The 57,671-nt window shown below is 62.7% G+C and carries 42 protein-coding genes, 2 tRNA genes and 3 pseudogenes; 20 read left to right on the top strand and 27 right to left on the bottom strand.

Annotated features, from left to right (window positions below; translation table 11 throughout):
- Nucleotides 1-39: 39 nt before the first annotated feature.
- From DVS29_RS25390 to def, 9 genes are all read right to left on the bottom strand, one after another.
- Nucleotides 40-115, bottom strand: a tRNA-Phe gene (locus DVS29_RS25390).
- An 80-nt stretch (nt 116-195) separates the two neighbouring features.
- Nucleotides 196-885, bottom strand: coding sequence for a response regulator transcription factor EsaR (gene esaR / locus DVS29_RS25385; protein ID WP_118183279.1), 690 nt, complete (start codon nt 883-885; stop codon nt 196-198).
- The gene (locus DVS29_RS25380; RefSeq protein WP_118183278.1) at nt 886-3,288 is read right to left on the bottom strand and encodes a sensor histidine kinase; all 2,403 of its coding nucleotides are present in this window, start codon (nt 3,286-3,288) and stop codon (nt 886-888) included.
- Complete coding sequence (locus DVS29_RS25375) at nt 3,278-3,868, bottom strand: DUF4390 domain-containing protein (protein WP_118183277.1); 591 nt, start codon at nt 3,866-3,868, stop codon at nt 3,278-3,280. The genes DVS29_RS25380 and DVS29_RS25375 overlap by 11 nt, the downstream gene beginning before the upstream one ends.
- A complete protein-coding gene (rsmB, locus tag DVS29_RS25370) occupies nt 3,865-5,298 on the bottom strand; it encodes a 16S rRNA (cytosine(967)-C(5))-methyltransferase RsmB (RefSeq protein ID WP_118183276.1) in 1,434 nt (477 codons plus the stop codon). The genes DVS29_RS25375 and rsmB overlap by 4 nt, the downstream gene beginning before the upstream one ends.
- Nucleotides 5,299-5,497: 199 nt before the next feature.
- A complete protein-coding gene (gene htpX, locus DVS29_RS25365) occupies nt 5,498-6,355 on the bottom strand; it encodes a zinc metalloprotease HtpX (protein WP_118183275.1) in 858 nt (285 codons plus the stop codon).
- 101 nt (nt 6,356-6,456) lie between these two features.
- Entirely contained in the window at nt 6,457-7,119 is a 663-nt protein-coding gene (locus tag DVS29_RS25360; protein WP_118183274.1) for a LysE family translocator, read from the bottom strand.
- A 117-nt stretch (nt 7,120-7,236) separates the two neighbouring features.
- Entirely contained in the window at nt 7,237-8,208 is a 972-nt protein-coding gene (fmt, locus tag DVS29_RS25355; protein WP_118183273.1) for a methionyl-tRNA formyltransferase, read from the bottom strand.
- 66 nt (nt 8,209-8,274) lie between these two features.
- Nucleotides 8,275-8,778: a peptide deformylase gene (gene def, locus DVS29_RS25350; RefSeq protein WP_118183272.1), complete on the bottom strand. Its 504-nt coding sequence runs from the start codon at nt 8,776-8,778 to the stop codon at nt 8,275-8,277.
- Nucleotides 8,779-9,146: 368 nt separating this feature from the next.
- On the opposite strand from def, the pseudogene dprA reads away from it, so the two are divergent.
- The 3 genes and pseudogenes from dprA (at nt 9,147) to DVS29_RS25335 (ending at nt 13,671) form a co-directional block, all read left to right on the top strand.
- Nucleotides 9,147-10,313 (top strand): annotated as a pseudogene (gene dprA, locus DVS29_RS25345) (DNA-processing protein DprA).
- A 60-nt stretch (nt 10,314-10,373) separates the two neighbouring features.
- The gene (locus tag DVS29_RS25340; protein WP_118183271.1) at nt 10,374-10,754 is read left to right on the top strand and encodes a thioredoxin family protein; all 381 of its coding nucleotides are present in this window, start codon (nt 10,374-10,376) and stop codon (nt 10,752-10,754) included.
- Nucleotides 10,755-10,998: 244 nt separating this feature from the next.
- A complete protein-coding gene (locus DVS29_RS25335) occupies nt 10,999-13,671 on the top strand; it encodes a DNA topoisomerase III (RefSeq protein ID WP_118183270.1) in 2,673 nt (890 codons plus the stop codon).
- A gap of 142 nt (nt 13,672-13,813) precedes the next feature.
- Here the strand turns inward: DVS29_RS25335 and DVS29_RS25330 are convergent, their stop codons facing one another.
- Nucleotides 13,814-14,911 (bottom strand): LysR family transcriptional regulator, encoded by a 1,098-nt coding sequence (locus tag DVS29_RS25330; protein ID WP_118183269.1) that lies wholly within the window; start codon nt 14,909-14,911, stop codon nt 13,814-13,816.
- Nucleotides 14,912-15,254: 343 nt separating this feature from the next.
- Nucleotides 15,255-17,150 (bottom strand): phosphoenolpyruvate carboxykinase (GTP), encoded by a 1,896-nt coding sequence (locus DVS29_RS25325; protein WP_118183268.1) that lies wholly within the window; start codon nt 17,148-17,150, stop codon nt 15,255-15,257.
- Between the two features lie 377 nt (nt 17,151-17,527).
- Between DVS29_RS25325 and DVS29_RS25320 the strand changes: the two genes are divergently transcribed.
- Entirely contained in the window at nt 17,528-18,553 is a 1,026-nt protein-coding gene (locus DVS29_RS25320; RefSeq protein ID WP_118183267.1) for a D-2-hydroxyacid dehydrogenase family protein, read from the top strand.
- Between the two features lie 21 nt (nt 18,554-18,574).
- Here DVS29_RS25320 and DVS29_RS25315 read toward each other — a convergent pair whose 3' ends face one another.
- Together DVS29_RS25315 and DVS29_RS25310 are read right to left on the bottom strand one after the other, a co-directional pair.
- Nucleotides 18,575-19,441, bottom strand: a complete 867-nt coding sequence (locus DVS29_RS25315; RefSeq protein WP_118183266.1) for a patatin-like phospholipase family protein — start codon at nt 19,439-19,441, stop codon at nt 18,575-18,577.
- 56 nt (nt 19,442-19,497) lie between these two features.
- On the bottom strand, nt 19,498-19,902 hold the full coding sequence (locus DVS29_RS25310; RefSeq protein WP_118183265.1) for a PaaI family thioesterase: 405 nt from the start codon (nt 19,900-19,902) through the stop codon (nt 19,498-19,500).
- Between the two features lie 238 nt (nt 19,903-20,140).
- Here DVS29_RS25310 and DVS29_RS25305 point away from each other — a divergent pair.
- Nucleotides 20,141-20,216, top strand: a tRNA-Lys gene (locus DVS29_RS25305).
- Nucleotides 20,217-20,292: 76 nt separating this feature from the next.
- Here DVS29_RS25305 and DVS29_RS25300 read toward each other — a convergent pair.
- From DVS29_RS25300 to DVS29_RS25275, 6 genes are all read right to left on the bottom strand, one after another.
- Nucleotides 20,293-20,787 (bottom strand): PIN domain-containing protein, encoded by a 495-nt coding sequence (locus DVS29_RS25300; RefSeq protein ID WP_118183264.1) that lies wholly within the window; start codon nt 20,785-20,787, stop codon nt 20,293-20,295.
- Nucleotides 20,774-21,520: a hypothetical protein gene (locus DVS29_RS25295; RefSeq protein WP_118183263.1), complete on the bottom strand. Its 747-nt coding sequence runs from the start codon at nt 21,518-21,520 to the stop codon at nt 20,774-20,776. Before DVS29_RS25295 ends, DVS29_RS25300 begins: the two co-directional genes overlap by 14 nt.
- An 851-nt stretch (nt 21,521-22,371) precedes the next feature.
- A complete protein-coding gene (locus DVS29_RS25290; protein WP_118183262.1) occupies nt 22,372-23,229 on the bottom strand; it encodes a class I SAM-dependent methyltransferase in 858 nt (285 codons plus the stop codon).
- A gap of 127 nt (nt 23,230-23,356) precedes the next feature.
- A complete protein-coding gene (locus DVS29_RS25285) occupies nt 23,357-24,511 on the bottom strand; it encodes a pyridoxal phosphate-dependent aminotransferase (protein ID WP_118183261.1) in 1,155 nt (384 codons plus the stop codon).
- Between the two features lie 258 nt (nt 24,512-24,769).
- Nucleotides 24,770-26,179 (bottom strand): ATP-dependent RNA helicase DbpA, encoded by a 1,410-nt coding sequence (dbpA, locus tag DVS29_RS25280; RefSeq protein WP_118183260.1) that lies wholly within the window; start codon nt 26,177-26,179, stop codon nt 24,770-24,772.
- A gap of 23 nt (nt 26,180-26,202) precedes the next feature.
- Nucleotides 26,203-26,388, bottom strand: coding sequence for a hypothetical protein (locus tag DVS29_RS25275; RefSeq protein WP_118183259.1), 186 nt, complete (start codon nt 26,386-26,388; stop codon nt 26,203-26,205).
- Between the two features lie 328 nt (nt 26,389-26,716).
- Here DVS29_RS25275 and adh point away from each other — a divergent pair, with 328 nt between their 5' ends.
- Nucleotides 26,717-28,237 (top strand): aldehyde dehydrogenase, encoded by a 1,521-nt coding sequence (gene adh / locus DVS29_RS25270; protein WP_118183258.1) that lies wholly within the window; start codon nt 26,717-26,719, stop codon nt 28,235-28,237.
- 138 nt (nt 28,238-28,375) lie between these two features.
- On the top strand, nt 28,376-28,771 hold the full coding sequence (locus tag DVS29_RS25265; protein WP_118183257.1) for a DUF779 domain-containing protein: 396 nt from the start codon (nt 28,376-28,378) through the stop codon (nt 28,769-28,771).
- Nucleotides 28,772-28,810: 39 nt separating this feature from the next.
- On the opposite strand, the gene eutC is transcribed toward DVS29_RS25265, so the two are convergent.
- The 4 genes from eutC to DVS29_RS37035 all read right to left on the bottom strand — a co-directional run bounded on the left by eutC (nt 28,811) and on the right by DVS29_RS37035 (nt 33,638).
- Nucleotides 28,811-29,590 carry an ethanolamine ammonia-lyase subunit EutC gene (eutC, locus tag DVS29_RS25260; RefSeq protein WP_118183256.1) on the bottom strand — a complete coding sequence of 260 codons (780 nt, stop codon included), beginning with the start codon at nt 29,588-29,590 and terminating at the stop codon, nt 28,811-28,813.
- Nucleotides 29,587-30,978 (bottom strand): ethanolamine ammonia-lyase subunit EutB, encoded by a 1,392-nt coding sequence (locus DVS29_RS25255; protein WP_118183316.1) that lies wholly within the window; start codon nt 30,976-30,978, stop codon nt 29,587-29,589. The genes eutC and DVS29_RS25255 overlap by 4 nt, the downstream gene beginning before the upstream one ends.
- A gap of 217 nt (nt 30,979-31,195) precedes the next feature.
- A complete protein-coding gene (locus DVS29_RS25250; RefSeq protein ID WP_118183255.1) occupies nt 31,196-33,274 on the bottom strand; it encodes a putative bifunctional diguanylate cyclase/phosphodiesterase in 2,079 nt (692 codons plus the stop codon).
- A gap of 178 nt (nt 33,275-33,452) precedes the next feature.
- Nucleotides 33,453-33,638 carry a hypothetical protein gene (locus DVS29_RS37035; protein ID WP_124800716.1) on the bottom strand — a complete coding sequence of 62 codons (186 nt, stop codon included), beginning with the start codon at nt 33,636-33,638 and terminating at the stop codon, nt 33,453-33,455.
- A 197-nt stretch (nt 33,639-33,835) separates the two neighbouring features.
- Here DVS29_RS37035 and zwf point away from each other — a divergent pair, with 197 nt between their 5' ends.
- Nucleotides 33,836-35,311 carry a glucose-6-phosphate dehydrogenase gene (gene zwf / locus DVS29_RS25245; RefSeq protein ID WP_118183254.1) on the top strand — a complete coding sequence of 492 codons (1,476 nt, stop codon included), beginning with the start codon at nt 33,836-33,838 and terminating at the stop codon, nt 35,309-35,311.
- Between the two features lie 73 nt (nt 35,312-35,384).
- Complete coding sequence (locus tag DVS29_RS25240; protein ID WP_118183253.1) at nt 35,385-35,612, top strand: hypothetical protein; 228 nt, start codon at nt 35,385-35,387, stop codon at nt 35,610-35,612.
- Nucleotides 35,613-35,632: 20 nt separating this feature from the next.
- Here the strand turns inward: DVS29_RS25240 and DVS29_RS25235 are convergent, their stop codons facing one another.
- The 3 genes from DVS29_RS25235 to DVS29_RS25225 are packed head-to-tail and all read right to left on the bottom strand — an operon-like array spanning nt 35,633 to nt 37,731.
- Nucleotides 35,633-36,112: a DUF488 domain-containing protein gene (locus DVS29_RS25235; protein WP_118183252.1), complete on the bottom strand. Its 480-nt coding sequence runs from the start codon at nt 36,110-36,112 to the stop codon at nt 35,633-35,635.
- 28 nt (nt 36,113-36,140) lie between these two features.
- A complete protein-coding gene (locus tag DVS29_RS25230; RefSeq protein WP_118183251.1) occupies nt 36,141-36,446 on the bottom strand; it encodes a helix-turn-helix domain-containing protein in 306 nt (101 codons plus the stop codon).
- Nucleotides 36,447-36,465: 19 nt separating this feature from the next.
- On the bottom strand, nt 36,466-37,731 hold the full coding sequence (locus DVS29_RS25225; protein WP_118183250.1) for a type II toxin-antitoxin system HipA family toxin: 1,266 nt from the start codon (nt 37,729-37,731) through the stop codon (nt 36,466-36,468).
- A 566-nt stretch (nt 37,732-38,297) separates the two neighbouring features.
- Between DVS29_RS25225 and DVS29_RS25220 the strand changes: the two genes are divergently transcribed.
- The 6 genes and pseudogenes from DVS29_RS25220 (at nt 38,298) to DVS29_RS37965 (ending at nt 43,548) form a co-directional block, all read left to right on the top strand.
- The gene (locus DVS29_RS25220; RefSeq protein ID WP_205962515.1) at nt 38,298-39,800 is read left to right on the top strand and encodes a Fic family protein; all 1,503 of its coding nucleotides are present in this window, start codon (nt 38,298-38,300) and stop codon (nt 39,798-39,800) included.
- Nucleotides 39,801-40,341: 541 nt separating this feature from the next.
- Entirely contained in the window at nt 40,342-40,785 is a 444-nt protein-coding gene (locus tag DVS29_RS25215) for a hypothetical protein (protein WP_118183249.1), read from the top strand.
- Between the two features lie 169 nt (nt 40,786-40,954).
- Nucleotides 40,955-41,170 (top strand): annotated as a pseudogene (locus DVS29_RS25210) (recombinase family protein); the annotation flags it as partial.
- 191 nt (nt 41,171-41,361) lie between these two features.
- A pseudogene (locus DVS29_RS25205) lies at nt 41,362-41,964 on the top strand (IS21 family transposase); the annotation flags it as partial.
- 807 nt (nt 41,965-42,771) lie between these two features.
- Nucleotides 42,772-43,071 (top strand): hypothetical protein, encoded by a 300-nt coding sequence (locus tag DVS29_RS37970; RefSeq protein ID WP_240655791.1) that lies wholly within the window; start codon nt 42,772-42,774, stop codon nt 43,069-43,071.
- Between the two features lie 186 nt (nt 43,072-43,257).
- Entirely contained in the window at nt 43,258-43,548 is a 291-nt protein-coding gene (locus tag DVS29_RS37965; RefSeq protein WP_240655790.1) for a hypothetical protein, read from the top strand.
- A gap of 8 nt (nt 43,549-43,556) precedes the next feature.
- On the opposite strand, the gene DVS29_RS25195 is transcribed toward DVS29_RS37965, so the two are convergent.
- The gene (locus DVS29_RS25195) at nt 43,557-44,327 is read right to left on the bottom strand and encodes a hypothetical protein (RefSeq protein WP_118183248.1); all 771 of its coding nucleotides are present in this window, start codon (nt 44,325-44,327) and stop codon (nt 43,557-43,559) included.
- Between the two features lie 247 nt (nt 44,328-44,574).
- On the opposite strand from DVS29_RS25195, the gene DVS29_RS25190 reads away from it, so the two are divergent.
- From DVS29_RS25190 to DVS29_RS25170, 5 genes are all read left to right on the top strand, one after another.
- Nucleotides 44,575-44,862, top strand: coding sequence for a DUF6471 domain-containing protein (locus tag DVS29_RS25190; protein WP_118183247.1), 288 nt, complete (start codon nt 44,575-44,577; stop codon nt 44,860-44,862).
- Nucleotides 44,863-45,295: 433 nt separating this feature from the next.
- Nucleotides 45,296-45,496 carry a hypothetical protein gene (locus DVS29_RS37030; protein ID WP_124800715.1) on the top strand — a complete coding sequence of 67 codons (201 nt, stop codon included), beginning with the start codon at nt 45,296-45,298 and terminating at the stop codon, nt 45,494-45,496.
- A gap of 1 nt (nt 45,497) precedes the next feature.
- Entirely contained in the window at nt 45,498-47,159 is a 1,662-nt protein-coding gene (locus tag DVS29_RS25185; protein ID WP_118183246.1) for a restriction endonuclease subunit S, read from the top strand.
- Between the two features lie 480 nt (nt 47,160-47,639).
- Nucleotides 47,640-50,981: an STY4851/ECs_5259 family protein gene (locus DVS29_RS25175; RefSeq protein WP_164707986.1), complete on the top strand. Its 3,342-nt coding sequence runs from the start codon at nt 47,640-47,642 to the stop codon at nt 50,979-50,981.
- A gap of 8 nt (nt 50,982-50,989) precedes the next feature.
- Nucleotides 50,990-57,241 carry a DEAD/DEAH box helicase gene (locus DVS29_RS25170; RefSeq protein ID WP_118183244.1) on the top strand — a complete coding sequence of 2,084 codons (6,252 nt, stop codon included), beginning with the start codon at nt 50,990-50,992 and terminating at the stop codon, nt 57,239-57,241.
- The last annotated feature ends 430 nt before the right edge of the window (nt 57,242-57,671 follow it).

Here is a 57,671-nt window from a genome sequence, read left to right as displayed (position 1 = left end):
AAAAGCCCCAGGCATCTTGCGATACCTGGGGCTGAATCCTGGTGGCCTGGGGCGGAATCGAACCACCGACACGCGGATTTTCAATCCGCTGCTCTACCAACTGAGCTACCGGGCCAACGAAGAAGGAAGAGTATAGCAAACGGAAACGCTCGCCTCAAGTCCTTCGAGAAAGAAAAATTCTGCGGCCCGCGCGCGTCACTCGCTTTTGTTCTTCCCGAGATCGACGCCCAGCTGCTTGAGCTTGCGATACAGGTGCGTGCGTTCGAGCCCGGTCTTCTCGGCGACGCGCGTCATGCTGCCGTTCTCGCGCGCGAGGTGATACTCGAAGTACGCGCGCTCGAATGCATCGCGCGCATCGCGCAGCGGGATGTCGAACGAGATCGACGCCGTCTGCCCTTGCAGCGCGCCGACGCTCAGCCCGTCGGACGACATCACCGGCAGCGCCGCCGCGGATGCCACCGGCGACGAGCCCGACGATGCAGCCGGCTTCGACGCTGCACCCGTGGACGCCGCCGGCGCGCCGCCGCGCGCGAGACCCTGCTCGACCGCTTTCAGCAGCTTCTGCAGCGCGATCGGCTTCTCGAGGAAGTTGAGCGCGCCGATCTTCGTCGCCTCGACGGCCGTATCGATGGTTGCGTGCCCGGACATCATGATGACCGGCATCGTCAGCGCGCCTTGCGCGGCCCATTCCTTGAGCAGCGTGACGCCATCGGTGTCCGGCATCCAGATGTCGAGCAGCACCAGATCGGGCGAAGCGCGTAGCCGGAAATCGCGCGCTTCCTGCGCGTTTTCCGCGACTTCGACGACGTGTCCCTCGTCGCTCAGGATCTCCGAGAGCAATTCCCGGATGCCCATTTCATCATCTACCACCAGGATGGTTGCCATTTACGCTGCCCTTGTCTGCACTGTTGCTTTTGTCGTTCCCTGCGACGCATTGCCATGCGCCGCCTGCGGCCCTGCTTCGGGTGCCGCGCTGCTCTCGGCGAGTTGCAGGAACAGGATCGAAATCTGTGCGCCTTCGATCACGTCACCGGAACGCATGCGGTTGCGGATGTCGATCCGCGCACCGTGTTCGTCGACGATTTTCTTCACCATCGCGAGACCGAGCCCGGTACCTTTGGCCTTGGTCGTCACGTAAGGTTCGAACGCGCGCGTCAGGATGCGCGCGGGGAATCCCGGCCCGTTATCCGAGACGGTCAGACGAACGGCGACGTTCGTCCTGCCGTCCGCGTCCGGGTCGCCATATTCTACTGTCCTTGTTTCGAGCACTACACGTGGCTCGGCTACGTCCGCCACCGCGTCCTGCGCGTTCTGTAGCAGGTTGTGAACCACCTGCCGCAACTGCGTCGCGTCGCCGCGAATCACCGGCAACGCCGCCAGCTCCACCGCGATCGCGCTCTTGCCTTCGCCGACACCGTACAGCGTCAGCACTTCGCTCACCAGATCGTTCAGCTGCAGGTTCGCGAGCACCGCGGGCGGCGTGCGCGCATAGTCGCGGAAGTTGTCGACCATCTGCTTCATCGCCGCGACCTGATTCACGATCGTCGTCGCGCCGCGTTTCAGCACGTCGGCATCGTTCGGCGCAAGCTTGTCGGCGAGCTTCATCTGCAGCCGCTCGGCCGACAGCTGGATCGGCGTCAGCGGATTCTTGATCTCGTGCGCGAGCCGCCGCGCGACTTCGCCCCACGCGACCGAACGCTGCGCGGAGATCACGTCGGAGATGTCGTCGAACACGACCACGTAGCCGGCCGTCTGCACGTCCTCGACGCCAGTGGTCGACACGAGCCGCGTACCGCGCACGAGCAGCGTAAGCGGATCCGCCTCGCCCGCGATCGGCACCGAGAACTGCTGCTGCCAGTGACCGCCGTCGTCCGGGCCGCCCGCTGCTTCGCGATCGGCGAACGCCTTGCGCACCATCACGCTGAAGTCCGCGAGCACCGCGATGCGATCGATCGGCGAACCCAGCAGCGACTGGAACGGCTGCCGGAAAATGCGCTCCGCGCCGCGGTTCGCGGTGGTGAGACGCAGCTGCCGGTCGAACACGAACACCCCCGCGGTGAGGTTCGCGAGAATGCTCTCGAGATACGATTTCGAGTGCTCGAGCGCGACGCGGTTCGCTTCCACCGCCGCGCGCGCTTCGGACAGCTGCCGCGTCATCGCGTTGAACGACTGCGTGAGGAAGCCCAGTTCGTCGCGCGACTTGATTTCGCGCTTCGGCGTGTAGTCGCCTTCGGTCACTTCCTTCGTGCCCTGCGCGAGCAGGAACAGCGGCCGCGCGAGCTGGTTGCCAAGCGCGAGCGCGAGAATCATCGCGATGAACGTGGCGAGGAAGAGCGCGAGCGTCAGCGTGCCGATGTACATCTTGCGCAGACCGGTGCGCCCGAGCGCCTTCTCCTGATACTCGCGATACGCGCGCTGCACGGCGTCCGCATTGCGCGCGAGCGTGGGCGAGACCGGCTGCGTGAGCTGCAGGAACCGCTCGACGGGTTGCAGTTCGGTGGAGTTCGCATCGGGTATCCGCTGAACCACGCGAAAGCGCAGCGCGCCCTTGTCGCCGTTCGCGTGCGGATCGCCATCCACCTCGCCTTCGATCGCCGCATAGCCTCGGCCGCGCGCCTGGTCGATCATCAGCGGCGTGGGCAGATCGTTCGGCACCAGCGACGCGAAGTTGCTCGATGCCTGCGCGACCACGTGCATGTCCGGCGCCGCGCCCGACATGGCACGCACCGGTTCGATGATGGTCGCGTCCTGCACGCCGAACTGGTCGCGCAGATGCAGCAGCGTGAGCGTCGTGCCCGATTGATCCGCCGTGGACAGCTGCTCGGACATCATGCGCGCCTTCGTCTGCAGATCGGACAGCGACGCGTCGAGCATGCCGCGGCCGAGATTGAGGCCGGACGTCAGCGCGGTTTCGACGTTCACGTCGAACCACGACTCGATGCTGCGCGACACGAACTGGTACGACACGACGTAGATGATGCCGCCCGGCACCACGCCGACGAGCGCGAAGAAGAACGCGAGCTTCGCGAGCAGCCGCGTACCGAATTTACCCTTGCGCAGGCGCGTGACGATGATCACGACCAGCGCCGCGACGATCAGCAGGAAGACGAGCGCCACCGCGACGTTGGCGGCGTACAGCCAGCCGTAGTAGCGGTCGAAGAACTCGGTATTCGCGCTGGCCGCCGCGAGCAGCACGAGCAGCAGCACGGCCACCAGCGCGACCGTCGACACCATCAGTCTGACGACGATGCTGCCTGGGCTGGTGGCGCGGCGCACTTTATTTAGCACGTTCGGTCACCGTGAAGTTGAAGCGCTTCCAGTCGGAACCCAGATTCCAGTCGCGGTTGTTCACCGCATCGATCTGGAACGGTTTCGGCATCAGCGCGGTATCGAGTTGCATACGCACGGACGCGGTATAGGTTTCGTCAGGGCTGACCTGATTACGATCGATCACATGCCACGACGTGACATGCTTGATCACCGACAGCGCGTCGCTCAGCGTGCTGAAGCCGAGCTGCAGGCCGCCGCTCGACACACGATACTCGCGTGTGAGCGGCTGGAACGAAATGCGGATGCTCTGCGAGATGCTGACCGGCTGTTCGTCGAACCAGTACCAGCGCGGGCGCGTCAGTTCGAAGTCGGTCGTGAAGTAGAGCGGAATGCCCTTGTTGACCGCCTCTTCGAGGCTGCTGTTCAGATCGAAGTCGAACCGCGCGTCGAGGCTCCAGCCGCTGCTGTCTGCCTGCAGTGACGCGCGCTGCACGGCGATTCCATCGGCGTACGCTGCCCCGGACATGGTCAGGCAGACGGCCAGCGCAACCCAGAGCACGGCCACGAGCCGAAGCGGAAAGAAGCGTTTGATGGTCACCGTTTCTGAAAGCGCGCGTAGAAGAATCCGTCGTGGTCTGGGTTCGAACCGGTGCCCTGCCCGTCACGGTTGCCAGCGCGGGTACCGTCCGGCGTGGCGGCGGGCGCGCGGGCGACCGTCGGTAAGAGTTGCCCGGGCGCGTCCAATCGTACCGCATCCTGGTGTTGCTTTCCAAACCACGCCGCCTGCGCCTCGCACTCTTCCGGGAAGATCGAGCACGTCACGTAGAGCAGTTCGCCGCCCGGCTTCACGAGCGGCCAGAGCGCCGACACGATACGGCGCTGCGCGTCGACGAGCGCGGCGATGTCGCTCTCGCGACGCAGCCAGCGGATGTCCGGATGACGCCGCACGATGCCCGACGCCGAGCACGGTACGTCGGCCAGGATGCGATCGAACAGCCGCCCGTCGTGCCACGCGGACGGATCGCCGGCATCGCCGATCTTCGTGTCCGCGGCGAGGCCCAGGCGCGCGAGATTCTCACCGATGCGCACCGCGCGCGACGCGTCGCTCTCCAGCGCAACCACCTCGACATCGGCGAGTTCCAGCACGTGGCCGGTCTTGCCGCCGGGCGCCGCGCACGCATCGAGCACGCGCATGCCGTCGCGCGCGCCGAGCCACTGCGCGGCGAGTTGCGCGCCCGCGTCCTGCACCGACACGACGCCGTCGGCAAAGCCCGGAATACGATCGACGGGCAGCGCATTCGCCAGCGTCACCGCATGGTCGCCGGCGCGCGTCGCAGCGATCTGATGCGATGTGAGCAACTGCAGGTAGTCGTCGACGTTGGTGCGGCGCGCGTTCACGCGCAGCGTGAGCGGCGCCTGCGCGTTGCCCGCTTCGAGCACGTGCTCCCAGCGATCCGGCCACGCGCGTCGTACCGCGTCGATCCACCAGGCTGGGTAGCTCCAGTACGCGACTTCGTCGGTGGAGACCGCGGTCAGCATTTTCTCGCGGTCACGCAGGAATCCGCGCAGCACCGCATTGACCAGGCCCTTCGCGAACACGAACTCGCGGCGCGCGCCGATCGCATCGACCGCCTGATCGACGACCGTGAACGGCGCATAGGCCGCTGCATCAGCGTCATCGACGAGGAGCGCGAACGCGCACGCCAGCAGGTTGCCGACGTGCGGCGGCGGCGCCTTGCGCACGAGCCGCGCGATCAGCCAGTCCGCGGTGGCGAGACGGCGCATCGTGCGGTACGCGATGTCCTGCGTGGCACCGCGCGTAGCCGCGGTACTCGCGTGCGGCAGATGTGCGAACAACGCCTGCAGCGCGGCCGGCAACGCCGAGCCGGCGCGCACCGCGCCGACGGCCTGCGCGGCGCAGTCGAGCGCGAAGCCCAGCGAATCCGGTGCGAGATGCAGCGCAGAGAGCCGGCCACCATGCGAACGCGATGCGTGTGAGACGGCCTGCGACGGAGGCTTTCGATTCATGGACGAGGGGTCGAGCGGACCGGACAGGACGTCCGGCACAAACGCCTATTGTAGCGTGACAGGCTGGCGCGCTCTGGCTCGGCCCACAGGCAAGGCGCGCCAGCGGACAACAAAAAAGGGCGAATCCCGAGGTGAGGATTCGCCCTGCTGGCCTGGCTGCCGCGCGGCTGCGTGCCGCGCGTGACGGCGGTTATCCGCGTCAGTCGAAGCGGCCGGTGCGGGCCATCTCCATCAGACGCGCGATCCGCTCTTCGGTGGCGGGGTGAGTCGAGAACAGGTTCGCGATGCCCCCGCCCGACAGCGGGTTCATGATCATCATCTGCGCGGTGGCGGGGTGCGCTTCGGCGGTGGGGAACGGGATGCCGTTCGCGTAGCGATGGATCTTGTCGAGCGCCGACGCGAGCGCCTGCGGATCGCCCGAGATCTGCGCGCCGCCGCGGTCCGCTTCGAATTCACGCGCGCGTGAGATGGCCATCTGGATCAGCGCACCGGCGATCGGCGCGAGCAGCGCGACTGCAATGCTCGCGACAGGGTTGGAAGGACGGCCTTCTTCATCGCGACCGCCGAAGAACATCGCGAAGTTCGCGAGCGCCGAGATCGCGCCGGCCATCGTAGCCGAGACGGTCGAGATGAGAATGTCGCGGTGCTTCACGTGCGCGAGTTCGTGCGCCATCACGCCGCGCATTTCGCGTTCGGACAGCACGCGCAGAATGCCCGTGGTGGCCGCGACCGCCGCGTGCTCCGGATTGCGACCAGTGGCGAACGCGTTCGGCGCGTCTTCGTTGATCAGGTAGACGCGCGGCATCGGCAGTTCGGCGCGCGTGGCGAGATCGCGCACCATCCGGTAGAACTGCGGCGCCGTGTTCTCGTCGACTTCCTGCGCGTTGTACATGCGCAGCACCATCTTGTCCGAGAACCAGTACGAGAAGAAATTCATCGCGAGCGCGATGAGGAACGCCAGCATCATGCCGCGCGAGCCGCCCACCACGCCGCCGATCACGATAAACAGCGCCGTGATGCCGGCCATCAGCATCGCGGTTTTGACCCAGTTGAACATGTGCGGCCTCCTTTGCCGGAACGTGTCCCTATCTTGCCCGCCAGAACAGGGCGGTCGACTGTAAGCTGATCGTTAGATAAGGGTTGCCGGCAAAAATTCAATCACCGTGATGCAGTGGCGAGCTTCACACCGAGACCGACAAACGCGCTGCCCACCGTGCGGTCGAGCCACTTCTTCACGCCCGGCCTGCCGGCGAAGCGCCGCGACACGCTGCCCGCCACCCACGCGACAAAGCTGTTCCACACCGTGCTCATCGCGACGAACACCACGCCGAGCGTGAGGAACGCCATCGACTTGTGGTCGCTGCCCGCCGACACGAACTGCGGGAAGAACGACACGAAGAACAGCACCACCTTCGGATTCAGCACATTGGTCCAGAAGCCCTGCATGAACAACTGGCGCAGCGAACGCGGCACAGCGCCTGCAGCGGCCGGTGCCGGCGCGTGCACAGGCTTCGGGTCGTCGGCTTCGACGGTGGGCTTCGCGAGAATCAGCTTGATGCCGAGATAGATCAGGTACACCGCGCCGACGATCTTGATCACGGTGAACGCGGTGGCAGATGCCGCCAGCAGCGCCGTCAGCCCGAACGCGCACGCGAGCGAATGCACGCAGCAACCCGCCGAGATACCGAGCGCCGACATCAGGCCCGCACCGCGCCCCTGCGCAACGCTACGACCGACGATATAGGCCGTATCGGGCCCCGGCGTGAGATTGAGGAGAAAGACTGCGGCGGCAAACAGCGCGAAGTGGGTGATACCGAACATGAGCGACCTCTTGCGAAACCTGGGGCACAGCGTTGAGGCACAGCGCATTTTAACGCGCGCCTCATGACACGGGCGACGTGGCCGGATGGCTAATGGCGGCCTGTGAACGGCCCGCTTTTAATCGAACTTCTGCCCCACCGTGAGCGACGAGCCCGCAAGAAACTCGCGCGCGGGCAGGCGTTTGCCGCCGGGCTTCTGCAGTTGCGTTGCGCGCAATGCGCCTTCGCCGCAGGCAATCACCACGCCTTCGGCCGAAATGTCGACGATCGTGCCCGGCGCTGCGGCAGCGCGGCTTGCATCGATTGCATCCGCGGACCAGATCTTCAGCGCGACGCCATCCAGCGTAGCGACGCCGCCCGGGAACGGGTCGAACGCGCGCACCTGGCGCGCGAGCACCGCCGCGGGCCTGCTCCAGTCGAGCGCGGCCTCCTGCTTGCCGATCTTGTCGGCGTAGGTCGCGCCGTCCGCGGGTTGCGGCGTGGAAGACAGGCGACCGCTCCGCTCCAGCTCCACAAGCCCTTCGACGACGAGACGCGCGCCCGCATCCGCGAGCTTGTCGTGCAGCGTCGCGGTGGTATCGTCCAGCGCGATCGGCGTGCGCGCGACCGAGATCATCGGCCCGGTGTCGAGACCGGCGTCCATCTGCATCAGCGTGATACCGCTTTCGGTGTCGCCCGCCTCGATCGCACGATGGATCGGCGCGGCGCCGCGCCAGCGTGGCAGCAGCGACGCGTGGATGTTGATGCAGCCATGCGGTGCGATGTCGAGCACTTCCTGCGGCAACAGCAGCCCATATGCCGCGACGACCATCACGTCGTGCGGCGTGTTGCGCAGCAGGTCGATGGCCCCCGTGGCTTCTTCCGGGTACTTGCCATTACGGCGCAGCGACGGCGGCTGCGCGACCGGCAGCCCCTGCTCGAGCGCGAAGCGTTTGACGGGGCTCGCCTGCAGCTTCATGCCACGTCCGGCCGGACGGTCCGGCTGGGTCAGCACGAGCGGCACAGGGAAGCCGGCAGCATGGATCGCGGCGAGCGCCGCGGCAGCAAATTCCGGCGTACCGGCGAAGACGACGCGCAACGAATGGCTCATGAGCGGACAGCGTGATGCAAAAAGAAATCGATCGACGACAAACGGCGGCGAGCGGCGCGCGACCCGTCACATCGCGTGCGCGAGCTTCTTCATCCGGGTCTTGATGCGCGTCTGCTTCAGCGGCGACAGGTATTCGACGAACACGTGACCGAGCAGGTGATCCATCTCGTGCTGGATGCACACGGCGAGCAGCCCTTCGCAGTCGATCTCGAAGGTTTCGCCTTTCGCGTTCAGCGCGCGAACCTTCACCTGCTCGGCGCGCTCAACGTTGTCGTAGATGCCCGGCACCGACAGACAGCCTTCCTCGTTGAGCTTCTTCGTCTCGCTCGCCCAGACGATTTCCGGGTTGATGAAGGTCAGCAGCTGCTCGTGGGTTTCGGACACGTCGATCACGATCACGCGCTCGTGCACGTCGACCTGGGTCGCGGCGAGGCCGACGCCCGGCGCCGCGTACATGGTCTCGGCCATGTCGGCGACGAGCCTGCGGATGCGCTCGTCGACCTTCTCGACCGGTTTCGCGACCTTGTGCAGCCGCTTGTCGGGATAGTGGAGGATGTTCAGTAAAGCCATGGTCTCGATTCGTGGTGACCGCCGCAACGGTACCTGCTTGCGGGCGCCCGTCGCCCTCGTCGCGCTTCGTCGATCGCGCGGGATTGGCCACGCGTTACCCGTTTGGCCAGGTTGGACGCGGGCCTCGATTCCTCAAACATATGAGGGTGACGCGGCCCGAATCAACGCGTCCGGTGCGTGCTGCTCCAACGCGGACCGGATTCGACTCATGCGGCGACGCGGCGCAAGGTGCGCGCGGCGCGGCGGTTTATTTCGGATGATGAAAATTTTAGCATGGCCCGCCCAAGCCCGCCGGCCTTGCGTTCTGGTGCCTCCTGGAGGTTCGGATGACCACCCTGCCGATGACCGACACCGAACTGGGCGCATAGCTGCGGCTTTCGCTCGCGAGCGGGCTGAAGCCCGCAGCGCTGCGCGTGCTGCTGGCGCGCTTCGGCCTGCCGGGCGCGCTGCTCGCGCAGCCGTTCGCGGAACTTGCCTACGCCACCGATCCAGCCACGGCCCGCGCGGTACTCGCGCCGCCCGAGCCTGGCTTGCCCGACTACGTCGCGCGGGTGCTCGCATGGCGAGCGCTGCCGGGCAATCACGTGGTCACGCTCGACGACCCCGCGTATCCGCCGATGCTGCTGACCATGCCGGACCCGCCGCCGCTGTTATATGTGATGGGCCGGCTTGCGCTGCTGCACGTGAAGACGGTCGCGATCGCCGGCAGCCGGAATGCGACGCCGCAGGGCATCGACGACGCGCGCCACTTCGCGCGCGTGCTGTCGAACGCGTGGCTCGCAGTGGTGTCGGGACTCGCGCTCGGCATCGATGCGGCCGCGCATCCTGGCATCTTGGCGCACTCGATGGCCGCGGCGGCACGATTGCCGTGACCGGGACGGGCGCGGACCTCGTGTACCCGGCGGCGCACCAGCAGCTCGCCGGCCGCATCGGTTCCGTCGGCGCGATCGCCTCAGGGTGGCCGCTCGGCACGCCCGCGCGACCGGCGCATTTCCCGCAGCGCAACCGGCTGATCGCGGGCCTCTCGGGCAGCGTGCTGATCGCCGAGGCGGCGATGCGCTCCGGTTCGCTGATCACCGCGCGGCTCGCGAACGAGATGGGCCGCGACGTGTTCGCGATTCCGGGGTCGATTCACTCGCCGCTGTCGCGTGGGTGTCATCGGATGATCAAGCAGCATGCGCGGCTTGTTGAAACGCCGGAGGAGGTGCTGGAGGAGCTGGGCGTGGCTGGAGCTGGCGCTGACGCCACGACCGTGGCCCGAGTCCGAAGCGCCTCCGCTTGACCCGGCACTGCCGCCGCCGGGCGCCGCGCCCTCCCCGGCCTCGCCTACGGTCAGCGCGCTCGAGCGCCCACCGTCCGGGCCCGAGCGCAAGGTCCCCGATGCGCCCAGCTACGCACCGGCCACGCTTGAAATGCTGGCCAGTCGCACCGACATGACCGACACGCTGCTGCAAGGCACGCTGCTCGGCCTGGAACTGACCGGCCGGGTGGCGGTGCTGCCGGGCGGCTGGTTCATGCGGGCCCGCAGCCGTTAGCCGGGCGGCGTGCTACATTTTCGAATCGCCAGTCACGATGAAAACAAGCAAGGAATCACCATGCCCGCGCTGAACCTCGACACCGAAGCGGACCGGATCGCCGAGCGCGTCGCCGACCCCGACACGCTGTTCGTCGCGTGTCTGTGTGCGGAATGGTGCGGTACCTGTCGCGAGTACAAGGCAGCGTTCGATGCGCTGGCGGACCGGCATCCCGACATCTGCTTCGCCTACATCGACATCGAAGCGCATGCCGACCGGCTCGACGATCTGGATGTGGAAAATTTCCCGACCATTCTGATCGAGGACAGCAACACCACGCGTTTTTTCGGTACCGTGCTGCCGCAGGTGAGCATCGTCGAACGGATGTTGCACGACCTCACCGCGCTGCCGGGTGTGACCGGCGCACCGAAACTGCTGCGGCCCGCGCTCGCCGCCGTTTGACGCCCTGCCGCGAACGCCCGTCGCGCGGCCCAGACCGTTGCTGCTCACCGTTGGGAAGCGGAAAGAAGGCCGTAAGATCCGCGCCGTCGCCCACGAGATGCAGCCTTTCCACGCTTGCCGGGCGCGGGGTCGCGCCCTATGATGGGGCGCATTTTGCGGCACACAAAATCGCGCCGGGATCGGCGTGTGCTATAAAGCGGTCGTTACAGGGCCAACGAGCCGTACTACCCACTTACACCGAGTCATGTCCAAAGCACTGATCATCGCCGAGAAGCCATCCGTCGCGAATGACATCGCGCGCGCGCTGGGCGGTTTTACGAAGCATGACGAGTATTACGAGAGCGACGACTACGTGCTGTCGTCGGCGGTCGGTCACCTGCTGGAGATCGCCGCACCCGAGGAATACGACGTCAAGCGCGGCAAATGGAGCTTCACCCATCTGCCCGTAATTCCGCCTCACTTCGACCTGAACCCGATCGCGAAAAGCGAGTCGCGGTTGAAGGTTCTCAACAAACTCATCAAGCGCAAGGACGTCGAGCGCCTGATCAACGCCTGCGACGCGGGGCGCGAGGGCGAGCTGATTTTCCGCCTGATCGCGCAGCACGCGAAGGCGAAGCAGCCCGTGCAGCGCCTGTGGCTGCAGTCGATGACGCCCGCCGCGATCCGCGACGGCTTCGCGAACCTGCGCAGCGACGATGACATGCAGCCGCTCGCCGATGCGGCCCGCTGCCGCTCGGAAGCGGACTGGCTCGTCGGCATCAACGGCACGCGCGCGATGACCGCGTTCAACAGCAAGGGCGGCGGCTTCTTCCTGACTACCGTTGGCCGCGTTCAGACGCCAACGCTGTCGATCGTCGTCGAACGTGAAGAGAAAATCCGCCGCTTCGTGCCGCGCGACTACTGGGAAGTGCGCGCGGAATTCGTCTGCGCGGCGGGCTTCTACGAAGGCCGCTGGTACGACCCGAAGTTCAAGCGCGACGAATTCGATCCGGAGAAGCGCGACTCGCGTCTGTGGGCCCTCCCCGCTGCCGAGACTATCGTCGCGGCATGCCGCGGCCAGGAAGGCACGGTCACCGAAGAGTCGAAGCCGTCCACGCAGATGTCGCCGCTGCTCTTCGACCTGACGAGCCTGCAGCGCGAAGCCAACGGGCGCTTCGGCTTTTCGGCGAAGAACACGCTCGGCCTCGCGCAGGCGCTGTACGAAAAGCACAAGGTGCTGACCTATCCGCGTACCGACGCGCGTGCGCTGCCGGAAGACTACATCGCCACCGTGAAAGACACGCTGGCGATGCTGAAGGAGAGCAACAACTACCTGCCGCACGCGAAGCAGGTGCTCGACAAGGGCTGGGTGAAGCCGAACAAGCGCATCTTCGACAACTCGAAGATCAGCGACCACTTCGCGATCATCCCGACGCTGCAGGCGCCGAAGTCGCTGTCGGAGCCGGAGCAGAAGCTGTACGACCTCGTCGTGAAGCGCTTCCTCGCGGTGTTCTTCCCGGCGGCCGAATATCGCGTGACGACGCGCATCACCGAAGTCGCCGGCCATCACTTCAAGACCGAAGGCAAGGTGCTGGTCGAGCCGGGCTGGCTGCAGGTCTACGGCAAGGACGCGGGCGGCGAGGACGCGAACCTCGTGCCGGTGCAGAAGAACGAGAAGGTCGAAACCGACAAGATCGCCGCGCATCAACTCGTCACGAAGCCGCCCGCGCGCTATAACGAAGCGACGCTGCTGTCGGCGATGGAAGGCGCGGGCAAGCTCGTCGAAGACGACGAACTGCGCGAAGCGATGGCCGCGAAGGGCCTCGGCACGCCGGCCACGCGCGCGGCGATCATCGAAGGTCTGCTCGGCGAAAAGTATCTGGTGCGGGAAGGCCGCGAACTGATCCCGACCGCGAAAGCGTTCCAGCTGATGACGCTGCTGCGCGGCCTCGGCGTCGAGGAACTGACGGCGCCGGAGCTCACCGGCGAATGGGAGCACAAGCTGTCGCAGATGGAGCGCGGCAATCTGCCTCGCGACGCGTTCATGCAGGAAATCGCCCGCATGACGCAGACCATCGTGAAGCGCGCGAAGGAGTACGACTCCGACACCATCCCCGGTGACTACGCGACGCTGGAAACGCCGTGTCCGAACTGCGGCGGCCAGGTGAAGGAGAACTATCGCCGTTTCGCCTGCACGAAATGCGAGTTCTCGATTTCGAAGATTCCGGGCGGCCGGCAGTTCGAGATCGAGGAAGTCGAAGAACTGCTGCAGAAGAAGGAGATCGGTCCGCTGTCGGGTTTCCGCAGCAAGATGGGCCGGCCGTTCTCGGCGATCCTCAAGCTGTCGTTCGACGACGAAACGAAGAACTACAAGCTCGAGTTCGACTTCGGCCAGGACCAGGGCGGCGAAGACGGCGAGGCGCCCGACTTCTCGTCGCAGGAGCCGGTCGGCGCATGCCCGAAGTGCAAGGGCAGCGTGTTCGAGCACGGCATGAGCTACGTCTGCGAGAACTCGGTCGCGAATCCGAAGACCTGCGACTTCCGCTCGGGCAAGGTGATCCTGCAGCAGGAGATCACGCGCGACCAGATGGCGAAGCTGCTGTCGGAAGGTCGCACCGACCTGCTGACGAACTTCAAGTCGTCGCGCACGGGCCGCAACTTCAAGGCGTTCCTCGTCAAGCAGAGCGACGGCAAGATCGGCTTCGAGTTCGAGAAGAAGGATCCGTCGAAGGCATCGGCGAAGACCGCCGCGAAGACTGCTGCAGCGAAGGTCGCGGCAGCGGCCGCGACGGAAGCCGAAGGTGACGGCGACACGGCCGTCGCAACACGGACCACGAAGACGACCGCCGCGGCCGCGAAGAAGACCGCTGCGGCGAAGACAGCTGCTGCAAAGAAGGCGCCGGCGAAGAAAACGGCGGCGCGCAAGACGGGTTCGTGATCGGCTGATCGCGCCTTCGCCTCAAGGCTGCAAAGGGCTACGACGAGCCGCCGGGAAAAAACCCCACGCTTTTGCAGGCGTGGGGTTTTTTCGTTTCCGCGGCCGGCGCTAACCAGCCGCGCTACGACTCGCAATCAACTCATCACAACGGCGACAACGCGGACGCCCGCGAAGGCCGCTGGCCCGTCTTCGCCGGCACACTCGGCGAACGCTCGGCATCCAGCAGGCTCGACAGCGGCTCGGCGCCATCGAACGCCTCAGGTGCGAACGTCGCCGCCTCGCGTGCGACCGCGTGCGCCGCGCGCGGCTGCGGACTGTCCTTCACCCATTGCTCGCCGAGCTGGCTGTTCGGCGTCTGGCTGAAGTGCTCGACAAGGTGATCGATGAACGTGCGCACCTTCGCCGGCAGATGCCGGCGGCTCGGGTACGCGATGTTGATCTCGACCTGTGGCAGCCGGTAGTCGCCGAGCAGGCGCACGAGGCGACCACGCGTCATGTCGCGGCCGATCAGATAGCTCGGCAGGATGGCGACACCCATGCCGAGCAGCGCGAACTGACGCAGCATCTCGGTATTGTTCGCGACGATCACGTTCGACGGCCGCACGCGCACCTCGCCTTCCGGCCCGGTGAAAACGCGCTCGTCGCCCCAGTACTCCGACGGCAGGCTCAGGCACGGATGCTCGAGCAGCTGCTCCGGACGCGTCGGCGTGCCGTGCTTCTCGAGATATGCGGGTGTCGCGCACACCGTCATGCAGCCCGTCGTGAGGCGCCGCGTCACGATGCTCGCGCTACGCATCTGGCGCGCGATCACCACGCCGACGTCGAAACCTTCCTCGACGAGATCCACCTGACGGTCGACCAGCGTCACGTCCGGAATCACCTTCGGATAGCGCTCCGCATAGGTCTGGAGCACCGGCGCGAGATTGTGCAGGCCGAACACCACCGGCGCGACGATGCGCAGCGTGCCGACCGGCTCGTGATTGCGCGCCACCACCATCTGCTCAACGTCTTCGAGCTCATCGAGAATCTGGCGGGCGCGTTCGAGATACACCTGACCGGATTCGGTCAGCGAGAGACTGCGGGTCGTGCGATTGAGCAGCCGCGTGCCGAGCCGGCCCTCGAGGTCGGCGACGTGACGGGTCGCGACCGCGTTCGAAATATCCATCGCGCTGGCTGCGCGAGCAAAACTGCCGAGGTCCGCCACCCTGACGAACACGCGCATCGACTGCAAATGATCCATGGACAACTCCTGCCGTGTTGCAGCTCCGGTTTCAAACGTCGGAGCGAATTTCAGAATTCTCCTACGACAACGGAAAACGTGCAGAAGTTGCCTAAGAAGACGCGAATTTCATCGAAATTCATGCGCCTATATGCGATAGCGAGTCAGTCCCTTTCTAATTGTTCCGCGCATCGCAACAATATGCTGCACTGCAATCAAATTAGCGTGGATCTGCCAACAGAATCCGCGAATTCCGCCCGGTTCTTTCCTCGCCGATTACAGTGCCGGACTAACAATCGGTAATACGAAACAAAAAGAAAAGCCGCCCGGAGGCGGCCTTTTGTCGCATGCGAGCGCTTACTTGCTATGCGGCGAGGCGTCCCGTCAGCTGGTCGCGGGTGTCGTGCAGCGCCTGCGGCAAGCCCTGCTGCAACGTGTCAAACAGCTGACCGTGCAGGGACAGCTCTTCGCGCCACGCCGCTTCGTCGACGGAGATCACGTCCGCGAACTGCGCGCGGGTGAAGGTGAGACCGGTCCAGTCGAGGTCCTCGTACCGCGGCGACAGGCCGAACGCGTGCTGCTCGCCGCCCGCCGTGCCTTCGATGCGGCCCACCATCCAGCACAGCACGCGCATGTTCTCGCCAAAGCCCGGCCACACGAAACGGCCCTGCGCGTCCTTGCGGAACCAGTTCACGCAGAAGATCTTCGGCACGCGCGCCTGCAGGTCGCCGAGCCGCGCGCCGACCTTCAGCCAGTGCTGGAAGTAGTCGCTCATGTTGTAGCCGCAGAACGGCAGCATCGCGAACGGATCGCGGCGCACCACGCCCTGCTTGCCGGCCGCGGCGGCGGTGGTCTCCGAGCCCATCGTCGCGGCCATGTACACGCCCTCGGTCCAGTTGCGCGCCTCGGTGACGAGCGGCACCGTGGTCGAGCGCCGGCCGCCGAAGATGAACGCGTCGATCGGCACGCCGGCCGGGTTCTCCCAGTCCGCGTCGATCGAAGGACATTGCGACGCCGGCGCCGTGAAGCGCGCGTTCGGGTGCGCGGCCTTGCGGCCGCTCTCCTTCGCGATCTCCGGCGTCCAGTCCTGCCCCTGCCAGTCGATCAGGTGCGCGGGCGCCTCGTCGGTCATGCCTTCCCACCAGACGTCGCCGTCATCGGTCAGCGCGACATTGGTGAAGAGCACGTTTTCCTTCAGCGTGGCCATCGCGTTGGAGTTGGTCTTTTCGCTCGTGCCGGGCGCGACGCCGAAGTAGCCCGCCTCCGGATTGATCGCGTAGAGACGGCCGTCCTTGCCCGGCTTGATCCACGCGATGTCGTCGCCGATCGTCGAAATCTTCCAGCCGTTGAGCGACTCCGGCGGAATCAGCATCGCGAAGTTGGTCTTGCCGCACGCCGACGGGAACGCCGCAGCGACGTGGTGCTTGCGCCCTTCCGGCGACGTCACGCCGAGAATCAGCATGTGCTCGGCGAGCCAGCCTTCGTCGCGGCCCATCGTCGATGCGATGCGCAGCGCGAAGCACTTCTTGCCGAGCAGCGCGTTGCCGCCGTAGCCGGAACCGTAGCTCCAGATCGCGCGCGCTTCAGGGAAATGCACGATGTACTTCGTGTCGTTGCACGGCCACGGCACGTCCTGCTCGCCCGCGGCAAGCGGCGCGCCGACGGAGTGGACGCACGGCACGAATTCGCCGTCTTCACCGAGCACGTCGTACACCTTGCGGCCCATGCGCGTCATGATCCGCATGTTGACGACCACGTACGGGCTATCGCTCAGTTCGACGCCGATATGCGCGATCGGCGAGCCGAGCGGGCCCATCGAAAACGGCACGACGTACATCGTGCGGCCGCGCATCGAGCCTTCGAAGAGGCCGTCGAGTGTCGCGCGCATTTCGGCCGGCTCCATCCAGTTGTTGGTGGGGCCGGCGTTTTCGCGACGCTCGGAGCAGATGAAGGTGCGGTCCTCGACCCGCGCGACATCGGAAGGCGCCGAGCAGGCGAGATAGGAGTTGGGGCGTTTCGCGGGGTTGAGGCGTTTCAGCGTTCCGGCGTCGACCATCTGTTGGCACAGGCGGTCGTTTTCCTCCTGCGAGCCATCGCACCAGACGATGCGATCGGGCTTCGTCAGCGCGGCGACGCGCTGCACCCAGTCGATCAGTTTTCGGTGTTTGACCCAGGCCGGCGCATTGACGGGCGTGTCGGACGTAGCGGGCACGTCGTTGTCGTTGGCCGCAATCTGGCTGTTGAATGCGGGATGGTTCATCGAGCTGTCTCCGTTTTTGATTGCATGAAAGAAAACGGTTCAAGCCCAGCGACACGCCGCTTGGCGAGAGGCGCGATCGCGAGATGGCTGGCCAGTTGCTCAGCACACCATCTCACGACCTTGCATGTCGTGGTGGGCCATCAGCCTGTTGCCGCGGCGACTGCAACCGTCTGTAAAGCGGCTTGCGCCAAGATGCAACAAACTGTTAAAACGTTGCCAAACTGGCCCGCTCGTCGTGTTGCCGTGCATTGCAGCAACCTGTTTTCCAGAGCGGACACCCATGCACTGTCAGCGTGTGTCGGTCACTTAATGGGACCACCACCGTATCACTCCGTTCCGCACCCGTTCGGTGCGGTGTGTCGCACACCCAAAACGCCATGAAGATTGCCATCCTCGACGACTACCAGGACGCCGTCCGCAAACTCGACTGCTTTCAATTACTCGCCGACCATGAGGTCAAGGTCTTCAACAACACCGTGCGCGGACTCGGTCAGCTGGCCAGCCGGCTGTCGGAAGTCGAAGCGCTCGTCCTGATTCGCGAACGTACCCGCATCAACTCGCAACTGCTCGACAAGTTGCCGCATCTGCGCATGATCAGCCAGACCGGCAAGGTTTCGAGCCACATCGACCTCGCCGCCTGTACCGAGCGCGGCATCGCCGTGCTGGAAGGCACCGGTTCGCCTTATGCGCCCGCTGAACTGACCTGGGCACTCATCATGGCCGCGCAGCGGCGCATTCCGCAATACGTAGCTAACCTGAAGCAAGGAGCGTGGCAGCAGTCCGGTTTGAAGACGTCAGCCCTGCCACCAAACTTCGGCCTCGGCCAGGTGCTGCGCGGACAGACGCTCGGCATCTGGGGCTACGGCAAGATTGGCCGGCTCGTTGCAAGTTATGGCAAGGCGTTCGGGATGAACGTGATCGTCTGGGGACGCGAGCATTCGCTGATCGCCGCCCGCGACGACGGCTATGCCGCAGCCGAAAGCCGCGAGGCGCTGTTCGAGCAGAGCGACGTGCTGTCGCTGCATCTGCGTCTGCACGACGACACGCGCGGCATCGTCAAATACGACGACCTGATGCGCATGAAGCCGACCGCGCTGTTCGTCAACACGAGCCGCGCGGAGCTGCTGGAAGACAACGCGCTGGTGAATGCGCTGGCGCGCAACCGGCCCGGCATGGTCGCGATCGACGTCTACGAAAGCGAACCGATCCTGCAGGGCTACAGCCTGCTGCGGATGGAGAACGTGATCTGCACGCCGCACATCGGCTATGTGGAGCGCGAGAGCTACGAGCTGTATTTCAGCGCGGCGTTCCGCAATATCCTCGCGTTCGATGGCGGGGATACGTCGAGCGTCGCGAATCCCGATGCGCTGCAGGGCGGCCGTAGGCGCTGGGAGCGCAACTAAGGCGCCTGCGTGGCGCTTCCGCTATTCGTTCGTCGCGGCTTCCATGATCGCGGGCATGCGCTCAAGGAAGCGCTCGCCGTCCTCGCGGCCCAGGTTGTACGCGTGCTGCATCTGCGACGGGCTCGTGTAGTCCCAGCTCGAGATCGGCACCTTGCTCGACGGTTGCACGTAGAGCCGCTGCTGGTTCTCGTGGGACACGACGAACGTCTGCGGCCGTGGATAAAGCCGCGTCACCATCACGAGCACGAGACCGGGCGTCGGATCGAGACCGCCGACCGGCACGTTGTCGACCATCCCGCCATCGAGCACCGGACGACCGTTGCGGCGCAGCACCGGCGTGAACGGCGGCGTGCAGGACGATTGCAGGATCAGATCCGCGAGGTCTTCGACGGTCGCGCAGTCCTGCGCTTTCACGAACTCGGGATGAAAGCCGAGCGTCTGACCGAGCGTCGGGTGAAGCGTCTTGCGGATGTACTTTTCGATGTTGTACGCGACGAGACCCGCGGCGACCGCGCTACGCGCGCCGAGCCAGCGCGGCAGATGCGACACGCCGATGCGGATTTCGGGCGCGTCCGCGAGCTGCGTGAATTTCGCGCCGTAGATGTCGCGCAGCGCCTGGCGATAGATCTTGTAGTGCGGAAACACCGATTCGCCGCGCAGCAGGTTGCCCCAGTACGCGTTCTTCCGGTTGTGACGCAGCGCTTCCTCGTAGTAGCGCATGACCCAGTCGGCATCGCGCGTGTAGAGCATGCACGCGGTCGCCGCGCCGGCCGAGATGCCGACGATCAGACGCGGCCGGATCTTCAGTTCCGGCTGCACGACATCCCAGAATCCCGCCTGCCACCAGCAGCGATTGCCGCCGCCTGCGAATACGACCTGATCGAACATCGAAGCGCTTTTCCTCTACCTCTGCTGTCGAATGACGTTGCGCCTTTAGGTTGGCGTCATTCGAGCAGCGCGTAAGTGGTGGTGGCGTGGACGGCCATGCGGCCGTCCTCGTCGAACAGCTCGACTTCGCCGAACACGAGATTGCGGCCCATCCGCAGCACGCGGGCGGTGATCGTCACATCGCCCTTGCGGACCGCGCGCATGAAGCTGATGTTGAGCGAAACCGTCGTCATCGGCTTGAAGCCGCCGAGCGCCGCCGCGATCGCGACGATCATCGCGGTGTCCGCCGCGGCCATGAACACCTGGCCGCAGATCACGCCGCCGCTGTGGCGCAGTTCGCCCGAAAAGGGCAGGCGCATGGTGGCGCTTTCCTCGTCGGCGGAGACGGCGGTGAGCCCCAGCGACCTGACCCACGGCGCCAGCACCCGGTCGAGCAGTTCACGGATTGCGTTGTCGTCCATCGTGGCCCCCGGTTTAGCGAACGTGCCGCGCGGGGCGACGCGTCTGGCATCTGGCGTCGGTCGCGCGGCGGACTTGCTGCGCGTCATCATACCGGGGAGGCTGGCGGCTGGTTGCAACTGAACGGTAGGTTGGGGCTTCGGCTGAAGCCCGTAGCACCGGGCACGCTAAATATTTATAAGAAAATGGAGAAGGGGACTAGACAAGGTCAACAATCTCCCGCATAATTTGCAGTCTGTTGGGGCGTTAGCTCAGTTGGTAGAGCAGCGGACTCTTAATCCGTAGGTCGAGTGTTCGAGTCACTCACGCCCCACCAACAGGATTCATCGAAAAAGCCCGGTCATTGCGATCGGGCTTTTTGTCTTCCGGGTTCAGTGTAGGCGGCATCCACCTTACTGGGGCGCCTCAAAATCAAGCTTGTTCTGCTTGGGCTTCAGTTGGATTTCGCTCGTTCTGACCACGATCATTCCTAGCCTATTAGCTTCGGCAATTAGATTGTCGTCTTCGCTGTAGATCGCCGCCACACTGTGCACGCGTGCGATTGCTAAGATTTGGCGGTCAACCTTAATCTTTTGCCAGTTGGCCTTGGACGCCCCTTTTTTTCCGCCCTTCGCCCGAGTTGTCTGATCAATGGCGGCCAACTCAGTCGCCGCCACTTCATCGAACGGCAGAATCCGGATCGCGCTGCGCTTCTTCAGTACTTGAATCACGCCGGACGTACCCAAACCGGTACCGCAAAGGAACTCCGCCCATGCGGGTGCAGGAACCCCAATGACTGTCTTGGTCGCAATGAGGTCCTGGATTAATCCAGAAATCCGCTCGAAAGTTTCGTCGTTCTCGTTGCCGGTCGATAGTGAGATGAGTACGTTCGCGTCAAAGACTATCATCCACGCCCCGTATTTTTTTCCATGCCGCAACGGGGTCGTCGACCTCAGTCCAAGCGTTGTTTTTCACGGCGCGGAGCGCTTCGATTACTTCATCCAGTCCAGCTTCATCGACCACCTCGAATGACTGGATAATCAACGATTCCAATTCCCAAGTTCCACCGCTCGTCCTACTCCACTTCCCATTCCCCGAAAGGCGCAACGTTTCGGCCAAAAAGTGGCGCGACAGATCCTTCGCCTGAGCGACACCCCGGATCTCACAATTGAGCACCTTACCTTCAATATCACGGACGGTAACCGGGATTGTCTCGTCGCGGCCGCCGATCCGTATCACCACTCCGTCAACCGTGGTCGGCTGGAAAATAGTGATAGGGTCGACGACCGGCAACTTTCGGCCGGGAAACTCGAGGATCTTTGCCTTGCCGCTACGTGTGATCGTACCGACAGCATTGTCTGCCCTCAAAAGCCGGTCGATTGATCGAAAGGCTTTTTGGGCCTCTGGATCAGGATCGCCAGTTTTGACACTCTGCAGGCGTTGAAAGACCTTTGGGAACGCAGGCTCCTCGATCGCCACCTGCACAATCGCACTTCCCTTGCGTAGCTTTTCAAAATGTACCGAGTCGTCGTTTCCGTACAGAACGGACAAATGCGCAAGGTACTGCGCCAGCCTCGCCATGGGCAGCGTATCGGGGGTGAAGCTGTCAATTCGGAAGCTTAGGCGTTCTCGGGGGTCCATTTTCTGCACATCGCGGCTGGGACGATCATCGTCTGTCACTTGGATCTTAGCAGGGCGCCTAAATCAAGCCCACCTTTTTAACGGCTTACAGTTTCAAAGGATCGCAACGGGAAACTACCTGCCACGACCACCTCCCTTTGAAAACCAATCTCTTCTGACTGGCGAACCAGCGCACATCACGGTGTGCGTCTCGTGTGCGCCACGCGTACACCAGACAGCGAGAGCACGACTCGCGGCCGACATACCGCTGATCCTCAACCCGATGAGAGTGGATTGCTGACCCGAAGGGGGCGATAGCCGCCCTTCCAATTCATCCACGCGCCGCGTTAGCGCTTCGATCTGCTCAGCCTGACGGTAGTTTTCAGCCTCGGACGCGACCAGGTATCCAATCAAATCTTCGCGCGTGTAGTCCTTCGGAAAAATGCGCCGCTGCGATTGAGCGGGCTTAACGTCCTGACATTTGCTCATTGCGTGCTCACCTCAATCAGAGCGCCCGCAAATAGGGTGAGCGGGCACAGTGGCGAGGTTGGAAGACCGGACGCAACACCAAAACCGGCGAGCCCGAAAGCTCCCCCGCCAAGGCCCGCCCATTGACGAAAGTCGTAGACGTGCGATGACAGCCGCACACCCTTGCGGGCGTGCGGGGTGTAGCGTAGCGGGCTTCCAAACCCGGCCGCCGTTGTGTCGGCGGCGACGCTCAATGTATCGCACGGGGTGAACGCGATCAACGATCTGACCGCTAGTATCAGCCCATTCCGCAAGCACTTTCAGAACGGCCACAAAATCTCGGGACATCGGCATACCACCGCATTCGTCAGCGATCCTATGCGAATCGCTCGTCGCCCCAAACCCTACGTCCCCGCCACCAAAAACTCCTCCCCACTAGCCGGCCTTAGCCCATCACTCCGCCCACTGAAGTAGCGAGCAGCAAGCCCCGCCCCCGACACATGCCCCGCATCATTGAACCCAGCTTCACGAACCAGTTCGAGCATCTCCGAAGGCGAAAAGAAGCTGACAAATGGCGTCCCCGCGGCCTTCGCGCGTTCATACACCATCTGATGCTGCGCACGGTCGTCGGCATCGACGAGTTCCAGCGGCAACAGGAACGTCATCGCGAACATCGACCCACGTGCCAAGTCGGCAATCTGTTGCAACGTCGTGAGATTCGCTTCGCGCGAGAGGTACATCGACACCCCGGTCGACACCACCACCGCCGGCTTCTCGGCATCGAAACCCGCGTCGATCAATTGCTCCCACCACGACTCGCCCGCTTCGAAATCGACGGGCACGAGATGCAGCCAGTCCGGCACACCATAGCCGCATTCGATCAACCGTTGCCGCTTCCACGCTTGCGCGCGAGGCTGGTCCACTTCGAACACGTGCATACGCGACGCAATATCGGACCTGCGCTGAGCGAACGTGTCGAGCCCCGCGCCGAGAATCACGTACTGGGTCACACCAGCATCCGCCTGCTCGATCACCAGGTCTTCGATAAAGCGCGCACGACTCACGATCGCCGCCCGATAGCCACGCGTGCCTTCCGGATGCATATCCGGCCGATCACGCCAGCTTGGGTCCGGCGCGATCAACTGCAAACCCACCGTGTCGTCGAGCACATGCGGCGCCGCATCCACCTGAACGTGCAACGCACGCCACAATGCGACGCGTACGGCTGTGCTATCCGGTGCCGCGCTCTCTCTGTCATCCATGACGCTCTCCTCTTTGACGATCGCGAAGAAGGGTTGTCGGTCACGACAGTGTAGCGGTCAAGCGGCCGGGCTTGCGGTCACCAGCTCGTAGAGGAAGACGAGCCGCGCCAGACAAGCAGCGATCAGATCACACCGAGCACAACCGCCGCGCACCTTCGATCAACGTGTCATCGTCCTTCGCGAAGCTGAGGCGAATCAACCCGGAATCCGTGGCATCGGTATAGAACGCGGACAGAGGAATCGTCGCGACCTGGAAATCGCGAATCAAGCGCAGCACGAAATCGCTATCGCGTTCATCGGAGAAGTGTTTGTAGCGCGCGAGCATGAAGAAGGTGCCTTCGCTCGGCAGCAGCTCGAAGCGAGAACCGCTCAGCGCCTGCGCCAGCAGATCGCGCTTGCGCTGATAGAACGCCGCCAGCCCGAGATAAGTCTGCGGCTCGGCGAGCATATCGACGAACGCCTGCTGCATTGGCGTATCCGCAGAAAACACCATGAACTGATGGACCTTGCGGATCTCGTCCATCAGCACCGCGGGCGCGAGGCAGTAACCGACGCGCCAGCCGGTTACATGAAACGTCTTGCCGAACGACGACACGATCACGCTGCGCTCCGCCAGTTCGCGATAGCGCGCCACGCTGTGGTGAGGCGCACCGTCGAACACGACGTGCTCGTACACCTCGTCCGAAAGAATCACGATGCCGGTATCGCGCGTGACCGCCTTCAGCCGCTCGATGTCCGCATCGCCGAATACGGTCGCGGTCGGATTGTGCGGCGTGTTGATGATCATCATCCGCGTGCGCGGCGTGATCTTCGCGGCGACTTCATCCCAGTCGACCCGAAAATCCACCGGCGACAGCTTGATCGCCACCGGCGTTGCGCCCTGCAGACGAACGATCGGCGCATAGCTGTCGAACGACGGCTCGAAGTAGATCACCTCGTCGCCCGGATGCACGAGCGCGCTGATCGTCGCATACAGGCCTTCGCTCGCGCTCGCGATCACGGTCACTTCGCGTTCGGGGTCGTAGCGCTCGCCATACAGACGTTCGACTTTCTGGGCGAGCGCGTCGCGCAGCGTGCCGACGCCCGCCATCGGCGCGTACTGGTTGTGACCGGCGCGCATCGCGCGGTCCACGTCATCGACCAGCTTCGGGTCCGGCTGGAAATTCGGCGCGCCCTGCGACAGGTTCAGCGCATCGTGTTCGGCGGCCAGCTGGCCAATGACGGTGAAGATCGTGGTGCCGACATCCGGCAATTTCGAGCGGGCGGGAATCGCGCTCTGCATGAGGCTGTCTCCATCGGGTTCGGGACGCCCGCCAGCCGGCACCGATCGATCGAGACGATCAGCAAACCCCGGCGGCAATCCGGCATCCTGTCCGCCCGATTAGGCGCCTATCCGCCCGACGCGACAAGCGAAACGTCGTCATGCCGAGCATGCAATTTCATCATGCGCGCAATCAGCCAGCGTGTGCTGCCTGATTAAAGCGCATGCAGCAACGACATGCAGGCGACCAACACGGCATGCAACGCGTCGACGATCTGCTCACTCATCCATCAACCTCACTTTCACTTTCTTGCCCTTGAGCTTGCCCGCGTTGAGCTTGCGCAGCGCGTCGCGCGCGATGCTTCGCTCCACCGCGACGTAGGTCGAAAAATCCGTCACGTTGATCTTGCCGATCTGCGCCGCGCTGAAACCCGCGTCGCCGGTCAGCGCACCGAGCACGTCGCCGGGGCGAATCTTCTCCTTGCGGCCGCCCAGAATCTGCAGCGTTTCCATCGGTGGCAACAGGGGTTCGTGGCGCTCGGCCTGCAGTTGCGCGAGCGGTTCCCATTCGACGTCGCGCCCCAGCGCCTGCTCGATCGCGCCGACGCGCCCCATCTCGTCCATGCTCGCGAGCGTGAGCGCCCAGCCATCCTGATCCGCGCGCCCGGTGCGGCCGATGCGATGCACGTGCACCTCCGGGTCCGGCGTTACGTCGACATTGATCACCGCTTCGAGCTGCGCGATATCGAGCCCGCGCGCGGCCACATCGGTTGCGACCAGCACCGAGCAGCTGCGGTTCGCGAACTGGATCAGCACCTGATCGCGCTCGCGCTGGTCGAGCTCGCCGTGCAGCGCGAGCGCGTGCACACCCTCGGCGCGCAGCACGTCGAGCAGATCGCGGCATTGCTGCTTCGTGTTGCAGAACGCGAGCGTGCTCACCGGCCGGTAGTGATTCAGCAGCAGGCCGACCGCATGCAGGCGCTGCGTTTCCGTCACTTCATAAAAACGCTGACGGATCTTGCTCGCGTCATGCTGCTCTTCCAGTTTTACGTCCTTCGGGTTCCGAAGGAATTGCTGGCTCAGTTTGCGGATGCCATCGGGATAGGTCGCCGAGAACAGCAGCGTCAGGCGCTCGGCCGGACATTGGCGCGCCACCACCGCGATGTCGTCGTAAAAGCCCATGTCGAGCATGCGGTCCGCTTCGTCGAGCACCAGCGTATTCAGCGCATCGAGCGCGAGGCTGCCGCGCTCCAGGTGATCCATGATGCGTCCCGGCGTGCCGACGACGATATGCGCGCCGTGCTCGAGGCTCGCGGTCTGCGGACGCATCGGCGTGCCGCCGCACAGCGTCAGCACCTTGATGTTCTCTTCGGCGCGCGCGAGCCGGCGGATTTCCTGCGTGACCTGATCGGCGAGTTCGCGCGTCGGGCACAGCACCATCGCCTGCACGGCGAAGCGCGGCACGTCGAGGCGCGAGAGCAGCGCGAGCGAAAACGCCGCGGTCTTGCCGCTGCCCGTCTTCGCCTGCGCAATCAGGTCCTGGCCCGCGAGCGCAATCGGCAGGCTTGCCGCCTGGATCGGCGTCATCTGGTGGTAACCGAGCTGCGTGAGGTTCGCGAGCATCGCCGGCGAAAGCGGCAACTGGCTGAACGGCGCGCCGGCTTCGGCGTTGGGTGCGGGTGCTGGCATGTCGGTGGGTGTCGGTAAATGCGTCAGATGAACGGGCGGCCTTCGATCTGCTCGTAGAGCACATTACCCTCTTCGTCATCGAAGCGCTCGACGTAGTTCCGCGCGCCGCACATCGGGCAGCGGAACAGCAGGCCCTGCCCTTCGTTCTTGATCTTGACGTCCGCGAGCTCCCATTGCTGGCCGCAGGACTGGTTTCTGCACGTAAACATATCGGTTCTCCGGAACGGCCCGGCTCAGCGACGCTGAGCCGGAAACGAGGAGCGGATTGTACCCGGGCGCCGCGGGCCCGAGGTCGCCCCGGTGCGCAGCGTTCATTGTGCATCGAATCGCTCGGCGCGCATGTTCAGTTTATGAACAACGCCGTGCGATGTGTTCAGCGTGACCTGTTCCATCCCGCCACACCCCTCGCCGCAATGCCCGCCTGCATTCACGGCCCATCACGCATACGCGGCCATTGGCATGGTTCTGGCGTTAGCCGCTTCCGGCCGACGCATCATCGCGCCGCACACAGTCGAGACAAACATGAGGAGCACTTCGATGAATCACGCAGACATGCAGTTCCTGACGACCGAGTTCCCGTACAAGAAGCAATACGCGAACTTCATCGGCGGCGAATGGGTGGCGCCCGCTGGCGGCGAGTATTTCGACAACATCTCGCCGATCACGGGCGAACCGTTCACGTCGATTCCGCGTTCGCGCGAAGCGGACATCGAACTCGCGCTCGATGCCGCCCACCGCGCGAAAACATCATGGGGCAGAACGTCCGTGACGGATCGCGCGAACATCCTGAACCGCATCGCGGACCGGATGGAAGCGAACCTGCAACGCCTCGCGGTGGCCGAGACGATCGACAACGGCAAGCCGCTGCGCGAGACGATGGCAGCGGACATCCCGCTCGCGATCGATCACTTCCGCTACTTCGCCGGCGCGATTCGCGCGCAGGAAGGCTCGCTCTCCGAGATCGATCACGACACGGTCGCGTATCACTTCCATGAGCCGCTCGGCGTGGTCGGCCAGATCATTCCGTGGAATTTCCCGATCCTGATGGCGGCGTGGAAACTCGCACCCGCGCTCGCGGCCGGCAACTGCGTGGTCATGAAGCCGGCGGAGCAAACGCCTGCTTCGCTGCTGGTGCTGGTCGAACTGATTCAGGACCTGCTGCCGAAGGGCGTGCTGAATGTGGTCAACGGCTTCGGTCTCGAAGCGGGCAAACCGCTCGCATCGAACAAGCGCATCTCGAAGATCGCGTTCACTGGCGAAACGACGACTGGCCGCCTGATCATGCAGTACGCGAGCCAGAACCTGATTCCGGTCACGCTCGAACTGGGCGGCAAGAGCCCGAACATTTTCTTCGCGGACGTGCTGGACCGCGACGACGACTTCTTCGACAAGGCGCTCGAAGGCTTCGCGATGTTCGCGCTGAATCAGGGCGAAGTGTGCACGTGTCCGTCGCGCGTGCTGATCGACGAGAAGATCTACGATCGCTTCATGGAGCGCGCGGTCAAGCGCGTGCAGAGCATCCAGCAGGGTCACCCGCTCGACACGAAAACGATGATCGGCGCGCAGGCCTCGCAGGAGCAGCTCGAAAAGATCCTGTCGTATATCGATCTCGGCAGGCAGGAGGGCGCACAGTGCCTGACGGGCGGCGAACGCACCGCGTTGAGTGGCGAGCTCAGCAAAGGCTACTACGTGAAGCCGACCGTGTTCCGCGGCCACAACAAGATGCGCATCTTCCAGGAAGAGATCTTCGGGCCGGTGGTGTCGGTTACGACGTTCCGCACCGAAGAGGAAGCGCTCGAGATCGCGAACGACACACTCTATGGCCTCGGCGCCGGCGTGTGGACGCGCGACGGCACGCGTGCATATCGCTTCGGCCGCGAGATCCAGGCGGGCCGCGTGTGGACCAACTGCTATCACGCGTATCCGGCGCATGCGGCGTTCGGTGGCTACAAGCAGTCGGGTATCGGCCGCGAAAACCATCGCAAGATGCTCGACCACTATCAGCAGACGAAGAACCTGCTGGTCAGCTATAGCCCGAAGGCGTTGGGCTTCTTCTGACGACGCGCGGCGTTTTTTGCACCGTGCATGAACTCGCAGCGGGCTCGCTACGCCCGCTGCGAGCCTGCGCATGCAAGTGCACTTGCCGGATCGCCTGAAATGATAATGATCGAATCGCCACAGCGGAGGAATCACGCCATGGCAGAACAACACGCTGTAGAACGCGTCGTCGCGACGCCCGCCGCCACCGATCTGATCGAGCGGCTGAAGGCCGAGCATGGCGCGATCCTGTTTCATCAATCAGGCGGATGCTGCGACGGCAGCGCGCCGATGTGTTTTCCAGTGGCCGAATTCATGGTCGGCTCATCGGACGTGAAGCTCGGCTCGCTGTCAGGCGTGCCGTTCTACATGAGTGAATCGCAGTTCGAATACTGGCAGCACACGCAGCTGATCATCGACGCAGTACCGGGCAACGGCGGCATGTTTTCACTGGAACGGCCCACAGGTCTGCGTTTTCTCACGCGCTCGCGTCTGTATGACGATGCGGAGAATGCGTGGCTCGAAGCGCATCCGGTGGAACGGGTGGATGCATGATTCGCTGCACGCCTCGGCGCCGCATCGCATTTCCTGTCGTCATTCACTCAATGCGGAGGGCGGCGCGCCGCCAGCAAGCAGCGCGTCGCTGTCGTCTTTCAGGCCGACGCCGGTCAGTCCCAGTCGCCGGCCGTTGGTGAGCAGGTAGTGCAGCTTGTGCGCGGCGAACGGAAAGTCGAGCCCCTCGGGCCGCACGTTCGAAATGCAGTTGCGCTGCGCGTCGTTGCAGCCGGCCTTCGGCGCATAGGTGAGATAGACGCCCAGGCTGTCCGGCGAACTGAGGCCCGGCCGCTCGCCGATCAGCATCACGACGAACCGCGCATTCAGTGCTTCGCCGATCTCGTCGCCCAGTGCGACGCGGCTCTGTCGCGCGACGACGATCGGACCCACGCGCCAGTCCGCGAGCTTTGGCAGCACGGCGCGCAATAGCGGCAACGCCTGGCGCGACGCCGCGAACGCCGACAGTCCATCGGCGATCACGAATACCACATCCGGCGAGGGCTCCGTCGCGGCTTGAATCAGCGCGGCACGGCTCTCGTCCGACAGTCGACGCCCAAGATCAGGTCTACGCAGATAGTGATCGCGGTCGGGCGCGGCGCTGTGTACGTCGAGCGTTGCGAAGCCTTCGGCGCGCAATTGCGCATGCAGCGCATCGACGTCGAGCGGCTGATGAACCGCGTCGCGCGCCTGCGCATGCGAGAGGTTGAACGCGAGCAGCGGCTCCGTCGGCAGCGAACTGCCGGCACGGCCCAGCGCGATGCGCGCGTTCGTGAACTGGCGCAGCCCCTGCCATGCGTTCTTTTCGACGGCGTCGCTCATGCGGCCCCCATCCATTGCTGCGCGCCTTCGAGCAACGGCTGACCTGGGCTCTTCAGCAGCGCGCCGCGCGCATCGGCGATCTGCATTGCTTCGAGCCAAGTCTCGAACTCGGGCGCGCGCCGCAGGCCGAGCACGTCGCGCACATACAGCGCGTCGTGAAAGGACGTGCTCTGGTAGTTCAGCATCACGTCGTCGGCACCGGGCACGCCCATGATGAAGTTGATGCCCGCCACGCCGAGCAGCGTCAGCAGATTGTCCATGTCGTCCTGATCCGCTTCCGCGTGATTCGTATAACAGATGTCACAGCCCATCGGCACGCCGAGCAGCTTGCCGCAGAAGTGATCCTCAAGCCCCGCGCGAATGATCTGCTTGCCGTCGTACAGATACTCCGGCCCGATGAAGCCGACCACGGTGTTGGTCAGCAGCGGACTGTAGCGCCGCGCCACCGCATACGCGCGCACTTCGCAGGTCTGCTGGTCGACGCCATGATGCGCGTTCGCAGACAGCGCGCTGCCCTGCCCGGTCTCAAAGTACATCACGTTATCGCCGACGGTACCGCGCGCAAGCGACTGCGCCGCGTCGTGCGCCTCCTGCAGCAGCGAAAGCGAAATGCCGAAGGCCGTGTTCGCCTGCTCGGTGCCCGCGATCGACTGAAACACGAGATCCACGGGCGCGCCCTTGTCGATCGCGGTGATCGTGTTGGTGACGTGCGTGAGTACGCACGACTGCGTCGGCACGTCGTAGCGCTGCCGGAACTCGTCGATCATGCGCAGCAGCGTCGTGATCGCAGCGAGACTGTCGGACGCGGGATTGATGCCGATCACCGCGTCGCCGCAGCCGTACATCAGGCCATCGAGCATCGATGCGGCGATGCCTTTGACGTCGTCGGTCGGGTGATTCGGCTGCAGGCGCACCGACATGTGCCCCGGCAAGCCGATCGTGTTGCGAAAGCGCGTGACCACCGGGCGCTTGCGCGCCACCGCGATCAGATCCTGATTGCGCATCAGCTTCGACACCGCCGCCACCATCTCCGGCGTGAGACCGAGCGTGATGCGGGTGAGCGCATCGGTATCCGTCGACGTGGCGAGCAGCCAGTTGCGGAAATCGCCGACGGTCAGATGCGAGATGCGCGCGAATGCCTCGGGCGAGTGCTCGTCGATGATGGCGCGGGTAATTTCGTCGTGCTCGTACGGCACGAGTGCTTCATTGAGGAAGGTGCGCAGCGGCACCTGGGCGAGCGCCATCTTCGCGGCCACGCGCTCTTCTTCGCTCGCGGCCGCGATGCCCGCCAGCTGATCGCCGGAACGCAGCGGGCTCGCCTTCGCCATCAGCGTCTTCAGATCGGCGAAACGGTAGGTACGGCTGCAGATCGTCTCCGTGTAGCTCATGTCGGTTGCTCCGGGGCGGCGGGCCGCGCTCGCCGCTTCGCGACGACGCACGCCCATGACTCGGTCACGATAGCGCCAAACGCGGAGATCGTCACGATGGCCGCGCGGCACGGCGCGCCGTTCGTCGAAGGCGAACGGGCGTCGTCGTGCGATGGTAGCGGACCAATATTCCGGAGGGGGCGGCGGAGGATGCGCCGCGGGTTGCGGCAGCTTGCCGTCAGGTCTGGTGCACGGCCTGATGCCCGGCGGCTTCGACGAAGCTGTCGGCGTTCATTGGCCGGCCGAGCAGGAAGCCTTGCAATGAGTTGCAGCCGAGCTTCGTCAGGAACTCCTGCTGCTCGCGCGTTTCGACGCCTTCCGCGACGATCTTCAGATTGAGCGTCTGGCCGAGCGCGACGATCGCCGACACGATCGCGGCATCTTCGGAATCGCGCGCCAGCTCGCGCACGAAACCGCGGTCGATCTTCAGCTCGGTGGCCGGCAGACGCTTCAGATACAGCAGGCTCGAATAGCCGGTGCCGAAGTCGTCGATCGAAATCTTGACGCCCATCCCGCTCAACCGTTCGAGCGTCGCCAGGCTCGCCTCGACGTCGCGCATCGCGGTGGACTCCGTAATCTCGAGCGTCAGATAGCGCGGCTCCAGCTTGTGGCGCGCGAGCGTCTCCCGCACCGTGTCCACGAGTCCGGCATGCCCGAACTGCAGCGACGACAGGTTCACCGAGATGGTCCAGTCACGGTGCCCGGCATCTCGCCACGACTTCATCTGGCGGCACGCCTCGTCGAGCACCCAGTCGCCGATCGGCACGATGAGACCGGTCTTCTCCGCGAGCGGAATGAAATCGTTCGGCGGCACGAGGCCGCGCGTGGGGTGCTGCCAGCGCAGCAGCGCCTCGGCGCCGAGCACCGGGCCGCGCGGCGCGCAGAATTTCGGCTGGTAGTGCAGCACCAGCTCCTTGCGCACGAGCGCCTTGCGCAGGTCCTGCAGCAGCTGCAGCTGGTCGTGCACGTTCTGATGCATCGACGTTTCGAAGTAGCAGAACGTGTTGCGTCCCGAGGCCTTCGCGTAATACATCGCCGCGTCCGCATTCGACAGCAGCTCGTGATGATGGTGGCCATCGCCCGGATACATCGCGATACCAATGCTGCCCGACACGCGCAGCTCATGGCCAGCGGCGTGCACCGGCGCTTCGATGCCGCGCAGCACGTGCGCGGCAAGCCCGGCCGCATCCGATGGGTCCTTGATCTGCGCGATCAGCACGAACTCGTCGCCGCCGACGCGCGCGACGGTGTCCTGTCCGCGCACCGAATCGCGGATGCGCTGCGCGATATCGACGAGCAGCAGGTCGCCGATGTGATGGCCGTAAGCGTCGTTGACCGCCTTGAAGCCGTCGAGGTCCATGAACATCAGCGCGAAGGAGCCGCCTTCGCGATCCGCCGTCTTGATCGCCTGGTTCAGGCGGTCTTCGAGCAGCACGCGGTTCGGCAGCTTCGTCAGATTGTCGTGCAGCGCGAGGTACGTCAGTTCCTGATTGGCCTGCGCGAGCGACACCGCGAGCACCGACGTGCGCGATTCGAGCCGCAGATCGAGGATCGACGTGATCAGCGCGATCGACAGCACCGCGATCGTCACGACGATGATCACGAACGCGAGCCAGACGTTGCTCACGCCGTGATGTGCCGCGCCGCACACGCTGCCGAGCGGGAATTGCGCGGCGAACATGCCGGTGTAGTGCATGCCGACGATGGCCGCGCCCATCACCACGGCGGCGCCCATCCGGAGCTTGCGGGTGTGCTCGCCGTCGCGGCGCAGCTGGAATGCGATCCACAGTGCCGCGCCGGAAGCAACGACCGCGATCAGCACCGATGCCGCGAACAGCATCGGGTCGTAGCTGATGCCCGGCGACATGCGCATCGCGGCCATGCCGGTGTAGTGCATGCTCGCGACGCCCGCGCCCATCACTACCGCGCCGAGCGCGAGGCGGGTCCACGGTAGCGTCTTCTGACACACCATCCAGAGCGCGAACGCGGACAGCGCGATCGCGATCAACAGCGACAGCGTGGTGATCTTCGGATCGTAGCCGAGCGGAATCGGCAGGTCGAACGCGAGCATGCCGATGAAGTGCATCGACCAGATGCCGATGCCCATCGCGCCGGCACCGCCCGCGAGCCACCAGTGCACCGCCTTGCCGGTTGCCGTCGTGATGCGGCCAGCCAGGTCGAGCGCCGTGTACGACGCCAGCACGGCGACGATGAACGAGAAAACGACCAGCGAAGAGTTATAGCTCCCGACCAGCATGGGTTGGTGTCCTGAGTGTGGCGAACGGTCATGCGAATCCCGCCGACGACCGGCGACTCGCGTTTGCCAGATGGTTCGATAGGGCGATCCACGATGTTCGTGATATCGACCGATGTGGATCGGACTTTAGTAGTCTTTTAAGAGCCGGCGAAAATTCGACGCGAATGAAGTTGCCTCGTCATTCTGCGGTTCGCTTTTTGCCGGTATTTACAGGAGCGCGATTCAAAGCGGCGGGAAAGCCCGCCGCCAGGCGGGTCCGCGTGGTCGGACCCTGGTTGAACAATAAAAGCGTTGCAAAGGCTTCGAGCAAGCCGGATTTAACGATTCGCAAATTGCGGAAAGCCAGCAAAATCACTGCACGCATCGTGCTTTAAATCCCGTGTCGCATTGTTTAAGAAAGCAGATTACGGCTCTGTGTCCGATATTTGTCAGGCGGCCAGTGCGACGACGTTGCGCCGCGTCACACCGCGTGCAAAGAGTGCGGAAACAATGCACCATGAGCGTTTTCCGAGGCTTGCGTTTCGAGCCTGCCCCTTCACCCTTCCGCACACCGACCGCACCATGACGACCCAGCCTACTTCCGCTGCGCAGGACCTTCCTGTCGACATGATCATCTTCGGCGGCGGCGGCGATCTGTCCGCCCGCAAGCTCCTGCCCGCGCTCTACATGGCGCACCTGCACTGCAACCTGCCGCCCAGCACGCGGATCATCACGGTCGGCCGCAAGGACTGGTCGCGCGAGCAGTTCCTCGCGTTCATGGAAGAGCAGTCGCGTCCGTTCGTCGATGCCAAGGCGTTCGACGCACAGGCGTGGGACAGGTACCTGTCGCTGTTCGACTACGTGCGGATCGACGTGAATTCGGCGAGCGACTATCAGCGGCTCGTCGAGGCGTCGCGGCCAGGCGTGTTGCGCGTGTTCTATCTGTCCACGTCGCCGGAGCTGTTCACGACGATCTGCGACAACCTGTCTTCGGCGGGTCTCGTCGATGCGGATTCGCGCGTCGTGCTCGAGAAGCCGCTCGGTCACGACCTCGCGTCGGCGCGCGCGATCAACGAAGATGTCGGCCGCTTCTTCAGCGAGCCGCAAATCTACCGGATCGACCACTACCTCGGCAAGGAAACCGTGCAGAACCTGATGGTGCTGCGCTTCGGCAACGCGATCTTCGGGCCGTTGTGGCAGGCGCCGTACATCAAGAGCGTGCAGATCACGGTGGCGGAGACGGTGGGTGTGGGCAGCCGCGCGGGCTTCTACGACCACACCGGCGCGCTGCGCGACATGGTGCAGAACCACCTGCTGCAGCTGCTGTGCATCGTCGCGATGGAGCCGCCCGTGTCGCTCGATCCGGACGCGGTGCGCGACGAAAAGCTGAAGGTGCTGCGCTCGCTGCGACCGATGACCGTCGCCGACATCGCGCGCGACACGGTGCGCGGCCAGTATTCGGCGGGCGCGGTGGGCGGCGAGCCGGTGAAGGGCTATCTGCAGGAAGACAACGTGCCGGAGAGCAGCCGCACGGAAACCTTCGTCGCGCTGCGTGCGCATATCAACAACTGGCGCTGGGCCAACGTGCCGTTCTTCCTGCGCACGGGCAAGCGTCTGCAGAAGCGGCAATCGGAGATCGTGATCGATTTCGCCGATCTGCCGTTCTCGATCATCCCGAGCGGTCCGCGCGCGTATGGCAACCGGCTGATCATCCAGCTGCAGCCGGAAGAATCGATCCAGCTGCAGATGCTCGCGAAGGAACCGGGCAGCGGCATGCGGATGCTGCCGGTGAACCTGAACCTGGATCTGCAGCAGGCGATGACCGGTCGCCGTGCCGAAGCGTACGAACGTCTGCTGATCGACGTGATCCGCGGCCGGCTCACGCACTTCATGCGGCGCGACGAACTGGAAGCGGCGTGGGCGTGGGTCGAACCGATCATCGACGGCTGGAAGGAGCTGGGCGATGCTCCGCGCTCGTACACCGCGGGCACGTATGGGCCGGCCGCTTCGTCCGCGCTGATGGCGCGGGAGAACATGAACTGGGCGGAAGAGAATTGATGGCCGCGTGATGGCTCTTTTTCTTCGAAGTTGTCGAGTTGTCGGTTAGCGCGACGCCGGATGCGGGTGGCTGATGGAGCGGTATAAAAACCTCAGCGGCCGATCCGGCGTCGTCGCATTTGAAGTGTCCGCGGACGCGATTGCGGTGAAGTTCATCGATGGCGGCGTGTACGTGTACACGTATGCCGAGCCCGGCGAGCAGCATGTGGAAGCGATGAAGGCACTTGCTCTTAAGGGACGAGGACTGGCGACTTATATCAACCGGTTTGTGCGGGACAGGTTTGCGGAGAGGCGGGATTGAGGGCGTCTGGCTCTCGCTGTTTAATCTTCGAAGGGTAGCCGCAGTGAGGTCGGGGGCTGCGGGGCCAACGCCCGGATGTGTTCGACGCGCGCCCCGCTGCGCTCGTGCACCGCGTTCGCGACCATCGAACGGTGGCAGTCGTTGTAGTCGGCCTCGTAGCAAAGCAATGCGCAGGTCGAGGTCTCTGCGAGCGCGCAGAGTTCGGCGATAGTTTCGCCCTGCTTTCCCAGGTGGGTCAGGTAGCGCTCTGTGTAGCGCTGCCAGTCGTGATCTTCATGGTGGCCATCGCGGATCGGCTTCGGACATCCCAGCTTGACCATATGCACATAGCTGAGGCCCCGCATTGCGAGCAGACCGGCCAGCGGCTTCTTCGAAAAGCCCGGTTTGCGCGACCACGGCATCTCGCGAACGTCCACCACCGTCTCCACGCCGTGCTCGATGAGCAGCGACAGGAAACGCTCGGTGTCGAGGCCTTCGTAGCCGATGGTGAAGAGGGTCATGTGCTTCGTCGCGGTTGCGTGTCGAATTTCAGACCGAGCCAGGCGGTGCCGGTTCTCGCTTTCTCATCGAAACGAACCCGACCTGCAGACCAAAGAGCTTGGCGATGCTGTTAAGCGAGTCGACGGTTGGATTGCCCGTGCCACGCTCGATGTCCTGGATCACGCGGCGGCTGACGCCGCGGTGCGCGGCGAATTGCGCCTGAGTTAGACCCGTCATCTCGCGCATCGCTTTCATGGCCTCGGGGATAGTCATGTCACCGCGGCCGATCCGATCGTAGAACGCGCGGCGCATCGCGTTCTGTTCGTCGCGGGTGGGTGGGGTCCGACGGGGCATGTTGAGCCTCTTTTGACGGTTAGCGTGCCTTCAGCTGGCGAGCCTGCGTATCGACGGACTGCGTCAGGAACTCGATGATGTCGTGATCGACGTCCTGCTCTTCCATCGTCTCAGGCAGGCGTTCGATCTGACAGGCGAACCGCTTCAATTCCGTGGCGAGTGTCTCGCGCTCGTCGTCGGGAACTGGCAGCGCCGCGAGCACATCGGACCAGTCTGTCAGTTCGACCCGGGTGTCGGGCCGATACCACCTCAGTGCACGAGGAATCGACCCGGGGTCGAGGTACATCGGTGCGAAGTCGAACAACGGGGTGAGCTGGGCCTTGCCGCCCTCGGTCAGTTGCACGGCCGTGTTACGCGCGTGATTGTCCGTGTTGCGCATCGCCAGATTGAGGACGTCCCGCTTGATGAATTCGAGCGTCTCAGCCGCCGGATCGGTCACGACTTTGCGGATTCCAGCGACGACCTCGAAGAGGCTCGGACGCAGATCGAAGCCGGCCAGCCCCAGGATGGATGCCATGCTCTCCTGATGGAGGCGCCCGACTTTCCCGTCGCGCGCGATCCTGTCGAAGCGCGGCACGAGCAGCACATCGCCGTGCAGGGTCGGCAAATCGTGATGCGTGCGGATCCCGAGTGCGGCGGCTACCCGCATGTACGCCGCTTCGTTGCGAAGGACCTTTTCATCGGCCGGGCTATTGCCGCGCGGCAGCTTCGCGATGAAGTGCTGGGTCGCGTCGACATCGGGTAGCACGGCGTCGCCGTGCAGCAGACCCGCGCGGTCCCGGGTTAGCAGGTATTTGGGCGCCGCCCCCTGAACCGCCGTGGTGCCGGTGCCCAGCATTCCATGCAGGAACATCCGCTCCTTGAACTCTTCACTGCGCAGGACGATGCCGTCGATCATCAGGCCGGGCAGGCCACGCGCAGCTGGATGCCGCGCGATATGCGCGTCGAGGTAGTCGACGGCCTCCGCAACCCGGATTCGGCCCACCGGATTGAGGGCGCCCGCACAGATCAGCGGAAAGTCGGCATCAGCGCCATCCGGCAGTTGCAGCTCGCCGAGCAGGAAACGCCGACCGGCTCCCTGCGGGACCAGGTCATAGAGAAAGGCAGGTATGGCGCGCGTCTCGCGGATCCCCAGGTCCACGCGCTCGGCCAGTGACAGCGGGACGTTCGTGCGATCAACGGCGTACGTCACCGGGTAATTCCACTGGCAAAGACCGCCGTTGAACTCGATCTGCGCGCAGTCGATCCAGCGGTCATCCACGAAGATTTGCAGGGTGCAATCCATGAGGTGACTCCGATGCGCCTCATAAATGTAGCATATTGAACTCAGCGAGCAGTTATACGCTTCTTATAAGAGGCTTTTAGAGTGAGCCGTTGTTGGCTGGTTGTGCAGCGGAACCCGTAAGGTGAGATTTCTCGCCAGCGTGATAAGGCGCTCCGAGGAACGAGATGCATCCTGTGAGATGTTGAGAGATATCGGATGAGATTTCTGGCCATTTGCATCGTCGCTGGCCTTACAGAGGTCGGCGTCTCACTTAAAAATCCCGGGTTATGGTTCCCCCCTACATAGGCTTGCCATCACATATGGAAGCAGGCATAGCGCTAAAAATTTCGACTCAACGCGACAAAAACTGCCGTTTTTGCGAGCCTACGCGACAAAATCCCGAGCCGAGAGTGGCTATCTGTGACTCTACGCGACATGCGCGCTCTCCCACGGGTGCACGAAAATCTGTCCCTTATATGAGATTCTGTGAGCCTGCGCGACAAATTTGACGATTTCTGCGACTCTACACGACAAAATCCCACCTCAAGGCGATAAAATGTGAATCTACGCGACAACCCAGCACCTTCATGACTGCGACCCTAGAGCCCGTAACCAAAGATGTCATCTTCATGGCCGGCCTCTCAACGGCGGAGAGGCGGCGCGTGCAGCGCCTCGCTGCGGCTGGCGCGCTCACGAATGTGTTTAAGGGCGTGTATATCAAGAGCGAAGGCGGGGATGCCGAAGTGGAGAGGCGGATTCGCACGCATTGGATGGCTATCGGCGGTGTGCTCATGCCTGGCGGTGTCGTCTCGCACGTGAGCGCCCTCCGGGGCATGGCCCAAGAAAACGTCTGGACCGTGTCGCATCCGACACTCGTCCGTCGAAAGCTCAAGTTACCAGGCCTTGCGTTCCAGGTCGTCGAAGGGCCGGGGCCGTTACCTGGAGACATGACGCTGGGGCAAACAGGGCTGCACTGGGCGAGTCAGCCACGTATCCTGCTTGAGAACCTGGGTCACAAAGCGGCGCGCCGTGCGGGCGCTCAGGAAGTTGAAGATTGGCTCATCAAACATCTGAATGCGTCTGGGGAGCAGTTTCTCAACGATATTCGGGACAAGGCGGCCTCACTGGCCGAACGACTTGGCATGCAAGCGCAACTTGAGACGCTGCGCGGCATGATTGGCGAACTCCTCGGCACACACGACAAGGGTGAGCTGAAAACGCACGATGGCATCCTCATCGCCAAGGGCAAGTCCGTCGACCGAGGCCGTATTGAGCGTTTTGGACTTCTCGCGAGCTATCTGCGAACCGCTGCTGTACCGCGCGTTGAAGAAACGGTGCCCGTCGGCACGGCGCGGCACAATCGCGCCTTCGTAGAGTCGTATTTTTCGAACTACGTCGAGGGGACAAAATTCGCCATTGAGGATGCGCGCGACATTGTCATGCACCAGAAAGTGATGTCCACCCGCCCGAAGGACTCCCACGACATCCTCGGTGTGTACCAGCTGGCGGTCGAAGCGCCATACCGACACAGCCCGCCTGTGTCCGGCGAAGAGTTCCTGCCGGCGCTGCAGGAGTGGCACGCACGCATGCTGCAGGCCCGGCCGGAGGCGAACCCCGGGGGGCTGAAGACAGAAGTCAACTACGCCGGGACGACCCAGTTCGTGAACCCCGGGCAGGTTCGCGGAACGTTTGAAGAGGGCTCGCGCCTGGCCATGAGTGTCCCTGAAGGCATTGCGCGGGCGATTTTCTACCTGTTCTTGGTAGCAGAGATTCATCCGTTCGTTGACGGAAACGGTCGGGTTTCACGCCTGGTGATGAACGCGGAACTCTCGCGAACCGGGCTGCACCGCATTATTGTGCCAACCCTCTTTCATCCGCAGTTCGTCGATTGCCTGCGTAAGCTCACCCGCGAGAACGAGCCTGCGGACTACGCGCGCAGTCTTGCAAAAATGGCGCGCTGGTGCGCACAGTTCGACTACACGAATCTGGACGGCGTCATTGCGAACCTGAAGAAAACGAATGCGATGGAAGAATCACTAACCAAGTTTCAGTTACTCAACATCGACGGCTCACGCATCCTTCCTGAATGAGGAAAGGCGGGAAAAAGAAAAACGCTACCGGGCCGGAGCCAGTAGCGTCCGATACCTCTCAACATCTCACAGGATGCATCTCGTTCCTTGGAGCGCCTTGTCACGCAAGGCGAGAAATCTCACCTTACGGGCTCAGCTACACCCATTGTAGCGGCACTCAAAACGTGAGATTTTTGGGCCCGTCAGTCAAGGCTCTGCGGACTGTGCGACGCATCGGATGAGATTTGGGGAATCATCGCGTGAGATTTTTTTGCATGCAGCTGAACCGGCATGAAAACGGGGTACCTTCCTGGCGAAGCTCTCCCATCGCCATCACCCATGGGGCCGTCGTGAGCGACCCATCACGATGCACGTCGGCGGTCAAGAAGTGTCCAAGTTTCTGAGACTGGCCTACTCACGCGCCAGGCAGACAGCGATGGCTGTTTAACGAAGCAGCTACCGAGTTAAACCCCTCTATTCCGTCTCGGGCCCGCCGTTTCCGTGGCTGGTCGAGGCGTCCGTGTCCGCGTCTGCCCGTCGCAACCCGACCTGGAGGGCACTCATGAAATCCCCCCGCCTCTGTCTCGCCTGTGGCAACGCGTTCGTGCCGCTGCTGCATGTTCCTCGTCAGCGTTACTGCTCGTCGGAAGCGTGCCAGCGCGCTCGTCGACGCGACTGGCAGAACCATCGGCTCCGTATCGACCGCGACTATCGCGACAACCAGGCCCGTGCCCAGGCGAGATGGCGCGCAGGCCACGCCGACTATTGGCGCGAATATCGAGCTGCACATCCGGCGTACCGCGAGCGCAACAGCAGCATGCAGCGGATGCGCAATGCACGACGGAGTTTCAAGCCTATTGCAAAGATGGATGTCATCGAACTCCCCCGGCCGCTGGGCTCTGGCTTCTACGTGCTGCGTCATGCGGAGGATGCCAGCGCTGCAAAGATGGACGCGTGGACCGTTCACATCGCCGTGCTGTCTGCGCCGCCAGCGCTGCCCATGTGATTGCAAAGAGATGACGTGATACACATTGGCGTTTGGCCTGCTATGTTTGCCTTGTCACCGTTCGCTTTCAAACGCCACCGCCTGATGTGAAGTCGCGGCGTTCGTATTTTGGGGCTCCCCTTGCGCTCGGTGCCTGCCGCGTGTCTGTGTCTGAGTTGCGGAGCGGAGCATGTCAATCAATAGCGCGGGTCCAGCAGTCGTCGCCAGCTCCATGGCAGGACGGGCAGCTGAGTACGTCCGCATGTCGACCGAACACCAGCAGTACTCGACCGAGAACCAGCGCGACCGAATCCGGGACTACGCGACCCGCCGCGGATTCGAAATCGTCCGCACATATGCCGATGAGGGTAAAAGCGGTCTTCGAATCGACGGTCGCCGGGCACTCCATGCGTATTTCGGACCAACGTGACCGGCCGTTTCGGGATCGTGACCGACGATTTCGGCAACGTGACCGGACATTTCGGGAACGTGACCGAACGGACCGGAAGGCAGGAATGGCGTTGCGCATGACATCAACCACGCGGGCTATGCTCGCCGGCTTTGGCCGGAGAGAACATGCCTGCGCACCGGATGAACATGCGCATGATCAAGGACGTTTTACGACTTAAATTCGACGGCGGCTTCTCGCACGATCGGATCGCCGCGTCACTGGGCATTTCCAAGGGCGTGGTCACGAAGTACATCGGACTGGCCGGTGCCGCCGGGCTGGACTGGGCGAGCGCCTGTGACATGGACGAAGGCGAACTCGAGCGGCGGCTTCTCGGCAAGCCCACGGGGCCAGCCGGCTACGCCCAGCCCGACTACGGACGCATCCACCAGGAGCTGCGTCGCAAGGGCATGACGCTGACGTTGCTGTGGGAGGAGTACCAGGCCGAGTTCGCGGACCGGCAGACCTACCGCTATACGCAGTTCTGCGAGCACTACAAGGCGTTCACGAAACGCCTGAAGCGCTCGATGCGTCAGATTCACCGCGCCGGCGAGAAGCTGTTTGTCGACTTCGCCGGCCCCACGTTGCCGCTGACGACTGGACGCCGCGCGCACATCTTCGTGGCGGCCATGGGCGCGTCGAGCTACACATTCGCGTGTGCGACGCCGGCCGAAACGATGGAGGACTGGCTGGGCGGCATCGCGCGTGCGCTGACCTTCTATGGCGGCGTGCCGCAGCTGATCGTGCCGGATTTTGTTGCCGGCAACAAAATCCGGCACATGAAGTTGCGTACTGTCGCCGTACTTGCCCAGCAGGTACGACATGGCTTCGCCGTTGTACCTGAATCCGCGCTCGACCGAGATTCCGGTCTTGGCGCTCAACGCGCACATCTTGTGCTCGAACAGCGCAGCCATCCATCGTTGGCGCGGCGGCGGCAGAGTGATGGGTTGTCCCATTTCTTCGGTCTGGTAACGCAGGCGCTCAAGCGGAGTCTTTCCTTTGACCGAATCGACGAGCAGTTCGTCCCAGCGCAGCCGGTCGAGCGGACTGTTGACCCATTCCTTATAGAGCCACCCCACAACCCACTTCTCGAGTTCTTGAACGCTCATCAACTCGTCGCCCAGCGCCTCGGGGTCGCGCTTGCCATCCTTTCCTTCAAAGCGCGTGCAGCCCGGGAGAAGCTCCAACGCTTCCTTGAGCGACCTGTTCAGGCGTTCGATGAATGGTTTGCCTTGCGCTTCCTTTGCTTTGCAGTGCTTGACATCCATTCCTAACCGTTCCAGACGTACAATTCGGCCGCCCTTGGTTTCCGGGCCATTATCAAAAATGACCTGTCCAGGCGTGCCATAAACGTTCAGCGCGTTAGCAATACCAAATTCCGCGAAGCGGGCTGCCTTAGCAGGCGTCAGATACATCTCGAGGCACGACAGCGAATCCATCTCTCGCGGCGGACGGAGGACGAGGTGCCATCCCACCGGATATCCGGTGCAGACGTCAATTGCGAGCACAAGATAGATGGTCCGGGCGGTGCCTTCGGGTGCGGTGACGACGAACGGCAGATGCAAAGCGTCCTGCTCGATTCGGGCGAATGGGAATGCTGCCCGGATGCGCTTTTTCGCGAACGATTTGCCGGCGACCCGTTTAAGTGGGTCCATCCGGTCATATTCGGCATCGACGGTGACCGCAGCAATCCTGGCGCACACGAACTTGCGGCTGATAGTGTGCTCGGCAACATGCAAGCCGAGCTCACGAGCCTGACGGTTGACGTATTTCGTGACCTTAAGGACCGTCCACCTGGATTCTGTGACCAGGAAATGGTTCTGGATGACTTCGTCGACGAATTCGATGAGGTCCTTTGAATATCTGGCTGCGACATTGCCTTTATTTTTGTCCCCCCTGAGAACCGGCAGGCCGAGCAGTTGATTCTTGTGCGCCCGGTACAGGGTTGCGCGCGAGGGAAACGGACAGACCAGCAGTTGACCCGCTCGCTCCTTTGGATAGGCATCGCGGGCTAGAGGAATGGCGGCGTCAAACGAAACGCCGCGTTGCTCACGGATTTCATCAATGCGTCGCAGGACATAGGTCAGCAGACGGAGCTGCTCGTGCAGTGCCGGATTGTTGTATTGGGCGGCAATACTGACACGCGGCATCCCCTTTCGATGCAGGACCAGACTGCCCTCCGAAATCCGGGCGCAGATGTCGGCGTATTCGACATAGCGGTCCGCACGTTTCTCAGCGTCGAAGAGATGGATGGTGCCCGCATGCAGGCGGGCGTCCAGAACCTCGAAGCAGCTGTCCGTTTTGCCGGGCAGCGCCAGCTTGTCTCCGGCGCGTAGGTCGGACATCATGGCCGCAACTCCTCAATCAGGCAGAGGTGGCTCAGGTCACCATATGCGGCCGACAGTGGCAGAGTCGCGCAGATGAGCTGATGCGCGAGGTCCGCCTGCAGCACACCGCCAGCCAAAAGTGGAGGAATCAGGCCCGTCGGAATCTGGAGGTCGGCGCACAGCGCGCGCTGCAACACCGGGCCCGATTCGCAGTAGCGGTCAACCCGGTCAATGATGTCCGGCGTCAGGTATTCGGGGACACGCGCCAGCGCCGGCTTCAGCAGTTGCGCATTGACGACGACCGGGTGCCGTTCATTCGCAGGCACGATTAGCGTGGATAGCGGATAGCAGTAGGCCTCCATGATTTCCCGGGCCCGCTCGACCTTGGCCCAATACCGTCCATCGCCCTCGAAGCCTTCGAGCTTGACCTCGTATGCGCGCTGCAGACCGTCGGCCTGAACGGTGGCGAAGTCGGGCGTGTACTCCGCCTCGCCGGCGCGACCACCACGCGCCTTGCGCGCTTCGGACAGCTCCTCGCGTGTGAACAGCAGTCGCTCACCGACCAGGTCGACTGTGAACGGTTGCTGCCTGAAAGAGCGCACGCGTGGGTCAATGCACAGCATGTGCGCGACGAGGCGTTCCGCGTCCGATTCGACAGTGATGTGGCCGTCAGCCTTTTCGGCATAGGTGCCGATGCGGGCCTTGCCATACGTACGGGCCGTCGGCCGGACGCCGGCGTTCGCCGCACTCCGGCGACTACGGACGCCATAGGTCGGTGCGATTCTCATTTCGCGCCTCCGCCCGGAGTCCGCAGCCGGCTGTACATCTGGCTGGTCGTCGAGAGTACAGTTGCGGCCCGTCGGGCCGGCAAACTGGGTTGTAAAGCTATTGTCAGCATTCTGTCCTCGCAAAAAAGTGGCTTGCTAAGGACGTGTAGGAATGCTGGTTTGGAGTCGGTCGTATACGACCGAAAATAGCCGTGAGAAAATCCCGGCAACAGAAAAACAGAGGCCCGAACAAGGTCGAGGGGGAACGATGGAAAAACCGCCGCACAAGCAAGGTCGGCTGACGGCTGGGCCCTACGGGCAGTGGGAAGAAGAGGCGAAGAGGCTGATAGAGGAAGAGATGATGCGGCGCGGCATCCGCTACAAACAGCTTTCGCGGATGCTGGAGCAGCTCGGCATCTACGAGTCGCCCGACCAGCTCAACCGCAAAATTAATCGCAAGCGGTTCTCGGCGGCCTTCCTCATTGCCTGCCTGCGTGTCATGGGCGCGGAGACCATCGCGCTCCACCAGTTCAAACAGGGACAGTACATTGAATAGGCGACTGACTATCCACGTCGCAAAATTCGCTCGCAGCCAGACCTGTTTCATCGCCAGCCCCCAACCATACCCTCTCATAAAATGGGGGCCTGACCTAGCGGGCGGTCAACGCGACGAATAAAGGCTCATTCCTGGTACTGCGCGCCGGCATTGCACCGGCTTGGGTTTACCAACGTAGGCAATGCTGAAGGAATTTTCAAGCGAGCTTAGATTCCATCGGTTGAGCGGGCGACCAACGCGTTACCACCTTCGAGCCTTTGGAAAGCAGAGAAACGCTCGTCGCTTCAGTCCGCGCTGCGGGGCGACCTCACGCGCGCAATCGCTGGTGGCATCTGTGGTCTGAGTTTCCACTTCCCGAGCATGCAAATGACGCTTGCGGCCAACGAAGAAATCATGTCATGATTTCTTCGTCAAATCTTGAAATCCGGAAACCATGAAAAATCTGACACGAGCAGAAGAGTCCATCGGGCGCAAGTCACGCCAGTCCCGGCGGTCGATTTTCGTTGCTATCGCTACGGCACTGGCGGTACATCCCCTGAACTTGCCGCCCGTGAAGCTCGATTTTCACGTGACGTTGGATACCCGGCCGTACGCGGAAGGGTCGTTCAAAAGCTCGCAGATGGTGCGCAACTGAGATGAATCGTCCTTTGAGTCCGACCGCTGTATTCCGGGACTTCGTGGGGGCCCTTCGCGACCATGGCGTTCCCGATGCATATGAAGCTGCGTTGTCAATGCTCACTGAAACGCACAGGGGCGATTTGCTCAGGTCAAGTACGTTGCCCATCTCTCATGCAGAGTTGCAGGCGATACGAGAACAGGCGGCGCCGCAACTCACCGAAATTCTTGATTGGATTTCGGTTTCGGACACAGCTAGACGTCGGGGGGAGACATCGCTTACGCCGGATATTGCGCAGCTCCTGACTGACCTTGTCATAGAGGCAGCGCATCCGCGCGCCGTCGTCCTGCAGGACCCTCTTTGCCTTGCGGCATCTCGATTGAACAGCGCTGGCGTCTCGGTCGAGCAGTATTGCTCTGGGTCCGACATTCCGGCGCTGTGCGCCGAAATCACCCGCGCTGCCTCCTGGACCGTCGTCGGAGGGGCTCAGGACGTGGTGAGCGTTAAGTCCAATGGATTTTTGCCGATTGAGCGGGTTTCGAAGGCGCAAGCTAATAACGATGTCGCGATAGCTACGTTTCCTCTTGTCCCTGGCGTTTCGGGAGGTGCGCATGCAAAGCAGCTTCCATATGCCGCCAGCGAAGAACTTCGTGCGCTTATTTCGGCCGTTGGTTCGAGTATTCGACGGCTAATAGCACTTGTACCGAGCTCTATGCTCTACCGCACTGGAAAGGCGGCTGATTTTCGGAATGAACTTCTCAACTCGGGTCGTTTGGAAGCGGTACTTGAGCTTCCCAGTGGCGTGACGCCGCTTGCAACCCACCAGTATTCTCTGCTGATTCTCCGACTCTCAGGAGCGCCAGCTGCCGACGCATCTGTGTTCGTTATGGCTTTGCCTGAACGTCCAACTGTTGCCACAAGGGGACGAGGCCGGAAAATTGAGGTCGAGTCGAGCCGCACTCTTGCTCGCTGCATATTCGATGGCATAGACGACCGCGTCGCGGATAGCCACACAAGTCGCACACTAACGCGCGAAGCAATCATGCGCAGTGGCTCGCTCCTCCCGCGCATGCTGCTTACAGCTTCCCTGTCAGCGGAAGAAGCTGCCGTTAGCGGAGTTCGACTCCGTGAACTCGTGGATATTTTTCGCCCCTCGTCGATGCTCGTGGACTCGCGAGGCGTGGGCGCGAGCCTGACCACCGAAAGCATAGGCCGCGCGTTCCCGTACGTTCGCTTTGTCGAAACAACGCAAGACGATACTCGCGAAACAGAACAAGCTAGGATATCTGACACAACTGCCGAGCTCCAGCCCGGCGACATAGTCATGGTGGCGAAAGGGGCCGTCGGTGCAATGGGGCTTGTCGAGACATACGCTGGTCGTATATTCGTGCCGAACTCCTGCCTGGTATTGCGTCCGAAATCGGTGAATTACTCGGAAGCGCTGTACCTCTTTTTCAAAAGCCGCATCGGAGCAGAGCGTCTTCGACAAATCGTCACTGGAAGTACGGTCCGTAACATCCGACTCTCGGACCTCGGCGAACTTATCGTTCCGCTTCCTTCAGAGCGCGCTTGCGTCGTGGCCAAAGATGCACTTCGAGTCATCAATGATAGGACGCTTGAAATCCAGCGCTTGGAAGAAGAACGTGCCCGGATTTTTGCCGATGCAATTGCGGCGACTTAAACATATATACCCACAGCCGTTCCTATGCTGACAGGTTCATTCATTCAAATCGCATAAATCAGCTCGGACCCAGGCCTTGTTCCTCCGCCTGCGCTCGAGCCGAGAGGGCACGCGATGGGCCTCGACCTAAACAAGTGGAATCGGGCTGCCGTTATACAGTGGCTGGGGCCTTGGGCTATCAAGGAATTTCACGCCCAACAGGCGCTGCCCCTGTACCCGTGCAGTATGTAGCCGCAACGCGTACAGCAGATGCCGGTGTGCCGCTGGCGAGACGCGCCGTAAACTATTCCGAATGAAGTTCTTGGATACTCCGATTCCGCAAGCATTTGCCGCCATCGAGCATCGCAATATACTTGCTGCATTCGGGGAATCGACCGCACCGTAACGTGCAAAACACTGTTCGCGATATCAGAGAAAGACCACAACCATATATTTGGTTTACACAACAACAAAATCAAGAGGCAACGAAGGGGCGAAGGCATGTCGCAGTTACCAAGAGCGGTGTCGCCCATTCGGGCGTGGCTGGCGGAATTTCTGTTCATTCGGGACATTTTCAGGGAGCCACCCGGCTTGCCGTTATACCGCTACCAGGTCACGCCTGGCGAGTATCGCGAGCTTGAACAAATCCTGCGCGACCACCGGTTGCATGCCGTGCACCCAACGTACGGCCTTTCGTGGGCAGCAGCATTTTGCCTCTTTGTGGCTGAAAGTTTCCGGCGTGAGTACGACGCGAAAGACGGCGGATGGGCGTGGGCTCGTTTCGAAAACCGTCTGAGCTGCAGGTTCACGCCCCAGCAGCACGGCGAACTGGTACGACAGGGGCTCAGCCAGTACTGGAAGCGCCCGATTCGACAATATCTGGATGGCAGGGATAACCTCCTCGGCTCACTGTTCACGGAGGGCGGACTACCGTGGCCGCTGGTGCAAAGCGAGTCCCATGGTTTCGGCCGCGTCGTTCGAAAGGGCCTCAAGTACTATTACCGGGCGGAAGGTGGACTCCGCACGACAGCCGATGTGCTGGCTGACTTCGAGCACGAGCTTCCGCAGACCTTCCGCACCCTTGAGACGCGGCAGCTGCTCGCCGGTATCGTCGAGCAGCTGATGTTTCTGGCCACGCAGTATGAGCTCCGGGGAAAAGCCGACCCCGCGCAATATCTGGACGAGGTCGCGCCGCACTGGTGGCGTGACTTTCCGCTGCCTCTGGACGAGGATAACGCACGCCGCCTGATTAGCGAGTGGCTCCGCGACGCGAGCCGTCGCCGGGCGGAACGCGAGGCTGAACGCGCAGAGGCTGGCACATTCTCGTGCGCACACCGCCTGGTCGAGCAGCCGCATGGCTGGCGTATCCGCACCGAGGTGACGATTCCGCGCGAGGCACAGTTTCCCGTCGACTCCCTTGTCGCTAATACGACACGCTTTGAACTAGCCTTTTTCGAGGGCGAACGGCTCCTCGCGAGAGCCGGCACCGCGTATGGCCACCAAAGCATTGACCAGTCCGCCCTGTCGGTACTCTTCCTTCGCACCCAGCTTTCAATTGACCGGTCGCGGCCGTATGACGAGCTCACGCTCCGGCTGCTCGCAAACGGCAGGTCCGCCTACACCGTCCGCTTTGACCAAGGCGCGCTCGAAGAGCAAGAACTTCCCCTCGTCTTCGAATGCAGGGGCGATGAATGGTGGTTCGTAGCCAGCGCGTCGTGTACAACCGCAAGCGGCCGCGTTCGCGTACACCTTCCGGAACGATTCAGTTATTCGTGTGATGGCGCGGTCAGCGTCCAGAAGAGCGCAGACAGCACACTCTGGCTTGAAACATCCGATAACCTCCAGCTCACTTCAGACACGGGCGACCGTTACACAATCCGGCTGAGAACGAGCCCGGAGCGAAACGGCCAGCCGGTCCTGAAGGGAAACATGGCGTATTTTGTGTCGGTTCCGCAGGTGGTGTACCTAGGCTGGCCTCGGCTGGATGCCTCTGTGGATGCAGCGGAATCCCGGGCGCGAATCCAGGAGGTTGCAAATCGCCAGCCGCTCACGCGCATGAATGGCGGTGAACCGCTGGGTGGTATCCGTTATATCGCAAGAAATGCACTTGGCGAGGTTCTGCTCCAGCGACGCTTTGGTGTGGTTCCCGCCGGTTTCGCGATTCAGGCTTTCCCCGCCTCACCCAGCAAACCCGCCCGCCTTGTGTTGAAGAACGCGCGGCCGCTCGACGTGCAGGTTATTGACAGCGCAGTCAAAAGCCGTGTGGAGGTCGGCGACCAGGACACCATCATCACGCTCGAATCATTGGGCAATGACCCACCGTCATTCCTGACACTTGAAGCGAAAGGTCGCACAAGTTCCGGAAGCGACCCGATTCAGTTCAGGCTGGCGTATCCCTACCAGGGCGCCCGGCTACTGGCTTCCGATGGCGCAGCAATTTCTCGGCGCAACTTTACGCTTGCAGAACTTCTGGGCCTTCGCGTTGCACTGGCCACTTCGGCGTCGAATGGTACCGAATTCTGCCTGCGCCTCGAACTGGCGACCCGGGAAGGTCGATGTGCTCGCCACTATTTTGTCAAGGCGGGCAACACGCCAGTGCTGCTCAGCCTCTTCAGCTATCAGGCTGACATGCAACAGATGCTCGGTGCGGTCGACGACCAGGATGCCTGTCTGCGCGTCACGGTGGAGACGAATCAACCGCTCCTGCGCTTCGACGTCCGGCGCTATAACGGCGCCGTTCGATGGGAAGACAAGGACGCGTTCAGCCTGATGAACCCGTCTGGTGGCCCGCTGCATACGGAGGTGGCCGTCGAGGCGATGCTCCTCACCGACCCGAAACAGGGGCGCGTCGAAATACCAGAAATGAGCAGTGAAGGAGCAGGTACCGGACGGTTCCGGGCACCACTATCGATGCGCCGCGACGGACCGTGGCTCGTCTATCCCGCCACTGGTTCATCAACGCAGTTCCGCCCCGTACTCTACGTACCTGAAGAGCTGTCCGGCACCGACATACCAGCTGAAATCCGCTCACTCCACACCGCCGCGCGCGTTTTTCATCCCGTAAGACAGCCAGATGTCATCAATCGGCAGATTGCTGATATGGCAACGGACCTGGACCACAGCGGCTGGCAGTATCTCGCCGACCTCCGGCAGCACTACCGTCATCTTCCCCTCTCCGTGTTCGAATCCTGGCTGGCGCTGTCACGCAACCCGTCAGCACTCGCAACGGCTGTATTCCGGCTTGAATTCGACGAAGCGTTCTGCGAACGCATCCGTGATGAGCTCGCGGTGATATGGGAATGCATCCCGCTGCCGGGTTGGGCAACCGCCTATGCCCGGTTTCGCGAATGGCTCGTTCGGCAGGGTGTTCCCGAAGTTCTGCTGGATAGCTTGCTCAGGAATCGCCGGGCCATGCTTCCTGCCGTCGTGTCGGGTTTCAAGGAAGTCGGCAACTATCTGGAAACCGCTGACCCGACCAGCCTCCCCAGGCTTCCCGTTGAACGTATCCTGCCGGACTGGTACCAGCAATTGCGCAGAACTCACGAGGGCAACAACCGCTGGCCAGTTGACCTGGGTTTCCTGCTCAAGGAATGGATAAGGAAGCAGCCGCTGCCAAGCCAGATAACCAACATGTCAATGGTGGAATATACAGACGCCGTGACCTACCTGCCGATATTCATGGCCTATGTTACGGCTGGGATGGCACATATCGAAGAGCTCAAGGAGAGGCGGTCCTATGTGAAGTTCGCCATCAAGATGGTGTCCGACTTTGACCGCAGTAGCTGGTATACCCCGGTTCACGGAATGATGGTCTCCTATCTACTCGCATCGGCACGGGCCTGAGGAAGCGAATGAAGTACTTTACCAACCTGATTGAACAAAGTCTGAGCCGTACCCGGGAGGCCACGCTGAGCGTTCTTGGTATCAACGACGAGAATCTGCGACGCCATCTTGGTATCCAGATGAACAGCGAACTTGGCTCCGACGGGTGTTTTCTGGCACCACCCGTTTTCGAACACACCTTTGGATGGCAGGAAGCCGAGGAGACGACGCTGAATGACCTGCGGGGCAATCTGTTGTCGGCAAGTCTGCTCGATACGCTCCATACCGCAGAGGGAACCTACCGCTTCGCAGCGAACGCTCGTCCTTACGTGCATCAGTTGAAGGCATGGGAAACGCTTCTGGAACCCACTCCAAAATCCGCAGTTATCACGAGCGGGACGGGCTCCGGAAAGACAGAGTGCTTCATGGTGCCCATACTCGAGGACCTGGTCCGTGAACGCGCCAACACAGGGCAGTCACTCGTTGGCGTGCGTGCGCTTTTCCTCTACCCATTGAACGCCCTTATCAATTCGCAGCGCGAACGCCTCCACGCCTGGACGCGGCCATTCGGCTCGGACATCCGCTTTTGCCTGTATAACGGCAAAACCGTGGAAAGTGCTGGTGAAGTGCGCAAGCTGCAGCATGAAAGGCCCAACGAAGTCTTATCACGGGAGGAACTGCGCAGACAGCCGGCGCCCATGCTGATGACCAACGCGACCATGCTTGAATACATGCTGGTCCGGCAGGTCGACGCCCCGATTCTCGAGCTGTCACGACAACAGCAGTCCCTGCGCTGGATAGTTCTGGATGAGGCACACACCTATGTTGGCTCCCAGGCGGCCGAACTCGCGCTGCTGTTGCGACGCGTGGTTCAGGCGTTCGGAAAACGCCCAGAAGAAATCCGCTTCGTTGCGACATCGGCCACCATTGCCGACAGCAATGCAAATGAACGGCTTCAGCAGTATCTCGCAAGTCTGGCCGGGGTGCGGCCGGAACAGGTAGTCGTGGTGGGGGGCTCACGCAAGGTACCAGACGTCGTGTGCGCCGGGACACCCGACCCGCGAAGCTATGAAGCGGCATGCTCAGTTGACGCCGGCCAGGAAATATCAGAGGCCCGCTTTTCCGTACTCGCCCATCATCCGCTGGCCAGCATGCTTCGCCACGGTATTGTAAGCAAAGGACGCCCGCTTGACCTGAACGAGCTCGTTGAAATCGCTGGCAATCGGCTGACGGGCGAGACTCTCGCTGGGCGGCAACAGGAGGTGCTGGCGTGGCTCGACCTGATGAGTGGGACACGGCGTGCGGCCGACGAGCCACCGTTCATCAAGCTGCGCATTCATCTCTTCCAGCGCATGCAGCACGGGCTGTGGGCCTGCGTCGACGCCCGTTGCAGCGCCAAACCGGTGGGGCTTGAAGCGTGGCCATTTGGCAATGTCTATGTCACGCAACGCTCTCGCTGTGAGTGTCATGCGCCGGTGTATGAACTCGCCTTCTGTGACGAATGCAAGACCCCGCACCTGCTCGCCGAGGACCAGGCCGGGCAACTGCGACAACGCAGTCCCTATGCAAGCGATGAATTCTCGCTCAGCTACGAAAGCCCGGCCGAAGACGAGCCAGATACCGAGCTGTCGTCCAGCCCTTCGAACCGGCAGTCCGTTGAGAAGTTTGTCATCGCGCCGGCTGAGACGCAACAGGAACCCTATTTCCCGCTGCAGGTCGACCTCTCGACGCTCAACGTGGGCGCGCTCCCGTCATCAGACACAAGAGAGCTTGTCGTTGCGCCGGAGTCTCTGGCGACCTGCAGCCGGTGTGAAACAAGCTTCACCGGCTCGCCCGGGCCGCTTCGCAAGGCCTATCTCGGTGCACCGTTCTATGTGGCGAACGCGGTGCCCACGGTCCTCGAATTCTGCCCTGACCCGATGCCGGAAGACTCTGAGGGAAAATCACCGGAGGAACTTCCCGGGCGAGGCCGCAAGCTCATTACGTTCACCGATAGCCGACAGGGGACCGCCCGCATGGCGGTGCGGATGCAACAGGAAGCCGAACGCTCCCGGCTTCGCGGACTTGTCTTCGAAATACTCCGTAACGCCCAGGCAAAGCTTGATGCCAAACCCAAGGATATTCCCACGGTCGGCTACGACGAGCTCATTGAACTGGCAAAGAGTCTTCAGAAATCGGGGATGAACGACGCCGCCGCGCAGGTGTTGCGGAAGGCGGAGGAGGCCAGTTCGGGGCTGACCACAAGCGAGACCAGCGAAATGTCCTGGTCCGACATGGTCACGGAGCTGGCAACCTCAAGAGATATCTCCCTATCGATTCGGGATTACAACAAGTACGCGAATCCTGAACTCTTCGAGGGACATGAAGGTGCCATTCCGATGGCCCGTCTGCTGCTTGCCCGCGAATACGCGCGGCGCCCCAAGAACCAGAACAGCACGGAGACGTTAGGCCTGGTCCGCGTGGGCTACCGGGGTCTCGACGGCATCACATCGGCTCCCGCGTCGTGGCTTGACCGAAAGGCTGCTGCCCTCCCGGGCGAGACCGGTTCCGGCAATCTGACGCTCCAGGACTGGCGGGATTTTCTCAAGGTAGCACTCGACTTTCACGTTCGCGAAAATACGTTCATCCGCCTCGACCCCACGATGCAGCGATGGATGGGAGCACGGTTCACCTCGAAGGTCCTCATGCCATCAAAGCGGGAAGCCGCGGAGAGCGCCACGTTCAAGAAGTGGCCGCAGTTCAGGCAAGGCCGGGGGCATCGACTCGTTAAATTGCTCGAACAGGGGGGCAATCTTGACCGGAGCCGCCCCGAGGACCAGGACATCATCAACCATCTTCTCGAGCAGGCCTGGAACGCCCTGGTGGGCGCGACGATACTCGAGCAGTTTGAGGGGGGCTACGCACTCAACCTCAACACCTTGACGTTCTCGCTGCCCACCGTCGCCTGGGTGTGTCCGCTCACTCACCGCATGTTCGATACGGTATTTCGCGCGCTTACGCCCTATATGCCAGACCGTTTTCGTGAGGGAGATTACCGGTGCCGGAAGGTGCAGCTACCCACTTTCTCGCTGCTGTCCCCGGGGGGCGACGCCGAGGCTGCGCGGGTGCAGGTTCGCCGGCTCGTCGCGGACAATCCACACGTCCAGCAGTTAAGGTCACAGAATCTCTGGACCGACCTGTGCGACCGGACTGCGGAGGGTGGATTCTATTACCGCACCGCCGAGCACTCGGCGCAGCAGTCTTCGACCCGCCTGGAAACCTATGAGGACATGTTCAAGCGCGGCAAAATCAACGTGCTGAACTGCTCGACGACAATGGAAATGGGTGTCGATATCGGTGGTATCTCAGCCGTGGCGATGAACAATGTCCCTCCGCATCCGGCCAACTACCTGCAGCGCGCAGGACGCGCCGGACGCCGCAGCGAAGCCCGTTCAATTGCTTACACCCTGTGTAAGGCCGACCCGCACAACCAGCGGGCGTTCCGGGAACCAAAGTGGCCGTTCATCACGGCCATTCCCGCGCCCGGCATCACGCTCAGTTCGGAGCGAATCGTACAGCGGCACGTCAACGCGGCGCTGCTCGGCCGGTTCCTGCGAACACTGGGCAATACCGGAACGGACCGGACGAAACTCACGTTGAACTGGTTCTTTGGTGGTGACGAGTCCGCCTGCACACGCTTCATCGACTGGATGCAAGGCAACCCCGAGGGTCTGGACCAAAGCATCGCTGATATCACTCGTGGCACCAGCCTGGCAGCACGCGCACTGACCACTCTCATTGACAATGCTGTCGCGAGCCTGCTGCCAATCGAGTCCCGGTGGCGCTCCGAGCATCACAAGCTGGTTGAGCTCCTGGCCTGCGCCGTGGATGAACCATACCGGAAAGCGCTCGGGTTCGAGCTTAAGCGGCATGAGGACGAGTACCTGCTGCGTGACCTCGCGGCGCGAGCCTTCCTGCCCGGTTACGGTTTTCCGACCGACGTCGTGAACCTGAATACCTACAACGTTGAGGATTTCAAGGAGCGCAGCCGGCAACGCGAGGAAAGGAGTCGCGAAGATAACATCTTCACGTCCAAGGAGCAGCCCACTCGCGGGCTGAGCATCGCGATTCGTGAATACGCGCCGGGCGCACAAATCGTGATTGACGGCCGGGTGTATCGCTCTGCGGGCATAGGACTGCACTGGCACTCCGGCGGCGCTAGACATGAGGCGCAGAAATTCGACATCGCCTGGCGATGCCGTCATTGCGGAACGGCCGGAATCACCGAAAACGCGTACTCGAATAGCGACAACATTCGCTGCACACGATGCGACCACCCGGTTCCCGTGACCGAACGGAAGCTCATCCTGCGTCCGTCAGGTTTTGTTACGGACTTCTATGAGTCCACGACAAACGACATCAGTACACAGAAGTTCATCAGGGTGGCACCACCCCGAATCCAGCTCGACGGGGAAATGCTGGCGCTACCGGACAGCCGCTGCGGGTACCTTCACTTTGGCCACAATGGCAGCGTCTTTTATCACTCGTCTGGCGAGCATGAAAGCGGATATGCCGTATGTCTTGCCTGTGGTCGCGCGGAATCCATGACGCACGACGGCGAAATTCCCCCGTCGCTCCGGCCGGACAAATCCCATCGCCCGGTCGGCGGAGCAACTGGCAGCCAGCGGGACAGGACCTGCTCAGGCGCAGCAGTGAAGCCCAACATTCACCTCGGCTATCACACCGCGACCGACGTCCTCGAGCTCGTCCTGAGGAGCCCGACGACCGGCGAGTGGCTCGGCGACTCCCCGGAGGAAGCTATCGTCGCAACCACCCTGGCCGTAGCTATGCGTGACTCCATTGCGGACGAGATTGGCGTCGCGAGCACCGAGATGGGGTTCGGAACCCGGCTCGACAGGGATACGGCAACCGGAAAAGTCAGGACGGTCATCCAGCTTTTCGACCAGGTCAGCGGGGGTGCCGGATTTGTACTGGCGGCATTGCCGCAGGTTATAAAACTGCTTGCTCAGGCTGCCCGCAAGCTGGACTGTCCGCAGGAATGTGAAAACGTCTGTTCTTCGTGTCTTGCAAGCCGCGACAGCCGTGTTGAACAGGAGGAACTGGACAGGCATGCCTCAAAGCGATGGCTCGACGACAACGAATTCCTGCACCACCTTGAGTTACCGGGCCAGTTTCAGAACATTCCCGGCGCAACCTACTGTTCGTTCAGTCCCGAACGTTTCATTCGCGAAAGCATTAACAGAGGGGCAACGGGAATCCAGCTGATGCTGAACGGCGACCCGAGGGAGTGGGACCTTGACCATCCATCGTTCCGCGACAGGGTCCTGACCTGGAAAGTTAAGGACTCGCTCGACGTCTGCCTTGTCGTGCCAGCGGTCAAGGACCTCAACGCGGAGAACCGGCGCAGCCTGAACTTCCTGGGAAAACTCGGTGTGCGTGTATGTCAGCATGATGCCGCAGCTGATGCGTTTGGCGTTACGGCCGTCGCGCAGGTTTGTCGTGGTGAAACTGCGCGGACACTTTTTGCGGGTGAAGCGGCGGCGGGCCTTCCGGGGGAAAACTGGCTAGGCACGAGCGATAGCAGCATCTGGGTGTCCACCGGCCAGGTCAGTACCTTTGCGCTCACACCAATTGACGTTACTGGCTGGGATGTCCGTGAATCAGGCGTAACGGTTCTCGAGGTTGTGACGGAACTCAACGGACCGGTGGCATCTTTGGCAGCGCGACTGCGCGGGCTAATCAGCGAAAAGATACCTGCACTTGCGAACCTGATGGCACACGACCACGCAATCGAGGTGAGTTATAGCGACCGGTATCTCAAATCGCCGTGGTCGCTCATGCTGGTGAGCGGCTTCCTTTCAATATTCAAGAGTAGCGAACTCCGGCGTCTGGAAATAGCAACCCTCCGCCCTCAGGCCACCCAGGTGAGCAACCATATCAAGCATGACTGGAGTCGTCCGGAAGACATGCGCGAATTGATGAAGGCCTGGCTGCAGACCATGGTTTCTGTCGAACCTCAAGTCACAATGGTCGATAGGCCCTATGATTTGCAGCATAGCCGCGTAGTCTCCGTGTCCTGGGCCTCAGGCAGGAAGACAAAACTGATTCTGGACCAGGGTGTTGGCTACTGGCAGCCGAAGACGGCATATCGGGACCAGACATACTTCGATTTCAACGAGAGCCTTGAGGCGCAAGGCAGCCGTATGGTGGAACAGTACAAGCTTGCTAACATGGTCAATGGCGGTACGTGGCCGACATTCCTGTCGATTGTCATGGAATAGCAACCATTCAAGTGAACCGCTGTAACTCCCCAATGTGGCCGTCTCTAAGCAAAAGCTCGGTGCCGAATATCTTCCAGCACTTGCACAATCTGGGTTACTTGCGCGAGGGGAAACACACCCAGCTGCCCTTGCGCATTCACGTCGGTAAACGTTGACTCGAAGAGGCGACGGGGTTGCCGAAACTGGTTCCCGGCGGCGATTCGCTGCTTGGGGCCAGCGGCCCAGGTGTCCGCTAAGGTGACGGGGGCCTTCGCGCTCGCCCGCACCTCGCACCAGAGCACATCCGGCTGGGCCCTACAAAAGGGGGGCCCGTCTCATCGTCCGCGCCCACGTCGTAAGCGCGAATTTGACCGCACCTAGAATCGGAAGCTGAACGAGCGCAGGCTTGCGTCCGCAACTACAACTTGCGGACGCAACCGATGACACAGAA

The sequence above is a fragment of the Paraburkholderia phosphatilytica genome (assembly GCF_003443895.1).
Lineage (GTDB): Bacteria > Pseudomonadota > Gammaproteobacteria > Burkholderiales > Burkholderiaceae > Paraburkholderia > Paraburkholderia phosphatilytica.
The sequence above is the reverse complement of the archived record's forward strand: the minus strand, read 5'-3'. Positions and strand labels throughout refer to the sequence as shown.

Bases quoted from the DNA above. Each gene is read 5' to 3' on its own strand.
- DVS29_RS37970 (WP_240655791.1), top strand. From the start codon at position 42,772: ATGCAAAGCGTCCTGCTCGATTCGGGCGAATGGGAATGCTGCCCGGAT.
- DVS29_RS25310 (WP_118183265.1), bottom strand. From the start codon at position 19,902: ATGGACGACAACGCAATCCGTGAACTGCTCGACCGGGTGCTGGCGCCG.
- DVS29_RS25325 (WP_118183268.1), bottom strand. From the start codon at position 17,150: ATGAACCATCCCGCATTCAACAGCCAGATTGCGGCCAACGACAACGAC.
- DVS29_RS25340 (WP_118183271.1), top strand. From the start codon at position 10,374: ATGCCCGCGCTGAACCTCGACACCGAAGCGGACCGGATCGCCGAGCGC.
- DVS29_RS25285 (WP_118183261.1), bottom strand. From the start codon at position 24,511: ATGCAGAGCGCGATTCCCGCCCGCTCGAAATTGCCGGATGTCGGCACC.
- htpX (WP_118183275.1), bottom strand. From the start codon at position 6,355: ATGTTCAACTGGGTCAAAACCGCGATGCTGATGGCCGGCATCACGGCG.
- DVS29_RS25275 (WP_118183259.1), bottom strand. From the start codon at position 26,388: ATGTTTACGTGCAGAAACCAGTCCTGCGGCCAGCAATGGGAGCTCGCG.
- DVS29_RS25240 (WP_118183253.1), top strand. From the start codon at position 35,385: ATGGAGCGGTATAAAAACCTCAGCGGCCGATCCGGCGTCGTCGCATTT.
- DVS29_RS25185 (WP_118183246.1), top strand. From the start codon at position 45,498: ATGAATCGTCCTTTGAGTCCGACCGCTGTATTCCGGGACTTCGTGGGG.
- DVS29_RS25250 (WP_118183255.1), bottom strand. From the start codon at position 33,274: ATGCTGGTCGGGAGCTATAACTCTTCGCTGGTCGTTTTCTCGTTCATC.
- DVS29_RS25195 (WP_118183248.1), bottom strand. From the start codon at position 44,327: ATGAGAATCGCACCGACCTATGGCGTCCGTAGTCGCCGGAGTGCGGCG.
- fmt (WP_118183273.1), bottom strand. From the start codon at position 8,208: ATGAGCCATTCGTTGCGCGTCGTCTTCGCCGGTACGCCGGAATTTGCT.
- def (WP_118183272.1), bottom strand. From the start codon at position 8,778: ATGGCTTTACTGAACATCCTCCACTATCCCGACAAGCGGCTGCACAAG.
- eutC (WP_118183256.1), bottom strand. From the start codon at position 29,590: ATGAGCGACGCCGTCGAAAAGAACGCATGGCAGGGGCTGCGCCAGTTC.
- adh (WP_118183258.1), top strand. From the start codon at position 26,717: ATGAATCACGCAGACATGCAGTTCCTGACGACCGAGTTCCCGTACAAG.
- DVS29_RS25290 (WP_118183262.1), bottom strand. From the start codon at position 23,229: ATGGATGACAGAGAGAGCGCGGCACCGGATAGCACAGCCGTACGCGTC.
- DVS29_RS25190 (WP_118183247.1), top strand. From the start codon at position 44,575: ATGGAAAAACCGCCGCACAAGCAAGGTCGGCTGACGGCTGGGCCCTAC.
- rsmB (WP_118183276.1), bottom strand. From the start codon at position 5,298: ATGAATCGAAAGCCTCCGTCGCAGGCCGTCTCACACGCATCGCGTTCG.
- DVS29_RS25295 (WP_118183263.1), bottom strand. From the start codon at position 21,520: ATGGACCCCCGAGAACGCCTAAGCTTCCGAATTGACAGCTTCACCCCC.
- DVS29_RS25255 (WP_118183316.1), bottom strand. From the start codon at position 30,978: ATGAGCTACACGGAGACGATCTGCAGCCGTACCTACCGTTTCGCCGAT.
- DVS29_RS25300 (WP_118183264.1), bottom strand. From the start codon at position 20,787: ATGATAGTCTTTGACGCGAACGTACTCATCTCACTATCGACCGGCAAC.
- DVS29_RS25175 (WP_164707986.1), top strand. From the start codon at position 47,640: ATGTCGCAGTTACCAAGAGCGGTGTCGCCCATTCGGGCGTGGCTGGCG.
- DVS29_RS25235 (WP_118183252.1), bottom strand. From the start codon at position 36,112: ATGACCCTCTTCACCATCGGCTACGAAGGCCTCGACACCGAGCGTTTC.
- dbpA (WP_118183260.1), bottom strand. From the start codon at position 26,179: ATGCCAGCACCCGCACCCAACGCCGAAGCCGGCGCGCCGTTCAGCCAG.
- esaR (WP_118183279.1), bottom strand. From the start codon at position 885: ATGGCAACCATCCTGGTGGTAGATGATGAAATGGGCATCCGGGAATTG.
- DVS29_RS25220 (WP_205962515.1), top strand. From the start codon at position 38,298: ATGACTGCGACCCTAGAGCCCGTAACCAAAGATGTCATCTTCATGGCC.
- DVS29_RS25170 (WP_118183244.1), top strand. From the start codon at position 50,990: ATGAAGTACTTTACCAACCTGATTGAACAAAGTCTGAGCCGTACCCGG.
- DVS29_RS25215 (WP_118183249.1), top strand. From the start codon at position 40,342: ATGAAATCCCCCCGCCTCTGTCTCGCCTGTGGCAACGCGTTCGTGCCG.
- DVS29_RS37035 (WP_124800716.1), bottom strand. From the start codon at position 33,638: ATGCGTGCAGTGATTTTGCTGGCTTTCCGCAATTTGCGAATCGTTAAA.
- DVS29_RS25315 (WP_118183266.1), bottom strand. From the start codon at position 19,441: ATGTTCGATCAGGTCGTATTCGCAGGCGGCGGCAATCGCTGCTGGTGG.
- DVS29_RS25360 (WP_118183274.1), bottom strand. From the start codon at position 7,119: ATGTTCGGTATCACCCACTTCGCGCTGTTTGCCGCCGCAGTCTTTCTC.
- DVS29_RS25335 (WP_118183270.1), top strand. From the start codon at position 10,999: ATGTCCAAAGCACTGATCATCGCCGAGAAGCCATCCGTCGCGAATGAC.
- DVS29_RS25320 (WP_118183267.1), top strand. From the start codon at position 17,528: ATGAAGATTGCCATCCTCGACGACTACCAGGACGCCGTCCGCAAACTC.
- DVS29_RS25330 (WP_118183269.1), bottom strand. From the start codon at position 14,911: ATGGATCATTTGCAGTCGATGCGCGTGTTCGTCAGGGTGGCGGACCTC.
- DVS29_RS25265 (WP_118183257.1), top strand. From the start codon at position 28,376: ATGGCAGAACAACACGCTGTAGAACGCGTCGTCGCGACGCCCGCCGCC.
- DVS29_RS25225 (WP_118183250.1), bottom strand. From the start codon at position 37,731: ATGGATTGCACCCTGCAAATCTTCGTGGATGACCGCTGGATCGACTGC.
- DVS29_RS25230 (WP_118183251.1), bottom strand. From the start codon at position 36,446: ATGCCCCGTCGGACCCCACCCACCCGCGACGAACAGAACGCGATGCGC.
- DVS29_RS37030 (WP_124800715.1), top strand. From the start codon at position 45,296: ATGAAAAATCTGACACGAGCAGAAGAGTCCATCGGGCGCAAGTCACGC.
- zwf (WP_118183254.1), top strand. From the start codon at position 33,836: ATGACGACCCAGCCTACTTCCGCTGCGCAGGACCTTCCTGTCGACATG.